Annotated in this window: 48 protein-coding genes and 2 tRNA genes (2 of these 50 only partly in view); 41 read left to right on the forward strand and 9 right to left on the reverse strand. The window is 69.4% G+C overall.

Annotation, left to right across the window (positions count from 1 at the left end; genetic code table 11):
* The 12 genes from ACN6M5_RS17610 to msuE form a co-directional block, all read left to right on the forward strand.
* Positions 1-371, forward strand: partial view of a response regulator transcription factor gene (locus ACN6M5_RS17610; RefSeq protein WP_434951835.1) — the 3' portion only. 304 nt of this gene lie to the left of the window's left edge; only the last 371 of its 675 coding nucleotides appear in the window; its start codon lies off the left edge, out of view; its stop codon occupies positions 369-371.
* A gap of 30 nt (positions 372-401) precedes the next feature.
* On the forward strand, positions 402-1,073 hold the full coding sequence (locus tag ACN6M5_RS17615; protein ID WP_085369245.1) for a thymidine kinase: 672 nt from the start codon (positions 402-404) through the stop codon (positions 1,071-1,073).
* A 39-nt stretch (positions 1,074-1,112) separates the two neighbouring features.
* Complete coding sequence (locus tag ACN6M5_RS17620) at positions 1,113-2,420, forward strand: UDP-glucose dehydrogenase family protein (RefSeq protein ID WP_434951837.1); 1,308 nt, start codon at positions 1,113-1,115, stop codon at positions 2,418-2,420.
* Positions 2,421-2,496: 76 nt separating this feature from the next.
* On the forward strand, positions 2,497-4,353 hold the full coding sequence (locus tag ACN6M5_RS17625; RefSeq protein WP_434951839.1) for a DUF4012 domain-containing protein: 1,857 nt from the start codon (positions 2,497-2,499) through the stop codon (positions 4,351-4,353).
* 58 nt (positions 4,354-4,411) lie between these two features.
* The gene (locus ACN6M5_RS17630; protein WP_434951841.1) at positions 4,412-4,945 is read left to right on the forward strand and encodes a hypothetical protein; all 534 of its coding nucleotides are present in this window, start codon (positions 4,412-4,414) and stop codon (positions 4,943-4,945) included.
* Between the two features lie 110 nt (positions 4,946-5,055).
* Positions 5,056-6,093, forward strand: coding sequence for an LLM class flavin-dependent oxidoreductase (locus tag ACN6M5_RS17635; protein WP_434951843.1), 1,038 nt, complete (start codon positions 5,056-5,058; stop codon positions 6,091-6,093).
* A 143-nt stretch (positions 6,094-6,236) separates the two neighbouring features.
* On the forward strand, positions 6,237-7,874 hold the full coding sequence (locus tag ACN6M5_RS17640) for an ABC transporter substrate-binding protein (RefSeq protein WP_434951845.1): 1,638 nt from the start codon (positions 6,237-6,239) through the stop codon (positions 7,872-7,874).
* Entirely contained in the window at positions 7,852-8,892 is a 1,041-nt protein-coding gene (locus ACN6M5_RS17645; protein WP_434951847.1) for an ABC transporter permease, read from the forward strand. Before ACN6M5_RS17640 ends, ACN6M5_RS17645 begins: the two co-directional genes overlap by 23 nt.
* Positions 8,889-9,770, forward strand: coding sequence for an ABC transporter permease (locus ACN6M5_RS17650; RefSeq protein WP_434951849.1), 882 nt, complete (start codon positions 8,889-8,891; stop codon positions 9,768-9,770). Before ACN6M5_RS17645 ends, ACN6M5_RS17650 begins: the two co-directional genes overlap by 4 nt.
* The gene (locus ACN6M5_RS17655) at positions 9,770-11,530 is read left to right on the forward strand and encodes a dipeptide ABC transporter ATP-binding protein (RefSeq protein ID WP_434951851.1); all 1,761 of its coding nucleotides are present in this window, start codon (positions 9,770-9,772) and stop codon (positions 11,528-11,530) included. The genes ACN6M5_RS17650 and ACN6M5_RS17655 overlap by 1 nt, the downstream gene beginning before the upstream one ends.
* Before the next feature lie 5 nt (positions 11,531-11,535).
* Complete coding sequence (locus tag ACN6M5_RS17660; protein ID WP_434951853.1) at positions 11,536-12,960, forward strand: LLM class flavin-dependent oxidoreductase; 1,425 nt, start codon at positions 11,536-11,538, stop codon at positions 12,958-12,960.
* The gene (gene msuE / locus ACN6M5_RS17665) at positions 12,960-13,559 is read left to right on the forward strand and encodes an FMN reductase (RefSeq protein WP_434951855.1); all 600 of its coding nucleotides are present in this window, start codon (positions 12,960-12,962) and stop codon (positions 13,557-13,559) included. Before ACN6M5_RS17660 ends, msuE begins: the two co-directional genes overlap by 1 nt.
* Positions 13,560-13,637: 78 nt before the next feature.
* Here the strand turns inward: msuE and ACN6M5_RS17670 are convergent, their stop codons facing one another.
* Complete coding sequence (locus ACN6M5_RS17670) at positions 13,638-14,312, reverse strand: helix-turn-helix domain-containing protein (protein WP_085369234.1); 675 nt, start codon at positions 14,310-14,312, stop codon at positions 13,638-13,640.
* A gap of 133 nt (positions 14,313-14,445) precedes the next feature.
* Between ACN6M5_RS17670 and ACN6M5_RS17675 the strand changes: the two genes are divergently transcribed.
* Complete coding sequence (locus tag ACN6M5_RS17675; protein WP_434951857.1) at positions 14,446-16,344, forward strand: FAD-dependent monooxygenase; 1,899 nt, start codon at positions 14,446-14,448, stop codon at positions 16,342-16,344.
* A gap of 19 nt (positions 16,345-16,363) precedes the next feature.
* Here ACN6M5_RS17675 and ACN6M5_RS17680 read toward each other — a convergent pair whose 3' ends face one another.
* The 4 genes from ACN6M5_RS17680 to ACN6M5_RS17695 form a co-directional block, all read right to left on the reverse strand.
* Positions 16,364-17,353: a serine hydrolase domain-containing protein gene (locus tag ACN6M5_RS17680; protein WP_434951859.1), complete on the reverse strand. Its 990-nt coding sequence runs from the start codon at positions 17,351-17,353 to the stop codon at positions 16,364-16,366.
* Between the two features lie 80 nt (positions 17,354-17,433).
* Positions 17,434-17,507 (reverse strand) — tRNA-Pro (locus ACN6M5_RS17685).
* Positions 17,508-17,562: 55 nt separating this feature from the next.
* Complete coding sequence (locus ACN6M5_RS17690) at positions 17,563-18,546, reverse strand: metallophosphoesterase (RefSeq protein ID WP_434951861.1); 984 nt, start codon at positions 18,544-18,546, stop codon at positions 17,563-17,565.
* Positions 18,546-21,092, reverse strand: a complete 2,547-nt coding sequence (locus tag ACN6M5_RS17695) for a transglycosylase domain-containing protein (RefSeq protein WP_434951863.1) — start codon at positions 21,090-21,092, stop codon at positions 18,546-18,548. The genes ACN6M5_RS17690 and ACN6M5_RS17695 overlap by 1 nt, the downstream gene beginning before the upstream one ends.
* Before the next feature lie 52 nt (positions 21,093-21,144).
* Here ACN6M5_RS17695 and sp36 point away from each other — a divergent pair, with 52 nt between their 5' ends.
* On the forward strand, positions 21,145-21,312 hold the full coding sequence (sp36, locus tag ACN6M5_RS17700) for a Sp36 family protein (protein WP_168688806.1): 168 nt from the start codon (positions 21,145-21,147) through the stop codon (positions 21,310-21,312).
* Positions 21,312-21,782 (forward strand): RidA family protein, encoded by a 471-nt coding sequence (locus tag ACN6M5_RS17705; RefSeq protein WP_434951865.1) that lies wholly within the window; start codon positions 21,312-21,314, stop codon positions 21,780-21,782. The genes sp36 and ACN6M5_RS17705 overlap by 1 nt, the downstream gene beginning before the upstream one ends.
* A gap of 72 nt (positions 21,783-21,854) precedes the next feature.
* Here the strand turns inward: ACN6M5_RS17705 and acs are convergent, their stop codons facing one another.
* Positions 21,855-23,804, reverse strand: coding sequence for an acetate--CoA ligase (gene acs / locus ACN6M5_RS17710; RefSeq protein ID WP_085369230.1), 1,950 nt, complete (start codon positions 23,802-23,804; stop codon positions 21,855-21,857).
* 340 nt (positions 23,805-24,144) lie between these two features.
* On the opposite strand from acs, the gene ACN6M5_RS17715 reads away from it, so the two are divergent.
* From ACN6M5_RS17715 to ACN6M5_RS17735, 5 genes are all read left to right on the forward strand, one after another.
* Complete coding sequence (locus ACN6M5_RS17715) at positions 24,145-25,185, forward strand: TadA family conjugal transfer-associated ATPase (protein ID WP_434951867.1); 1,041 nt, start codon at positions 24,145-24,147, stop codon at positions 25,183-25,185.
* Positions 25,186-25,379: 194 nt separating this feature from the next.
* Positions 25,380-26,282, forward strand: coding sequence for a type II secretion system F family protein (locus ACN6M5_RS17720; protein ID WP_434951869.1), 903 nt, complete (start codon positions 25,380-25,382; stop codon positions 26,280-26,282).
* 125 nt (positions 26,283-26,407) lie between these two features.
* A complete protein-coding gene (locus tag ACN6M5_RS17725) occupies positions 26,408-26,587 on the forward strand; it encodes a DUF4244 domain-containing protein (RefSeq protein WP_085369227.1) in 180 nt (59 codons plus the stop codon).
* 16 nt (positions 26,588-26,603) lie between these two features.
* The gene (locus ACN6M5_RS17730; protein WP_434951872.1) at positions 26,604-26,903 is read left to right on the forward strand and encodes a TadE family type IV pilus minor pilin; all 300 of its coding nucleotides are present in this window, start codon (positions 26,604-26,606) and stop codon (positions 26,901-26,903) included.
* A gap of 21 nt (positions 26,904-26,924) precedes the next feature.
* The gene (locus ACN6M5_RS17735) at positions 26,925-27,344 is read left to right on the forward strand and encodes an Rv3654c family TadE-like protein (protein ID WP_434951874.1); all 420 of its coding nucleotides are present in this window, start codon (positions 26,925-26,927) and stop codon (positions 27,342-27,344) included.
* Positions 27,345-27,362: 18 nt separating this feature from the next.
* Here ACN6M5_RS17735 and ACN6M5_RS17740 read toward each other — a convergent pair whose 3' ends face one another.
* Positions 27,363-27,608 (reverse strand): hypothetical protein, encoded by a 246-nt coding sequence (locus tag ACN6M5_RS17740; RefSeq protein ID WP_085369224.1) that lies wholly within the window; start codon positions 27,606-27,608, stop codon positions 27,363-27,365.
* Positions 27,609-27,817: 209 nt separating this feature from the next.
* Between ACN6M5_RS17740 and topA the strand changes: the two genes are divergently transcribed.
* From topA to ACN6M5_RS17835, 19 genes are all read left to right on the forward strand, one after another.
* Complete coding sequence (gene topA / locus ACN6M5_RS17745; RefSeq protein ID WP_434951876.1) at positions 27,818-30,682, forward strand: type I DNA topoisomerase; 2,865 nt, start codon at positions 27,818-27,820, stop codon at positions 30,680-30,682.
* On the forward strand, positions 30,679-31,323 hold the full coding sequence (gene tmk, locus ACN6M5_RS17750; protein WP_085369222.1) for a dTMP kinase: 645 nt from the start codon (positions 30,679-30,681) through the stop codon (positions 31,321-31,323). Before topA ends, tmk begins: the two co-directional genes overlap by 4 nt.
* A gap of 106 nt (positions 31,324-31,429) precedes the next feature.
* Positions 31,430-32,683 (forward strand): DNA polymerase III subunit delta', encoded by a 1,254-nt coding sequence (locus ACN6M5_RS17755; protein WP_434951879.1) that lies wholly within the window; start codon positions 31,430-31,432, stop codon positions 32,681-32,683.
* The gene (locus ACN6M5_RS17760; RefSeq protein WP_434951881.1) at positions 32,680-34,257 is read left to right on the forward strand and encodes an alpha/beta hydrolase; all 1,578 of its coding nucleotides are present in this window, start codon (positions 32,680-32,682) and stop codon (positions 34,255-34,257) included. The genes ACN6M5_RS17755 and ACN6M5_RS17760 overlap by 4 nt, the downstream gene beginning before the upstream one ends.
* Before the next feature lie 52 nt (positions 34,258-34,309).
* Complete coding sequence (locus ACN6M5_RS17765; RefSeq protein ID WP_434951883.1) at positions 34,310-34,996, forward strand: TetR family transcriptional regulator; 687 nt, start codon at positions 34,310-34,312, stop codon at positions 34,994-34,996.
* A gap of 83 nt (positions 34,997-35,079) precedes the next feature.
* Positions 35,080-35,155, forward strand: a tRNA-Thr gene (locus tag ACN6M5_RS17770).
* 285 nt (positions 35,156-35,440) lie between these two features.
* The gene (locus ACN6M5_RS17775; protein ID WP_434951885.1) at positions 35,441-37,996 is read left to right on the forward strand and encodes a PKD domain-containing protein; all 2,556 of its coding nucleotides are present in this window, start codon (positions 35,441-35,443) and stop codon (positions 37,994-37,996) included.
* A complete protein-coding gene (locus tag ACN6M5_RS17780) occupies positions 37,993-39,252 on the forward strand; it encodes an acyltransferase family protein (RefSeq protein WP_434951887.1) in 1,260 nt (419 codons plus the stop codon). The genes ACN6M5_RS17775 and ACN6M5_RS17780 overlap by 4 nt, the downstream gene beginning before the upstream one ends.
* A gap of 19 nt (positions 39,253-39,271) precedes the next feature.
* Positions 39,272-40,897 carry a D-alanyl-D-alanine carboxypeptidase/D-alanyl-D-alanine-endopeptidase gene (locus tag ACN6M5_RS17785; RefSeq protein WP_434951889.1) on the forward strand — a complete coding sequence of 542 codons (1,626 nt, stop codon included), beginning with the start codon at positions 39,272-39,274 and terminating at the stop codon, positions 40,895-40,897.
* A gap of 11 nt (positions 40,898-40,908) precedes the next feature.
* Entirely contained in the window at positions 40,909-41,490 is a 582-nt protein-coding gene (locus tag ACN6M5_RS17790; protein ID WP_434951891.1) for an isochorismatase family protein, read from the forward strand.
* Between the two features lie 82 nt (positions 41,491-41,572).
* Positions 41,573-43,804, forward strand: a complete 2,232-nt coding sequence (locus tag ACN6M5_RS17795; RefSeq protein ID WP_434951893.1) for an MMPL family transporter — start codon at positions 41,573-41,575, stop codon at positions 43,802-43,804.
* Between the two features lie 145 nt (positions 43,805-43,949).
* Positions 43,950-44,981 (forward strand): thiamine pyrophosphate-dependent enzyme, encoded by a 1,032-nt coding sequence (locus ACN6M5_RS17800; protein ID WP_434951895.1) that lies wholly within the window; start codon positions 43,950-43,952, stop codon positions 44,979-44,981.
* A complete protein-coding gene (locus ACN6M5_RS17805; RefSeq protein ID WP_434951897.1) occupies positions 44,974-46,002 on the forward strand; it encodes an alpha-ketoacid dehydrogenase subunit beta in 1,029 nt (342 codons plus the stop codon). Before ACN6M5_RS17800 ends, ACN6M5_RS17805 begins: the two co-directional genes overlap by 8 nt.
* The gene (locus ACN6M5_RS17810) at positions 45,995-46,318 is read left to right on the forward strand and encodes a biotin/lipoyl-containing protein (RefSeq protein ID WP_434951899.1); all 324 of its coding nucleotides are present in this window, start codon (positions 45,995-45,997) and stop codon (positions 46,316-46,318) included. The genes ACN6M5_RS17805 and ACN6M5_RS17810 overlap by 8 nt, the downstream gene beginning before the upstream one ends.
* Position 46,319: 1 nt before the next feature.
* Positions 46,320-47,090, forward strand: coding sequence for an alpha/beta fold hydrolase (locus ACN6M5_RS17815; RefSeq protein ID WP_434951901.1), 771 nt, complete (start codon positions 46,320-46,322; stop codon positions 47,088-47,090).
* A gap of 49 nt (positions 47,091-47,139) precedes the next feature.
* The gene (locus ACN6M5_RS17820; RefSeq protein ID WP_085369209.1) at positions 47,140-47,643 is read left to right on the forward strand and encodes an Lrp/AsnC family transcriptional regulator; all 504 of its coding nucleotides are present in this window, start codon (positions 47,140-47,142) and stop codon (positions 47,641-47,643) included.
* Entirely contained in the window at positions 47,640-49,106 is a 1,467-nt protein-coding gene (locus tag ACN6M5_RS17825) for an NAD-dependent succinate-semialdehyde dehydrogenase (protein WP_434951904.1), read from the forward strand. The genes ACN6M5_RS17820 and ACN6M5_RS17825 overlap by 4 nt, the downstream gene beginning before the upstream one ends.
* A gap of 1 nt (position 49,107) precedes the next feature.
* Positions 49,108-50,295 (forward strand): thiolase family protein, encoded by a 1,188-nt coding sequence (locus tag ACN6M5_RS17830; protein ID WP_434951906.1) that lies wholly within the window; start codon positions 49,108-49,110, stop codon positions 50,293-50,295.
* Between the two features lie 26 nt (positions 50,296-50,321).
* Entirely contained in the window at positions 50,322-51,083 is a 762-nt protein-coding gene (locus ACN6M5_RS17835; protein ID WP_434951908.1) for a 3-hydroxyacyl-CoA dehydrogenase, read from the forward strand.
* 29 nt (positions 51,084-51,112) lie between these two features.
* Here ACN6M5_RS17835 and ACN6M5_RS17840 read toward each other — a convergent pair whose 3' ends face one another.
* Positions 51,113-52,555, reverse strand: a complete 1,443-nt coding sequence (locus ACN6M5_RS17840) for a helix-turn-helix domain-containing protein (protein ID WP_434951910.1) — start codon at positions 52,553-52,555, stop codon at positions 51,113-51,115.
* A gap of 115 nt (positions 52,556-52,670) precedes the next feature.
* Between ACN6M5_RS17840 and ACN6M5_RS17845 the strand changes: the two genes are divergently transcribed.
* A complete protein-coding gene (locus ACN6M5_RS17845; RefSeq protein ID WP_434951912.1) occupies positions 52,671-54,506 on the forward strand; it encodes a phosphoenolpyruvate carboxykinase (GTP) in 1,836 nt (611 codons plus the stop codon).
* A gap of 125 nt (positions 54,507-54,631) precedes the next feature.
* Here ACN6M5_RS17845 and ACN6M5_RS17850 read toward each other — a convergent pair whose 3' ends face one another.
* Positions 54,632-56,629: an ABC transporter ATP-binding protein gene (locus tag ACN6M5_RS17850; RefSeq protein ID WP_434951914.1), complete on the reverse strand. Its 1,998-nt coding sequence runs from the start codon at positions 56,627-56,629 to the stop codon at positions 54,632-54,634.
* Positions 56,630-56,807: 178 nt separating this feature from the next.
* On the opposite strand from ACN6M5_RS17850, the gene ACN6M5_RS17855 reads away from it, so the two are divergent.
* A protein-coding gene (locus ACN6M5_RS17855; RefSeq protein ID WP_434951916.1) for an ABC transporter ATP-binding protein crosses the window boundary here: on the forward strand, positions 56,808-57,671 show its 5' portion. It continues 63 nt past the right edge of the window; only the first 864 of its 927 coding nucleotides appear in the window; the start codon lies at positions 56,808-56,810; its stop codon lies beyond the right edge, outside the window.

A 57,671-nucleotide genomic window follows, 5' to 3' on the forward strand; every position in this document is an offset into this window, starting at 1 on the left:
TCGCCGCCGGCGCCGTCGCATACCTGAGCAAGACCCAGCCGATGTCCGAGGTGCTCGAGGCCGCCCTCAGCGCGATGGGCCGTGGCACGGACGACACGCAGAAGACCGCACAGCAGGAACCGGCGTGGCGACCGAAGCCGAGCATCCCGGAGTCCGCGCGGCCGCGGCTCAGCGACGGAGAGCGGCAGGCGCTCACGCTCTATGCCGACGGCAGGACCACCTCCGAGGTCGCCAAGGCGATGAACGTGCAATACGAGACGGCGAAGACCTACCTGCGCAGGGTGAGAGAGAAGTACGGCAAGGCGGGGAGGCCCACCAGTTCCCGCGCCGATCTGATCCGGCGCGCCGCCGAGGACGGCTACCTGACCTGACGTTCGGGCGGCACCCCCTAGGATCGGTGCGTGGCAAAACTGTATTTCCGCTACGGCGCGATGAACAGCGGTAAGAGCACGGCGATGCTCCAAGCGGCCTACAACTACGAGGAGCGCGGTCATCGCGTGCTGCTCACGAAGCCGTCGATCGACACCAAGGGCGACATGGGCATCCTGTCGCGGCTCGGGGTGACCCGCGACGTCGACTACCTGCTTGCACCGGAGTCCGACGCGTACGGCAAGTTCCAGCAGCACAGGGAGCGCACGATCAAGCGGTTCGACCGCGACGTGAGCGCCCTCCTCGTCGACGAGGCGCAGTTCCTGACGGAGGCGCAGATCGACGACCTGCTCAGGATCGCGCTGCTCGAGAACATCCCGGTGCTCGCGTACGGCATCCGCACCGACTTCCAGACCGTCGCCTTCCCCGGCAGCAGGCGGCTCCTCGAGATCGCGCACACCCTCGAAGAGCTCAAGACGATCTGCCGCTGCGGCAGGAAAGCCATCTTCAACGCGCGCAAGATCGACGGGATCTTCGTCTTCGACGGCGACCAGGTCGCGATCGACGGCGCGTCCGTCAGCTACGAGTCTCTCTGCGGAGCCTGCTACCTGCAGGAGAGCCAGGGCGTGCTCAACAACGGCCGCAGGCACTGGCCTCTCGACGCCGCCGCGTACACTGACGAGCCCGACCCCGACTTCACCTGATCGTCCGAGCACCCGCTCCCCGGAAGAAACGACTTCAGCATGAGAATCTCCGTGATCGGCTGCGGCTATCTCGGTGCGGTGCACGCCGCCTCCATGGCACACCTCGGCCATGAGGTCGTCGGCATCGACGTCGACGAACGCAAGATCGCCCTGCTGTCCTCCGGCCAGGCGCCGTTCTTCGAGCCCGGCCTGCCCGACGTGCTCGCCTCCTCGATCGCATCCGGTCGTCTGCGGTTCACCACCGACTTCGCCGCCGCGGCGGACGCCGACGTGCACTTCGTCGCGGTCGGCACCCCGCAGGTGGCCGACGGAGACGCCGCGGACATGCGCTACGTGGATGCGGCGTTCAGCACCCTGCTGAAGCACGTGAAGGCGGGGGATGTGCTCGTCGGCAAGAGCACCGTGCCCGTCGGGACGGCGGCGAGGCTCGCCGAGCAGGTCGAGTCGACCGTGCCGGGCGCGACGCTCGCGTGGAACCCGGAGTTCCTGCGAGAAGGCTTCGCCGTGAAGGACACGATCGCCCCCGACCGGCTCGTCTACGGCGTCCCGGCCGGCGAGGCGGGGGAGCGCGCAGCGCGCATCCTGGACGAGGTCTACGCGTCTGCTGTCGCCACCGGCACGCCGGTGATCGTCACCGACTACGCCACGGCCGAGCTCGTGAAGGTGTCGGCGAACGCGTTCCTGGCCACCAAGATCAGCTTCATCAACGCGATGGCGGAGATCGCGGAGGCCACAGGAGCGGACGTGACCCAGCTGGCCGACGCGATCGGCCACGACGCGCGGATCGGCCGTCGCTTCCTGAACGCCGGCGTCGGCTTCGGCGGCGGCTGTCTGCCCAAGGACATCCGGGCGTTCAGCGCCCGTGCACGGGAGCTCGGCAAGGGGGAGGCGCTGGCCTTCCTCACCGAGGTGGACAAGATCAACCTCCGACGCCGCGAGCGCGTGGTCGAGCTGGTGCGCGAGGAGGTGGGCGACCTCGCGGGAGCCCGCGTCGCGATGCTCGGGCTCGCCTTCAAGCCGCACTCGGACGACATCCGGGACTCCCCGGCGCTCGACGTGGCGATGCGGCTCGCGGAGGCGGGGGCCGTCGTGACGGCCACCGATCCGGAGGCGCTGGAGAGCGCGGCGGGCAAGGCCCCGCAGCTGACATACGCCGCGTCCGCCGAGGAGGCGGTGCGCGACGCCGACGTGGTGGTGCTGCTCACCGAGTGGCCGCAGTTCACCGGTCTCGACCCCGCTGCGATCGGCGAGCTGGTCGCGCGTCGCAGCATCATCGACGGCAGGAACTGCCTCGATCCCGCCGCCTGGCGGGACGCCGGATGGACGTACCGCGGACTCGGTCGCTGACCGCATCCGGAAATACCCCCGGTTCTGGGTGGGAAGAAACCCTCCGCAAAAAGTGAGGAATTGTTAGATTAGTCGTATGGCGACGTCTGGCAGCACCCCGTACACCCCGGCCGGGGCTCCGCCGCGCCCGCAGAAGAACCCCGCGCGGCGCAGGATGATCCTCTGGATCGTGGCCGCCGTCGTGTTCGTGCTGCTGCTCGTCGGCGCATGGGTGAGCATCCGGGGGCTGCTGGCGAAGAATGAGCTGGAGTCCGCGCTTCCCGCGGCCAAGCAGGTGCAGACCGCTGTGGTCGCCGGCGACATCGCGACGGCCAAGACCGCGGCGAAGACCCTGCGCACCCACGCGGCGGAGGCGGCCTCCCTGACCGGCGACCCCGTCTGGCGCGTCGCGGAGCTGGTGCCGCTGCTCGGCTCGAACCTCACGGCCGTGCGCGTCTCCGCCGCCTCCACCGACCAGCTCGCCTCCGAGGTGGTCGACCCGCTGGTCGGGATCGCGAACCAGGTCGATCCCCGCGCGATCAAACCGGTGGACAAGAAGATCGACCTCGCGCCGATCGCCGCAGCCAGGCCGGTGGTGGTGAAGGCGCAGCTCGCCTTCCACCACGCAAAGACCGAGGTGGACGGCATCGACACCGAGGGGACCATCCCGCAGGTGACCAGCGCGGTCGACCGGCTGCGCACCCAGCTCGGCAAGGCGGCGACCGTCGTGGATGCGGTGGGCAACAGCGCTCGCCTGCTGCCCCCGATGCTCGGCGCGGACGGACCGCGCACCTATCTCGTGCTCGTGCAGAACCCGGCTGAGTTGCGCGCGACCGGCGGTCTCGTCGGCGCACTCGCCCTCATCAAGGCCGATAACGGCGCCATCTCGCTCGAAGCGCAGTCCTCCGGCACGAGCATCGGCCCGTGGCCCGCTCCGGTGTCCGCGATCCCGGCGTCCACGCAGGGGCTATACGGCCCGCTGCTCGCCCGGTTCATCCAGGATGTGAACCTCACCCCGCACTTCCCGCTCGCGGCCACCACGGCGGCCACGATGTGGAAGGAGACCCACGGAGGGGCGGTGGACGGCGTTCTCACGATCGACCCCGTCGTGCTCACCGGGCTGCTCAAGGCGACGGGACCGGTCGCGCTGCCGACGGGCGACATGCTCACCGCGGCGGACGCCATCCCGCTGCTGCTGAGCGAGAGCTACAAGAAGTTCGCGCTGCCCGAGCAGCAGGATGCGTACTTCGCCTCGGCCGCGACCGCCGTCTTCGACAGCGTCGCCTCCGGCAAGGCGGACGGCGGTGAGCTGGTGAAGGCGCTCGCGAACGCCGGAGCGCAGCGGCGTCTGCTGGTGTGGAGCGCGCATCCGGAGGAGCAGAAGGTGCTGGCGCCGACGACGCTGTCCGGCGCGCTTCCCGCATCCAGTGCATCGACGGCGGGGCTCGGTGTGTATTTCAACGACGCCACCGGCGCCAAGATGGACTACTACCTCACCGCCAAGGTGGAGGCCGGCACGGCGATCTGCCGGGTGGACGGCAAGCCGACGAGCAGGGTCACCGTCACGCTCACCAACAAGGCCCCGGCAGACGCAGGCACGACGCTGCCCGACTACGTCACGGGCGCAGGGACGTACGGGGTGCCGCCAGGCAACATCCGCACGCGCGTCGCCGTGTACGGAGCGACGGACGGCCTGCTCGTCTCGACCACCAGCGACGGGGCTCCGTACGCCACCATCTCCGGCACGGACGAGAAGCGGCCGGTGAGCGTCTTCACCGTCGAGCTGGCTCCCGGGGAGTCGAAGACGGTCAGTGTCGACCTGCTGAATGTGAAGCAGACGGAGCCCGGAATGGATGTGGAAGTCACACCGACGCTGCCGCGGACGTCCCCCGATGTGGGGGCATCCGGAAAGGTCTCGGTCGTTGCCCTGGACTGCGGCACGACGGTAAAGTGAGGAAACGTCAAGTTTGACGTACCCGTGCACTGATAGGCCTCCCCGAAAGGCTCCCCGAATGTCCAAGAAAGTTCTGGCAGCGCTGATCATCGGCGCTGCGATCGCCCTCGCGGCACCAGCCGCCGCCAACGCCGTCCCGTACACCCACGGCGGCGACTGCAGCATCAGCCCCACCACCGTCGCAGCCGGTGGCACGAGCACGATGACCTGCGCGCCCGGCACGTTCAAGCCGTCCGAGGGCGTCCAGTACGTCGTCTCCGGCAAGGACGCGTCCCAGGCCACCCTCAGCTCGGACCCGACGGCCTCCCCCCAGGGCGGCTCGCAGGTCGAGGTCACCGTCCCGCAGGATGCGAGTGGCGCGTACACCGTCACGGCGACCGGCGCAACGAGCCAGGCCGCCTCCGCGGTGACCGTCACGGTGCTCCCCGCCGACGCTCCTGCATCCACCACGAGCTCCAGCTCGACCGGTCTCGCCTCCACGGGCTCGACCATCGGCTGGTACTTCGCCTGGATCGGCGGAGCACTGGTGGTCGTCGGCCTGATCGTGCTCTCGCTCATCGCGGCGGCACGCCGCAGGGCGAGCCAGTCCTGATCGCAGCTGAGCGGGTGCGGCTCACAACGAGGTGAGCCGCACCCCTTCTCTCGAACGGGAAACTTCCCGTCAGGGGGAATCGCAGCACGGCGGCGGCGGTTGACCTCCACGTGACCACGCCAAGCCCTGCACCAGCACCCGTCCCGCTCAACGTCCTCGACCTGGCCAACCGGCCGTACGGGGGAACGAACGCGGACGCCGTGGCGGGCAGTGTCCGGCTCGCGCAGGCCGCCGAGGAGCTGGGCTACCAGCGCTTCTGGGTCGCCGAGCACCACGGGATGCCGGCCATCGCCTCCAGCGCGCCGGCCGTGCTCATCGCGGGGATCGCGGCCGCGACCTCGCGCATCCGGGTCGGCAGCGGCGGCGTGATGCTGCCGAACCACGCGCCGCTCGTCGTCGCCGAGCAGTTCGGGACGCTCCGCGCGCTCTACGGCGACAGGATCGACCTCGGCATCGGACGCGCGCCGGGAACGGACGGGGCGACGGCGATGGCCCTCCGCCGCAGCACAGAAGGGCTCGGCGTCGACGACTTCCCGCAGCAGCTGCTCGACCTGATCGGCTTCTTCACCGGCGGCATGAGCGACGCGAACCCGCTGCACAGCATCATCGCCGTGCCCGGCCTCGGCGACGCCCCGCAGATCTGGCTGCTCGGATCGAGCGGGTTCAGCGCGCAGGTCGCCGCCGCCCTCGGGCTGCCGTTCGCGTTCGCGCACCACTTCGCCGGCGACCACACCGAGGAGGCGCTCGACCTCTACCGCTCGCGGTTCGAGCCGAGCGAATCGCTGCGGGAGCCGCACACGATGATCGCCGTCAACGTGGTCTCCGACGACGACCCGGAGGTGGTGCGCGCCCTGTCGCTCCCCGGCCAGCTGTCGTTCCTCCGGATGCGCATGGGAGCCAAGCCGCAGCCGGTCAGCATCGAGGAGGCGCTGGCCTACGAGTTCAGCCCGCTCGAAGAGGAGTTCATCGCCGCCAGGAACGCCAGGCAGGCGGTCGGCACCCCGCAGGAGGTCAAGGCGCGGCTCGAAGCGCTGCTCGCCTCCACCGGGGCCGACGAGCTCACGATCGCGTCCGGCGCTGCGACCGTGGACGGGCGCATCCGGTCCCTGGAGATCGTGCGGGACGTGCTCGGAGCCTCGGCAGGGTAGCGCTCCTCGGCGGCGCTGCGCCAGCACATGTCGACGAATGACACAGTGTTGCGCTATCCGTCGCACCGGTTGCTGCGCATCCTGAACGGCTTCTCTAGCGTGGTCGGACATCACCCGTCCGTGCACCCCCGAGGAGTCTCCCCATGCGTTCGCGCACCCTCCGCACCGCCATCGCAGCCACCGCTCTCGCGCTCTCCAGCGCCCTGGCGCTGACCGCGTGCGCCGGTTCGTCCACAGCCTCCACCGGCGAGAAGGTCACCGGCGGCACCATCGTCTACGCCCACCAGCAGGAGCCGGCGTGCGTGTTCGGCGGCTGGATCGAGCAGGCATACCTCTCGTACCAGGTGCTCGACAACCTCACCTCGCTGGATGCGGACCACAAGGTCGTCCCCTGGCTCGCCACCGCCTGGAAGCAGTCGGACGACGGCCTCACCTGGACGTTCACGCTCAAGAAGGGCGTGACGTTCACCGACGGCACCCCGGTGACGGCCGGCGCCGTCGCGTACAACTTCGACTACTGGGTCAAGGGCGGCAACAGCACGGCCAAGGTCTGGCTGAACGGCTACTACTCGTCCGCGAAGGCGGTCGACGACCAGACCCTGCAGGTGAACCTGTCGAAGCCGTACCCGCGGCTGGCGGACAACCTCAGCCAGGGCTACTTCGGCATCCAGTCGCAGCACGCGCTGGAGACCCGTACCAAGGAGCAGAACTGCGAGGCGCCGATCGGTTCCGGCGCGTTCGTGGTGAAGAAGTGGAACCGCGGGCAGGACATCGTCCTCACCCGCAACGCGAACTACACGTCCTGGCCGGCCAACGCGAAGCACACGGGCCCGGCATACGTCGACGAGGTCGACTGGAAGTTCGTGGCAGACCCGACGACGCGCGTCGCCGCTCTGCAGAGCGGGCAGGTCGACGCGATCTACGACGTGCCGGCCATCCAGTGGAAGACGCTGAAGGAGGGCGGATACCAGCTGGAGAAGTACGTCACCCCCGGCCGCCCGCAGCAGATCTCGTTCAACACCCAGAAGGGCCCGTTCACCGACGAGAAGGTGCGCCAGGCGTTCGCGTACAGCCTCGACCGCAAGCAGATCGTCGACACCATCGGCCAGGGCGTCATCCCGGTCGAGGGCAACGGCGGCGTGAGCCAGGCGACCCCCGGATACAGCGAGAAAGCCGCGGACTGGTACCACCAGGACACCGCGAAGGCGAACGCGCTGCTGGATGCGGCCGGCTGGTCGCAGAAGAACAGCAAGGGCGTCCGCGTCAAGGACGGCAAAGCGCTCAGCGTCATCCTGCCGTACGGCGCAGGCTCGATCATCAACTCCGACGGCGCTGCCATCCTGCAGGGCGTGAAGGAGCAGGCGTCGAAGGTCGGCTTCGACGTGCAGCTCATCCCCGTGCCGCAGAGCGAGTTCTTCGCCGGGAAGTACTCGACGCCGGACGACCACGACCTGAGCGTCGGCTACTGGACCGCCGTGACCGCGGGCATCCTCTACATCAACTGGCGTCCGTCCACCGCCGACGACCCCAACTACGCCAACTCCGCCTTCTACAACGACCAGACGCTCGCGCAGTACATCCTCGACGGCAACTCCGCAGCGACCGTGGATGCGCAGAACGCGTCGTACGAGAAGGCGCAGGACTACATCGCAGAGCACGCTCTCTCCATCGGCGTCTACGACAGGCTCAGCACCCTCGCCGTCTCCACGAAGCTCAAGGGCGTCTGGCAGGAGCACGCACAGGGAGGACCGACGTTCTATGACGCATACCTCACCAAGTAGCGAGACCGCCCAGGTCTCCCCGGCCGTCGCGGCCTCCTCCCCGATCGGGGAGGAGCCGCGGCGACCGCGCCGCACCAGGCGCGTGCTGTTCACGGTCGGGCGCAAGGTCGTGTCCGCCGTGGTGGTGCTCTGGGGCGCGGCCACCGTCGCGTTCTTCGCCCAGCTCGCCCTCCCCGGCGACAGGGCCACGGCCATCCTGAACATCCGGGCCGGTCAGGCGCAGCAGCGCACCCCGGCGGAGCTGGCGCAGATCAACGAGCAGTACGGCCTGCACCGCCCGGTGATCGTGCAGTACCTCGACTACCTGCGCGGCCTGCTGGCGGGTGACTTCGGCTCGTCGTACCAGCAGTACCGCCCCGTCACCGCGATCATCGGCGAACAGCTGGGCGCCACCGTGACCCTGTCGCTGACCGCGATCGTCTTCGCCTGGGTGCTGATGATCGTGTGGGTGACCGTCACCGCCGGTCGCGGCCCGCGCGTCGGTGCGCTCGGCGCCACCGTCGACGTGGTCGCGGCCGGGCTCCCCGCATACTGGCTCGGCATCATCCTGCTGCTGGTGTTCGGTCTCGGCCTGCGCTGGTTCCCGATCATCGGGGGCACCGGCGTGAACGGGCTGATCCTGCCCGCGCTGACGCTCGCCATCCCGCTCGCCGGGTTCATGGCGCAGAGCACGAGGGCCGAGTTCGAACGGGCGCTCGAACAGCCGTTCGTGCTGTCGGCCAGGATGCGCGGGATGGGCGAGTGGGGCATCCGGTTGCGGCACGTTCTGCGGCACGCGGTCATCCCCGCGATCACACTCTCCGGCTGGGCGCTCGGTGCGACGCTGTCCGGCGCCGTCATCGTCGAGTCGATCTTCTCCCGGCCGGGCATCGGCTCGGTGCTGGTCGGGGCCGTGAACAACCAGGACCTGCCCGTCGTGGTCGGTATCGTCACGCTCGTTGCGGTCGTCTACGTCGTGGCGAACCTGCTCGTGGACATCGTCTACACCATCATCGATCCCCGGATGGACTTGTCATGACAGCACTCGGCACACCTTCCGTCGGCAGCGGAGACCGCGCATCCCGTGTCGGAGCGGCGGCCTCGGCCATCGCACGACGCCCGTGGGGGCTCTACGTCGCGGTCGCCTTCGCGCTGCTCCTCGCCGTCGCCGCCTTCGCCCCGCAAGCGCTCACGGTGCACGCGCCGACCGCCATCGACTACGCATCAGCTCTCAAGCCGCCGTCGTTCGCGCACTGGTTCGGCACGGACGAGTCCGGCCGCGACCTCTACACGCGCGTGGTCTGGGGCGCCAGGGAGTCGCTGCTGATCGGCCTCGGCGCCGCGGCGGTCGGCGTCGTCACCGCACTGATCCTCGGCTCGATCGCCGCGCTCGGCCCGAAGCCGGCCGCGGTCGTGGTCGATCGGTTCGTGGAGGTCATGTTCGCCTTCCCCGCCCTGCTCCTCGCGCTCCTGCTCATCGCCATCGCCGGGCCGTCGGCCGCCACCGAGATCTTCGCGGTCGGCCTCGGCACGGCGCCGGGATACGCGCGGATGATCCGCGGGCAGATCCTCGGCGCCAGGAACTCCGGCTACGTCGAGGCGGCGACCGCCCTCGGGCACTCGCGCTGGCGGATCATCCGCGCGCACATCCTGCCGAACGCGCTGCGCCCGCTGGTCGCGGTGTTCGCTCTCTCCGTCGGCCAGTCGATCGTCTGGGCGTCCAGTCTGTCGTTCCTCGGCCTCGGCGTCGCCCCTCCGTCGTCGGAGTGGGGCGCCCTGCTCGACGCCGGCCGCGCGTACATCACCCAGGCCTGGTGGCTCGTGGTGGTCCCCGGACTGGTCATCGTCGCCGTGGCGCTCGCCGCGACCACGATCGGCCGCCACCTGCAACTCCGTCTCGAGAAGGGAGAGCGCTGATGAGCGTCACCCAGGAGAGCCCAGCGACCGCGGACAGCGTGGTCGACGAACTGGACTGGCCGGCCACCCGGCTCCGCGTCCAGAACCTCAGCACCGCGTTCCGCATCGACGGCGCCGTGCGCCAAGTGGTGTCCGGCGTCTCGTTCGACCTGCTGCCCGGCCAGTGCGTCGCGATCGTCGGCGAGTCCGGCTCCGGAAAGAGCGTCACCGCGCGGTCGATCGTCGGTCTCGCCGGCCGCAACGCGATCGTCGACGCCGACGTGCTCGAGATCCACCACGAGGACGTGCAGTCGTTCACCCCGCGCCAGTGGAGGCGCATCCGGGGCAGGGACATCGGCTTCGTGCTGCAGGATGCGCTGGTCTCGCTCGACCCGCTGCGCCCGGTCGGCCAGGAGATCGCGGAGGCGCTGCGGCTGCACGGCTGGGACGACAGGGCGGCGAGGAAGCAGCGTGTGCTCGACCTGCTCGAACGGGTCGGTGTGCCGTTCCCCGCCGTGCGGGCGCGTCAGCGGCCGGACCAGCTCTCCGGCGGGCTGCGACAGCGCGCGCTGATCGCCTCCGCCATCGCCCTCGACCCCGACATCGTGATCGCGGACGAACCGACGACGGCGCTCGACGTCACGGTGCAGTCGCAGGTGCTCGCCCAGCTCGAACGGATGAAGGCGCGCGGCGCATCGGTCATCCTGATCAGCCACGACCTGTCCGTCGTCGCCCGCCTGGCCGACCACATCCTGGTGATGCGCGGGGGAGAAGTGCTCGAGCAGGGGAGCATCGCGTCCGTGCTCGGCTCGCCGCAGCACGAGTACACCAGGGCGCTGATCGCCGCCGTTCCGAGCGAGGCGACCAGGGGCACACCGCTGAGCCCGGCGTCTCCGCCGTTCCGCGAGGTGCGGGATGCGGTCGCCGGCGCGGCTCAGGACGCTCCCGTCCCCGAGGCGCCCGTGCTCCAGGCCACCGATCTGGTCAAGCGGTTCCACACGGCGGACGGCACGGTCACCCGCGCCGTCGACGGCGTCTCGTTAGCGCTCGCGGCGGGGGAGACCCTCGGCATCGTCGGGGAGTCCGGCTCCGGCAAGAGCACGACGGCCAGGCTCGCACTCGGGCTCGAAAGCCTCGACGGGGGAGACGTGCGCCTGCTCGGTCAGGCGTGGTCGAGCCTGAGCGAGCGCAAGCGCCGTACGCTCCGGCGTCGCATCTCCGTGGTCTACCAGGACCCGCTGAGCTCGTTCGATCCGCGCTGGAACGTCGAGCGCATCCTGCTGGACGCCCTCCGCGGCGAGCGGTTCGCCGATGCCGCGGCGAGGAAGGCGCGCGTGGTCGAACTGCTGCGGCAGGTCGGGCTCACCGCCGACGTGCTCGGCCGGTTCCCCCTGCGCCTCTCCGGCGGCCAGCGGCAGAGGGTCGCCATCGCCCGCGCGCTCGCGCCCCGCCCGGCCGTGATCGTGCTCGACGAGGCCGTCTCCGCACTGGATGTGACCATCCAGGCCCAGATCCTCGACCTGCTGGTCGCCCTGCAGCGCGAGTCCGGCGTCGCATACCTGTTCATCTCGCACGACCTTGGGGTGATCAGCCACCTGAGCGACCGCGTGCTGGTGATGAAGGACGGCGTGGTGGTCGAGCAGGGGAAACCTGACGACATATTCCTGCGCCCCCAGCACCCGTACACGCGAGACTTGATCGCAGCGATCCCCGAATTCGACCCGGCATCGTTCGCCGGGCGGCAGAACGACAGCGCGCGCGTCGCGCAGGAAGGCGCCTGAGACCCATGCCAGAGCGCAAACAGCTGTTCCTCAACCTGTTCGAGATGGCCTGCGTGAGCCACATCACCCACGGGCTCTGGCCGTTGCCCGGCAACAACAGGGAACGCTTCGCCGACCTCGACTACTGGACGGAGCTCGCCCAGATCCTGGAGCACGGCGGCTTCGACGGCGTCTTCCTCGCCGACGTGATCGGCGCGTACGACGTGTTCCGCGGCGGCCCGGAGACGGCGCTGCGCGAGGGCCTGCAGAGCCCCAACATCGACCCGCTGCTCGTGATCCCCGCGATGGCCGCCGTCACCAAGCGCCTCGGCTTCGGGGTGACCTTCTCGACCACCTACGAGCCGCCGTTCGCGTTCGCCAGGCGCATGTCCACCCTCGACCACCTCACCAAGGGGCGGGTCGGCTGGAACGTCGTCACCTCCTACCTGCCCAACGCCGCCCACAACTTCGGGCTCGACGGCGAGGTGCCGCACGACCTGCGCTACCAGTACGCCGACGAATACGTGGATGTGCTCTACAAGCTGTGGGAGGGATCGTGGGACGACGACGCCGTGGTCGCCGACCGCGAGCGCCGCATCTTCACCGACCCGTCGAAGGTGCGCTACATCGACCACGTCGGAGACCGGTTCACGGTCGCTGGGCCGCACATCGTGCATCCCTCTCCCCAGCGGACGCCCGTGATGTTCCAGGCGACCGGGTCGCCGGCCGGCATCGAGTTCGCCGGCCGCCACGCGGAGGTCGTCTTCACCGGCGGCCGCACCAGTGAGGAGTTCCGCCGCAACGCCGACGGGATGCGCGACGCGGCGGAGCGCCACGGCCGGGGCAGGGACGCGGTCAAGTTCATCGCGATGGCCGGGGTGATCGTCGGGCGCACGGAGGAGGAGGCCGCGGACAAGTGGAGGCTCTACCAGCAGCACTCGAGCCTCGACGGCATCCTCGCCCACAGCAGCCTGCCCGTCGACCTCACCGCGTTCCCGCGCGACATCACCGTGCGCGAGGCGCTGCTGCGGGCCGAGTTCCCGGCAGAGCGTGTTCCGTTCCTCCCGCTGGACAAGACGGTCGGCCAGGCGCTCGACTTCATCGGAGGCAACCGCGACGACCGCTTCCTGGTGGTCGGCACCGCCACGACGGTGGCGGACGAGATCGAGCGCTGGCTCGACGAGGACGGCCTCGACGGCATCAACCTCCGCCAGTACCACTCGTTCGACACCGCCCGCGACTTCGCCGAACTGGTCGTGCCGGAGCTGCGCAAGCGCGGCCGTCTGCCCGAGGAGGGGTCGCATCCCGGGACGCTGCGCGAGCGGCTGTTCGGCGCGGGGAACAGCCGCCTGCCGGACGACCACATCGGAGCCCGCTACCGCGGGGGAGCGAACCTGGACAACCCGGTCGCGCCGCTGCAGCTCGGCACAGCGAACGTCGGGTCGTTCTGATGGCGGACGAGCGCAGGATCTCGGTGGTCGGCGTCAGCGGCAGCCCGACGCATCCCTCGCGCACGACGGTGCTCGTGCGGGAGGTGACGGAGGCGTTCGCCGCCGCGGTGGGCGGCACGGCCACCACGGTCGAGCTGGCCCCGCTGCTCGGCCAGCTGAGCCTCGGCCCGTTCCGCAACAGCCTCGGCCCCGACGCGATCGCAGCGCTCGAAGCGGTCGAGGCGGCCGACATCGTGGTCGTCGGCTCCCCGGCGTACCGGGCGACGTACACCGGCCTGTTCAAACTGTTCTTCGACCACGTCGGGCAGTATGCGCTGGTCGACAAGCCGATCGTGCTCACCGCCACCGGCGGCAGTGAACGTCACGCCCTCCTGGTGGAGCACCAGATGCGGCCGTTGTTCGGCTTCTTCCAGTCGCTCACCCTGCCGCTCGGCATCTACGCGAGCGAGCGCGACTTCACCGACTACGCCGTCTCGTCCGACGACCTGCGCGCCCGGATAGACACCTCCATCGCCAGGACGCTGCCGTACATCCGCACCCACATCGACCCGCACGCGCACGAACTGACGGTCGACTTCGCCCGCCCCGACGCCTTCTAGGCGCGCCCCGCGCCGGCGAAATACCAGTAACTGCGCCCGAATGCGCCGAATCCGGCGCAGTTACTGGCATCTCGTCATCTACCGGAACGCCGCCGCGATGCGTCCTGCCGCGGCGACGAGCACGTCGGCCACGTGCTCCTCGTCCAGTGGATGCGGCAGGTACAGCACCGCGATCGCGGCCGACCTGCCATGCGGGAGGGCGAGTGGGACCGCGATCGAGTACAGCCCGGGCAGCACCTCGTCGTGGCTGCGTTCGAAGCGCTGAGGAGGGAACTCGTCCGGGTGCAGCAGCGAGCGGATGACGCGCCCCGGCGCTCCCTGCCCGATGGCGTGACGGCTGCCCGGCCGCTGCGCCACCGTGGTCTCCGCGTGCCGCGGCTCCGCGCTGGTCAGTGTGACGGCGACCTCTCCGTCGAAGCTGACCAGGAACGCGGTCATCCCGAGCTCGTCCGCCACAGCGGCCAGCTCGGGGGCGGCCGCCGTCTGCAGGCTCCTGGCGGCACCGCGCGCGAGGGACGCCAGCCGCGCGCCGAGTTCGAGCTCGCCGGACGGCGACCGCTCGACGAAGCCGTGCTGCTCGAGCGTCTTCACGAGTCGGTACGCCATCGAGCGATGGATGCCCAGGCGGTTCGCGAGCTCCGGCACGCTCAGCGATGCTCCGTCCTCACCGATCATGGCGAGGGCGCTGAGGCCGCGGGCCAGGGTCTGCGAGCCGCCCTCGGCCTGCGCCTGCGCGCCTGCGGTGTTCGACATCCGGATCCCTTCGTTGCCCGTTTTCCCGCGCGCGTCTTGCGACGCCCCGCGACGACAATTAGCATCGTATCGATAGTTGCAACAATGTCGCAAATATAGATACAGCAAGTTTTGTTCAATGAGGAGCACCGAGATGCAGATCCACCACCGCGGTTACGTCGACCACGACCCCCGCATCAAACCGGCGGAGGGGCACGGGATCGACCGGCCGACGGAGATCCCCGACCGGATGGATGTGCTCATCGTCGGGACGGGCCCCGCCGCCGTCGCCGTCACCGCACAGCTCTCCCGCTTCCCGTCCATCGACGCACGCGCCATCGAGCAGCGCCCCGGCCGCCTGGCCGTCGGGCAGGCCGACGGCATCCAGGCGCGCTCCGTCGAGACCTTCCAGGCGTTCGGGTTCGCGAACGAGGTGGTCGACGAGGCGTACCGCAACGTCGAGATGTGCTTCTGGAAGCCGGACGCCGCCGACCCGTCCCGCATCGTCCGGGTCTCCCGCGCAGCGGACGACGCGACGGGGATCAGCGAGTTCCCGCACATCTACGTGAACCAGGCCCGCATCCTCGACTACTTCCTGCGCGACGCGGAGCGCGCCCCCGGCCGCATCGTGCCCGACTACGGCGTGGAGTTCGTCGACCTGACCATCCACCAGGACGCGGAGTATCCCGTCGAGGCGCGCATCCGGTACGTGGCGGGGGAGCGTGCAGGCGAGGAGCGCACGGTGCGTGCAAAGTACCTGGTCGGCGGCGACGGGGCGAGGAGCAGAGTACGCGCCTCCCTCGGCCACCACCTGCACGGCGAGGCGGCGATGCATGCCTGGGGTGTGCTCGACGTGCTCGCGAACACCGACTTCCCCGACATCCAGGTGAAGTGCTCGATCCAGTCGCACGGGGCGGGCAGCATCCTGCTCATCCCGCGCGAGGGCGGCTACCTCGTGCGCATGTACGTCGATCTGGGCGAGGTCGACGGGACGGACGCCGGCGCCATCCGGTCCACCCCGGTGGATGCGATGATCGCCAGGATCAACACGATCATCGCCCCGTATTCGCTCGACGTGCGCGAGGTCGCCTGGTCGTCGGTGTACGAGGTCGCCCACCGGATCACGGACGGCTTCGACGACGTGCCCGCCGAGCTGCGCGGCGACCGGACGCCGCACGCGTTCATCATGGGCGACGCCTGCCACACCCACTCGGCGAAGGCCGGGCAGGGCATGAACGTGTCCATCCAGGACGGCTTCAACCTCGGCTGGAAGCTCGCAGCGGTGCTCGAAGGGCGCGCGCCGGAGTCGCTGCTGTCGACCTACGAGGACGAGCGCAAGGTCGTCGCCCAGAACCTCATCGACTTCGACAAGGAGTGGTCGGACATGCTGGCGCGCCCCGCTGACTCGTGGGACGACCCCGGCGAGCTGGAGCGCTACTACGTCTCCACGTTCGAGTTCCCCGCCGGCTTCATGACGCAGTACGCCCCGTCGATGATCACCACCGGCGACGAGCACCAGGCGCTCGCTCCCGGTTTCCCGCTCGGCAAGCGCTTCAAGTCGGCCGAGGTGATCCGTCGCGCGGACAACCGCTGGCGCCACCTCGGGCACCTGCACGAGGCGGACGGCCGCTGGCGCGTCTACGTCTTCGCCGACGCCGCAGCGCCCGCGCTCACCGGCACGCCCACCGCCGACTTCGCCGAGTGGTGGCGCACCGATCCGGCCTCCCCGTGGATGCGCTTCACGCCGTCCGGAGGCGACGACGACGCCACCTTCGACACGAAGGTCATCTACCAGCAGGACTACACGCTGGTCGAGCCGGGCGACGTGCCGGCCGTCTTCAAGCCGGTGAAGGTGCCGTACGGTCTGATCGACCTCAACCAGGTCTTCGCCGCCGGCCACGGCCGCGACATCTTCCGCGACCGCGAGCTCAGCAGGGACGGCGTGATCGTCGTGGTGCGTCCCGACCAGTACGTGGCCGGGATCTTCCCCCTGGATGCGCGGGAGGAGCTGGCGGCGTTCTTCGACGGCAACATGCTGCCGGTGCGGCGGTAGCGGTTCGGCTTTTGGCGCGTCAGCTGCTCAGGAGTGCGCGGGCGACCGGCCAGGCGCCGTCCGACCAGTTGGAGAGCACGCTGACGGTGCGCCCGGTCGCCGGGTCGTGGCTTCCGTAGTACGAGACTCCGGCGTCGTAGCCTTCGAGCGCGACCCGGCCGCCGTCGTCCAGCCAGAACCCGGTGCCGTACGCGCGGCTGCCCTCGACGCCCGTGCTGGTCGGCGTGCTGAGCAGCGCGACGGTCTCCTTCGACACGATCGCCCCCGCGAACAGCGCACGCCAGAACCTGCTCAGGTCGGCCGCCGTCGCGTACCCGCCGCCGTCGCCGGCGCCCCGCACCGGGAGGTGCAGCATGTTCGTGCGGTCGCCATCGCCCGGCGCGAACAGGTAGCCGACGGCCGCGCCGCTCGGCAACGCATCGGACCGGAAGTAGCCGCTGTTCCGCATCCCGGCCGGCTCGAACACCCGCTGGGCGACGAGGTCGGCGAACGGGATGCCGCTCACCCGTTCCGCGATGATGGACAGCACCACGAACCCGCCGTTGCAGTACGCGAACCGCTCGCCGGGCGGGAACACCTGCGGGAAGCCATCCACGACGGCGAGGAAGTCCGCCGCGTTCACCAGAGTGTGCACCGGCACGGTCATCACGTAGTCGGTGATCGCGCCGTCGTCGCCCTCGTCGAGGTAGTCTCCGATGCCGGAGCGATGCGTCAGCAGGTGCCGCACGGTGACCAACGGGTCGATGAGCGGCAGATCGTCGCCCAGCAGCTCCCTCACCGGGGTGTCGAGCGCGAACACGCCGTCCTCCACCAGCGACAGCACCGCGAGAGCCGTGAACCCCTTGCTCCCGCTCGCGAGCGCGAACGCCGTCTCCACCGTGTTCGGGATGCCCCACCGTCGGTCGGCGAGGCCACGCATCACCCGCAGCTCCTCCACGCCGTCGACGTCGACCGTGACCACCCCGCTGAAACCTTCGGAATCGGCCACGGCATCCACGTCGTCGAACATGTCCCCAGGCTATCGGCACGACCTGCCGAGACGCCGGAAACAGAAATGCCGGAGCATTGACATGCTCCGGCATTTTTCTGTCGGGGTGACAGGATTTGAACCTGCGACCTCTTCGTCCCGAACGAAGCGCGCTACCAAGCTGCGCCACACCCCGATTGGCCCGTAGGCCTCAATAAGAATACACGAGCTTGGGGGGTGCTCGTGACCACTCAGGCCGATGCGGTGAGCGTCACGAGCGTCGCCTCCGGGCGGCACGCGAAGCGCACTGGCGCGTAGATCGACGTTCCGAGGCCGGCAGACACGTTGAGGAACGCCGAGCGGAACGCGTGACGCCAGATGCTCAGGCCCTTGACCTGGCTGCGCGGGATGTCGCAGTTGGTGACCAGCGCACCGAACCCGGGGACGCAGACCTGGCCGCCGTGGGTGTGCCCGGCGAAGATCATCGAGGCGCCGTATGTGACGAACGCGTCGAGGACGCGGCGGTACGGGGAGTGGGTGACGCCCAGCGTGACCGTGGGGCGGGCGGGACGCGGCGCATCCTGCGGCCACAGCGCGTCTTCGCCGTACGGGTCGTTCTCGCGCAGCTCGTCCAGCGCGCCAGGGATGGCTTCCACCCTGTCGAAGTGGATGTGCGGGTCGTTGACTCCGAAGAACTCCAGGTGGGTGCCGCGGACATCCACTGCTCCGGCCGCGTTGTTGAGGTCGAGCCAGCTGAGGCTGCGGAAGTAGGACGTGAGGGCCGCGTTGTCGAGCCGGGGAGCGGTCGACGCTTTCTTCGTGGACGGTGCGACGAAGTACTTGAGCGGGTTCTTGCGCTGCGGTCCGAAGTAGTCGTTGGAACCGTGCGCGAAGACGCCCGGGATGCCCTGGAAGCGCTCGAAGGCGCGCTCGATGCCGGTAAGCCCGTCGGCGTGGCCGAGGTTGTCCCCGGTGTCGACGATCAGGTCGGGCTTGAGGTCGGCGAGCGACCGCACCCACTCCTGCTTGTCGTGCTGCCACGGCGCCATGTGCAGGTCGGAGAGGTGCAGCACCCTGATCGACTCGGCCCCGGCGGGCAGCACGGGGACCGTGACGCGCCGGAGGGTGAACAGGCGGCGCTCGACCAGCGAGCCCCACGCGAACGCGGCCGCACCGGCCGCGGCGAGCACACCGAGTGCTGTGCCCGCCGCGTGCAGGCCGGAACGGCCCGCCACTACTTTCCTACCCCGGGCGACGGCTCGGCGGCTGCGACCTTGAGGGTCACCGCTGATCCCGGTTTCACAGGCGTGCCGGCACCGGGATCCATCGCCTCGACGATCCCGTCCTTGTTGTTCCCGCCTGTGACCTTCACGCTGAACTGGCTGAGCGCCTTCTGCGCGTCGGACAGCTTCTGCCCGACCACGTTCGGCAGCGGCACGAGGGACCCGTTGCTGGTGTAGACCGTCACGCCGTTGCCCTTGGTGACCGAGGTGCCGGCGGCCGGGTCCGTCCCTGCGACGGTGCCGGCGGGAGCAGCGGAGTCGACAGCGGTGCCGTCGATGCCCTCAAGGCCGAGGCCGTTCAGGATCGACTTGGCATCGGCGGGCGACTTGCCGGTGAGGTCGGGGATGGTGACCTGGATGCCCTGCAACAGCTTGCTGTTGGGCTGCGCGAAATCGTCTCCGCCGTACTTGTTGACAGCTGTCGTCATCACCGCGTTCATCACGCGGGTTCGTGCGCTGGCGGGCGAGATGCCGTGCGTTGGATAGATCTTGCGCATGTCGGTGCTGCCCACGATGTTTCCGACCCAGTACGCGCCTGCGACCTTGGTGGTTGCGGCAACGAGCCAGAGCTGCTTGTTGTCGTCCGTCGTACCGGTCTTGCCGAGCATGTCGACGCCGGTGGTGTTCGTGCCCTGAGCGGTTCCGCTCTGGATCGGGCCCTTGAGTGCGTATGCCATCGCATTGGCCACGGCAGGGTCGACCGACTGCGTGCACTTCGTTGCCGGGGGAGCGATCTCTTTGCCATCTGCGCGGACGATCTTGTCGATCGCGACCGGGGTGCAGGTCAGGCCGTTGTTCGCGATCCCCGCGAAGGCGGTCGCCATCGTGAGCGGCGCGATGTTGTTGGTTCCGAGCACAGATGCCGGGTTGCTCTTGAGGGGCACCCCGGCGGCATCGTGGACTCCGAACGCCTCGGCATCCTTCTTGATCTCGCACAGGTCGAGCTGGGAAGCCATTGCCACGAACGCCGTGTTGATCGAGAGCGTCGTAGCGTTCTGCGCCGTGCGGTAACCCTCTTCGCCGTACGAGTCGTTGGTCGGACGCCACGTTCCGCCACCGACATCGGCGCAGGAGTTCTTGAACTGCGAGAGGTTGTACGTGCGCACGTTCGCGTTCACCGATTCATAGAGCGAGTGCCCCTCTTTCAGCCACTCCGCCAGCGTGAACACCTTGTAGGTGGACCCCACCTGGAAGCCGTTGGATCCGCCGTAGTCGAGGTCGGTGCTGTAGTTGACCGAGGTGTACTCGTTGCTCGAGTTGAGCACATCCGGGTCTTGGCTGTAGAGCTTGTTCTGTGCCATGTAGAGCACACGTCCCGTGCCAGGCTGAACGCCGACGAGCGACCCGCCGAGCTGCACGTCTCCGTACGACCGCGGCACATAGCTCGCCATCGTCTCTTCGGCCGACTGCTGCAGCGTGAGGTCGAGCGTGGTGTAGATCTTGTATCCGCCGCGGTTGAAGTTCGCCACGCGCGTGTCCTGATCGGGTCCGAACGACGGGTCGTTCTGGACGATGAGCTGCACGTAGTCGCAGAAGTACGCGGATCCGCCTGCCGTCTGGCAGCCGCGGACCGACGGAGTGATCACCGGCGTGACCGGCGTCTTCACCGCCTCGTCGTACTGCGACTTGGTCAGCTTCTTGTACTGGTACATCTTGTTCAGGATGTAGTCGCGGCGCTCTTTGTTCTTCGCGTACCCGTTCGCAGCGCCGTTGCTCTTGCTGTCCGGGCTGTCGATCTTGAGCGTGGTCGGCTCGTTCACGATCGCGATCAGGCTCGCGGCCTGCGCGGGCGTGAGCGCGGCGGCCGAGGTGTTGAAGTAGTACTTCGCAGCGGCCTCGATGCCATACACCGAGCCACCGAATCCGGCGATGTTGAGGTAGCCGGCGAGGATGTCGTCCTTCGAGTACTTCTTTTCGACGCCGATCGCGTACTTCATCTCCTTGACCTTGCGGTCGGGCGAGACGCCCGTGGAGTCGACGACGCAGGTCTGGTACTTGGCCTTCTGCTCCTTGGTCTTGACCGGCATGGCCTCGCACTTCTGCAGGAGCACGTTCTTCACGTACTGCTGCGTGATCGAGGATCCACCCTGCACGTCGTGGCCGACGACGGTCGACAGCACACCGCGCATGGTGCCCTGGATGTCGACGCCGCCGTGGGAGTAGAAGCGCGGGTCCTCACCGGCGATGGCTGCGTCTTTCGCGGCCTGCGAGATCTGGCTGAAGGTGACGGGCAGACGGTTCTGTGAGTAGAACGTCGCGAGCTGGACGTCCTGGTCGCCGTTCTTGGCGTAGATGGTGGTCGGCTGGGCGAGCTGGCCGATCTCGAGGTACTCGGGAAGGCCTTCGAAGACGCCGATGCTGTCGTTGGCGGCCATCCCCGTGACCGCGATCGCGGGGGTCACGGCGGCCGTGACAAGGAGGCCTGCGACGGCACTCATGCCGACGAACGCGCCGACGGCGCCGAGCACACCTCTAGCCCGTGGTTTTTTGGCAGACATAGGATCAGGGTAGGTGATAAACCTGATAAACCCCCCGAACGCAAGGAGCACAATGCCGCGCTGGGAATACCTCACGACGCCTCTGATCGTCCACAACACCGCTGCGATCCTCAACAACTGGGGCTCGGAAGGCTGGGAGCTGGTGCAGGTCGTCACCGGTCCGGAGGGCGGCCTCGTCGCCTACCTGAAGCGTCCGATCATCGATGGGGACGACGCCTGATGGCCGCCATCGAAGCCCGGCTGGCCGAGCTCGGCATCCAGCTCCCGGATGTGGTGCCGCCTGTCGCCGCCTACACCCCGGCCGTCATCGACGGCAACCACGTCTACACTTCCGGCCAGCTCCCGATGGTGTCCGGCGCCCTCCCCGCCACCGGCAAGGTCGGCGACGGCCACGGTCTCGTCCCCGCCGACGACGCCAAGGAGTACGCTCGCACCTGCGCGCTCAACGCCCTGGCCGCCGCGAAGAGCGTCATCGGCTCGCTCGACCGCGTGACCAGGATCGTGAAGGTCGTCGGCTTCGTCGCCTCCGACCCCTCGTTCACCGGCCAGCCGGGGGTCATCAACGGAGCGTCTGAGTTGCTCGGCGAGATCTTCGGCGACGCAGGCGTCCACGCCCGCTCGGCCGTCGGCGTCTCCGTCCTCCCGCTGGACTCGCCGGTCGAGGTCGAACTGATCCTGTCGTTCGAGTAGAGGACGCATCCCGTACGACGGAGGGGCCCGCATCCGGTGTGGATGCGGGCCCCTCTGCGTGAACGGGCCGCGCTAGGACAGCTTGCTCTGGATCGAGCTCATCACGGCGGTGTCGGCGAGCGTCGTGGTGTCTCCGACCTCGCGGCCCTCCGCGACATCGCGCAGCAGGCGTCGCATGATCTTGCCCGAACGCGTCTTCGGCAGCTCGGTGACGATGAAGATCTCCCTGGGGCGGGCGATCGCGCCGATCTGCTCGGTGACGTGTTTGCGCAGCTCGGCGGCCACATCCATCGCCTCGGCCTGCTCCAGCTGGTTCTGCTTGATGATGACGAACGCGACGACGGCCTGGCCGGTGGTCTCGTCCGCTGCTCCCACCACGGCAGCCTCGGCGGTGAGTGGATGCGCGACCAGCGCAGACTCGATCTCCGCCGTCGAGAGGCGGTGGCCGGAGACGTTCATGACGTCGTCGACACGGCCCATCAGCCAGATCTCGCCGTCCATGTCGTAGCGGGCGCCGTCGCCGGCGAAGTACTTGTCGCCGAACTTCTCCCAGTACGTCTCCTTGAACCGCTCGGGGTCGCCCCAGATGCCGCGCAGCATGCTCGGCCACGGTTCGGTGACGACGAGCAGGCCGCCCTGGTCCTTGCCGACGGGGACGCCGGCCTCGTCGAGGATGTCGATCGAGATGCCGGGGAGCGGCACCTGTGCAGAGCCCGGCTTCAGCGTCGTGACGCCCGGAAGCGCGGACACCATGATCGCGCCGGTCTCCGTCTGCCACCAGGTGTCGACGACCGGGGTGGTGTTCCCGCCGATGACGTCGCGATACCACATCCAGGCTTCCGGGTTGATGGGCTCACCGACCGACCCGAGCACGCGCAGACTCGACAGGTCGAACTTCTGCGGGTGCTGGCGGCCGATCTTCATGAACGAGCGGATCGCGGTCGGCGCCGTGTAGAAGATGGAGACCTTGTACTTCTCGATGATCTCCCACCAGCGGCCGGGATGCGGCGTCTCCGGGGTGCCCTCGTAGAGCACCTGGGTCGCGCCGTTGGCCAGGGGGCCGTAGACGACGTAGCTGTGGCCGGTGATCCATCCGATGTCGGCCGTGCACCAGTAGACGTCGGACTCGGGGTGCAGGTCGAACACGTTCTTGTGCGTGAAAGCGGCCTGGGTGAGGTAGCCGCCCGAGGTGTGCAGGATGCCCTTCGGCTTGCCGGTGGTGCCCGAGGTGTAGAGGATGAACAGCGGCTGCTCCGCCTCGAACGATTTGGCGACGTGGTCGGCGTCGACCTGGGCGATCTCGTCGTGCCACCACAGGTCGCGGCCGTCCGTCCACTCCACGTCGTTCTCGCCGCGCTTGACGACGAGCACGTGCTCGACGGTGGTGTCGCCGGACGCGAGGGCCGCATCCACGGCGTTCTTGAGCGGGAAGACCTTGCCCTTGCGCCATCCGCCGTCCGCCGTGATGACGAGCTTCGCCGACGCGTCGTCGATGCGCGACCGCAGGCTCTCCGCGCTGAACCCGCCGAAGACGACGGAGTGCACGGCGCCGATGCGGGCGACGGCCAGCATGGCGATGACCGCCTCCGGGATCATCGGAAGGTAGATCGCGACCCTGTCGCCGGCGGTGATGCCGAGGCTGGTCAGCAGGTTGGCGGCCTTCTTGACCTCCGCGGTCAGTTCCGCGTAGGTGATCGAACGGCTGTCGCCCGGTTCGCCCTCCCAGTGGATGGCGATGCGGTCGCCGTTGCCGGCGAGGACGTGCCTGTCGAGGCAGTTGTACGCCACGTTGAGCTCGCCGTCGTCGAACCATTTCGCGAACGGCGGGTTGGTCCAGTCGAGGGTGCGCGTGAACGGCTTGTGCCAGTGGAGGAGTTCCCGGGACTGGTCGGCCCAGAATCCGAGGCGGTCGGCGGCGGCACGCTCGTAGAGCTCGGCTGTCGCGACCGCGTTCGCCGCGAACTCTTCGCTGGGTGCGAATCGGCGTGCTTCGTGCAGCAGATTGTCGATTGTGTTGCTCATGGGGAGTCTGTTCGCTCCTTTGCGATGCTGAATGGTCAAGTCGTGGCGCGACAATCCACGACTCTACAACCTGGCGGTGACCACCTCGACGAAGACTTGCGTTTGCATTGATTGTGCGTAAACTGTTTCTCGGCCGAATATTAATTCTGGCGTGCGGCGCAAACGATTCCCCCCAATCATGCGCCGCAGTGGCCGCACCTGTTCCCCCCAATAGGTGCGGCCCCCCTCTTTTTAACCGGCCTTTCCGGTTGCAGCTCTCCACAGGTCGCGCGGTGGCGGGGTTCTCCACGGGTTTCGTGGGGTCCTTCGGCGGGTGGCGGGCGATACGTAGCGTCGGGGTATGAAGACGAGACGAAGAGAGAATGTGGCCGGCCGGGATGCGGTTGGTGCGGTGGATCCCATCGAGACGGTGGACGCTGTGGAGCGATCACGCCCGCCGAATGGGGACCGCGGCCTCTGGCGCACCTTCGGCCCGCTGGCTCCCTATCTGCTGCGCGACGACATCACCGACCTCTTCATCACGGCCGGTGGCGCGCTCTGGGCGGACGGCGGACCGCGAGGGCTCCGGCGCATCGACGGCTGGACCTCCGACAAACGCACCACCAGAGACCTCGCCGTGCGCCTCATCGCGAGCGGCGGCAGGCACATCGACGAGGCGACGCCGTTCGTCGACGTCCGCCTCCTCGACGGCATCCGCGTGCACGCCGTCCTCCCACCCGTCTCGACCGGCGGCACCCAGCTGTCCGTGCGCATCCCGCACCACCGCGTGCTGCGGTTGCCCGATCTGCTCGCCGGCCACACGATCACCCAGGCACAGGCGGAGACACTCCTGCACGCGATCACGGCCCGCACCAACCTGCTCGTCACCGGAGCGGGCGGCGCAGGCAAGACGACCTTGCTCGGCGCCCTCCTCTCCCACGCGCCCCCGAACGAGCGGATCGTCACCATCGAGGACGTCGCCGAACTCCGCATCGCACACCCGCATGTGGTCGGCCTGCAGACCAGGCAGCCCAACCTGGAGGGAGCGGGCGGCGTCGACCTCCGCCGCCTGGTCAGAGAGGCGCTCAGGATGCGTCCAGACCGTCTCGTCCTCGGCGAGTGCCGCGGCGAGGAGGTGGTCGACCTTCTCGCCGCCCTGAACACCGGCCACGACGGAGGAGCAGGAACCCTCCACGCCAACGCCCTCGCCGATGTCCCCGCCCGCCTTGAGGCACTCGGCGCCCTGGCAGGACTCGGCGAACGTGCCCTCGCACGCCAGGCGGTCAGCGGGATCGGGATGCTCGTCCACGTCGAGCGTGTGGATGGCGTGCGGCGCGTGGCCGGCTTCGGGCGCCTGACCGTGGCGGCCGACGGGCGTCTCGCCGTGATTGAGGGGGAGTGATGCGGCCCGTGGATCGGACGGTGCGTGGTCGGGCAGGAGTGATGCGTCCCGCGCGGCCGCCGCGGGCGCGCGGTCGGGAGAGCCGTACTGGTGGGAATGGCGGTGGTGGTGGTCGTAGTGCGGTCGGCCCAGGCGATGCTCCCGAGCAACTGGCAGAGCTGGTAGAGGAACTCGTCGCACTGCTGGAAGCCGGCGTGGCACCGGCGGCGGCTTGGGGGTACCTGCGGGAGTTCTCCGCGCATCCACTCGTCGTGCGGGCGGTCGTGCGAATCGAAGCGGGCGAGCGCGTCGCCGACGCACTTGTGGCTGCATCGGCAGCCTCCGTCGACTCCACCTCCGCCGTCAGAGCCGGGACGCTCGCTCCTCCCCGTCGCGCCCGCTCACGGTCGCCCGACGACGCATCCGGACGGGTGCCCGCCGCCGCGTGGCAGGTCGCCGACACCGCCGGTGCACCGCTGGCACCCACGCTCCGCACCATCGCCGACGCCTTACGGGATCGCGCGGAGACGGAGCGGGACATCGCCATCGCCCTCGCCGGACCGCGTGCGACCGCCCGGCTCGTCTCCTGGCTGCCGTTGGTGGGAATGGCGCTCGCCGTCGCGATGGGGGTCGACCTGCTCGGAACGCTCACCGGCTCGGTGATCGGCTGGGCATTCCTCGGCTCCGGCACCCTTCTCCTCCTGCTCGGCCGACGATGGATGCGCGCCCTGCTGCACCGCGCCAGCCCAGGATCCGACCTCCCCGGCCTGAGACACGACCTGCTCGCCGTCGCGCTGAGCGGAGGGCTCGGGGTGCCCAGCGCTCTGGCCCTGTGCGACGAGGTGTGCGCGACGCATCCGATGCTCGACGACGACCGGGCGTCCATCGCGCGCATCCTGAGCCTGGCGCAACGGGCGGGAGCGCCGGCGGTGGACCTTCTCAGGAGCGCGGCCGGTCAGGCGCGGAGACGACGGAGGATGCAGGGGAGGAGCGACGCGGCGGCGCTGGCCGTGCGGTCGATGGTTCCGCTCGGCGTGTGCGTGCTGCCGAGTTTCATGCTCCTCGGCGTCGCTCCCGTGGTGCTGTCGATCGTCTCCTCCACAGTCTCCGCATTCTGACCGTTCTCCACCGATCCCGGATGCATGGGGCAACCACTCGTCCCACCCCCGAGGCTGGAAGTGCGCTCGCAGCCGCGACCGCACAAACACACGAACGACCGACACAGACGAAAGGAACGAGCACCATGACGGGATTCATCTCACGGGTCATCCGGGAGGAACGAGGGTCGGCGACGGCCGAATACGCGGTGGCGACGATGGGGGCGGTCGGCTTCGCCGGGCTGCTGGTGGTGTTGCTGCGCGGCGACGAGGTCAAGGCCATCCTCACCGACCTGGTGACGCGTGCACTCACCACCGGGGTCTGACGGCGAGCGGGGAAGCGTGACCGCCGAGTTCGCGGTGGCGCTCCCCGCCGTGCTGGCCTGCCTCGCTCTGTGCCTCGGTGCCGTGCAGGCGGTGACCCAGCAGTCGCGACTGGTGGATGCGGCCGCCCAGTCCGCCCGGATGCTCGCCCGGGGCGACGACCCCGCAGACACCGCGCGCCGGATGGCCGACGCGGAACTGATCGTCGAGCGCGAGGGCGGAATGGTCTGCGCGCGAGCGACCAGCGCGAGCGCAGTCACCGGCCTCGGAGCGCTCGGGCTGGCCGTCTCGGCGAGGGCGTGCGCGCTCGATGACTAGGCGCAGAGGAAGGAGGAGGAGATGGGTGAGCTAGAGCGCCGAGACACCACTCGCCGCTCGGGCGCCGAGGCGCGGTCACGCAGACGCCGGCTGAGTGCACGTATCCGGAGCGACCGCGGAGCGGCCAGTGTGCTCGCCGTCGCGGTGATCGGGGTGGTCATCTGCTCCGGCACCGTGGCCGTCGCGCTCGGCGGGGCGTTCGCAGCGCGGCGCGTGGCGGCGGCAGCGGCGGATGCTGCGGCGCTCGCCGCGGCGGATGTGGCATCCGGGCTCAAGCCGGGCAGTCCCTGTCAGGCGGCGGAGAGCGTCGCGGCGGCCAACGCCGCGCAGCTGCTGTCGTGCGAGCTGGAGGGTGTCGTCGCCATCGTCGAGACCTCCGTCTCCTATCTCGGTTTGCCCGCGCGCGCTTCGGCCCGCGCGGGTCCGCCGGGGACACCGTGACGACGGGGCGCGGGATCGTCAGTCGAAGATGGCCTCCAGATACCGGTACTCCACGGCGCTCGGGCGGCGGTCGAGGGCGTCGTCGGAGGCGAACTCGATCGCGGAGGAGCGGATATAGAGGTAGCGCTTGCCCGCGGTCGGGGACGGGATCTCGAGTCGCGGGCGGGGCTGGCCGCTGTCCAGGTATTCGGTCGCGATGGTCTTGCCCTCGAGGGGGCCGTCGGTCAGTTTGGCGGTATACGTCGTCGTTGAAGTGGTAGCCATGACCTCATTTTCCTCCCGCCTCCCGCAACCACAAGGGCTGCGCCCTCGGCGAACGCAGAACAGCGGATTAGGCAGACAAGCGGCTCGGGTGTGTATGGTTTGCCTGTCGGGCCGTGTGGCCCACGCTCGCCGCAGGGGTGCGGCGCCGGGGGAGCGCGCTACGAACGTCTAACTGTTGCAACACAGTGCGTACATATAAGAGGAGTCAGGTGTCTGACACGAAGAAACTCGTCATCGTCGAGTCACCGAACAAGGTGAAGTCGATCGCTCAGTATCTGGGTGACGGCTACGAGGTGATGGCATCCGTCGGACACATCCGCGACCTCATCGAGCCCAAGAACCTTCCGCCCGAGCTCAAGAAGGGCTCGCTCGGCAAGTTCTCCGTCGACGTCGAGAAGGGCTTCGAGCCCTACTACGTGGTCTCCGACCAGAAGAAGAAGACGGTCGCCGACCTCAAGCGGGCACTCAAGAACGCCGACGAACTCCTCCTCGCAACGGATGAGGACCGCGAAGGAGAGGCCATCGCGTGGCACCTCATCGAGGTGCTGCAGCCGAAGGTCCCCGTGAAGCGGATGGTGTTCCACGAGATCACCAAAGAAGCCATCGAGAAGGCCAGGGACAACACCAGAGAGATCGACACCGCGCTGGTCGACGCCCAAGAGACCAGGCGCATCCTGGACCGGCTGTACGGGTACGAGGTCTCGCCCGTGCTGTGGCGCAAGGTCGGCCCTGGGCTGTCCGCCGGGCGCGTGCAGTCCGCCGCGACCAGGCTCGTCGTCGACAGGGAGCGTGAGCGTCTCGCGTTCGTTCCTGCGTCCTACTGGGGCCTGACGGCGCACTTCACGCCGGAAGAGGCGAACGGTTTCGAGGCGAGGCTCGCCCGGTTGTCCGGAGAGCGCGTCGCCACAGGGCGCGACTTCGACGACCACGGAAAGCTCACGTCCAACGCGCGCACCCTGGACGAGGAAACCGCAACCAGCCTCGCCGCCGCCATCTCGCAGCCGAGCACCGTCGTCACGGTCGGCAAGGTCGACTCCAAGCCGTACTCCCGCCGCCCGGCTGCGCCGTTCACCACGTCGACCATGCAGCAGGAGGCTGCGCGCAAGCTGCGCTTCTCCGCGAAGCAGACGATGAGCGTCGCACAGTCGCTGTACGAGAGCGGCTACATCACCTATATGCGAACCGACTCCGCTTCGCTCTCCCAGCAGGCCACCAACGCGGCCCGCACCCAGGCCGCCAAGCTCTACGGACCGGAGACGGTTCCTGACAAGCCGCGTACCTACGCCTCGAAGAGCAAGAACGCCCAGGAGGCGCACGAGGCGATCCGCCCGTCCGGTGAGGTCTTCCGCACACCCGCCGAGCTCGAGAAGGTGCTCCGCGGCAACGAGTTCCGCCTGTACGACCTGATCTGGAAGCGCACCGTCGCCTCGCAGATGGCCGACGCCAAGGGACAGACCGCATCCGTCACCGTCGAGACGAAGATCACCGAGGGCGTCCACGACGGCACGGTCGGCGAGTTCACCGCGAGCGGCACCGTCATCACATTCCGTGGATTCCTCAACGCATACGAGGAGAGCAAGGACGAAGAGCGCAACTCGTCCGACTCCGCAGACGCCAAGCTGCCGCCGCTGCAGGTCGGCCAGGAGCTGCACGTCCAGGATGTGGAGGCCGACGGCCACGAGACCACCCCGCCGCCGCGCTACACGGAGGCCAGCCTCGTCAAGGCGCTCGAAGAGCTGGGCATCGGCCGGCCGTCGACGTTCGCCAGCATCATCTCGACGATCGTCGACCGCGGGTATGTCACGCCGCGCGGGCAGGCGCTCGTCCCGAGCTGGGTGGCGTTCTCCGTCGTCCGGCTGCTGGAGGACTACTTCGGCGACCTCGTGCAGTACGACTTCACCGCCGAGATGGAAGACGACCTCGACCGCATCGCCGACGGCGAGGCCGAGCGCGTCGACTGGCTGAACAGCTTCTACTTCGGCAGCGACAAGCACACCGGCCTTCGCCGGGTCATCGACAACATGGGAGAGATCGACGCGCGCAGCATCAACTCGATCGCCATCGACGACGACGTGACGCTGCGGATCGGCAAGTACGGCCCATACCTCGAAGTCGCCGAAGAAGGCGCGGCGGAAGGGGCAACGCCCCGCCGGGTGAACATCCCGCCGGAGCTCGCGCCCGACGAGCTGACGCCCGCCAAGGCGCACGAGCTCATCGAAGCACCCGTCCTCACCGACCGGGTCCTCGGCGTGAACCCCGAGAACGGCAAGAACATCGTCGCGAAGGACGGCCGGTTCGGGCCGTACGTGACCGAGATCGATCCGGAGGAGGCCGCGGCGGAGACCGTCGACCAGGCCACGGGAGAAGTCGTCGCCGCTCCGGCCAAGAAGCCGGTGAAGAAGGCCGCGGCCGCGAAGCCGCGCACGGCGTCCCTGTTCAAGTCGATGGACCTCGCGACCCTCGACCTCGACACCGCTCTGCAGCTGCTCGACCTGCCGCGCACGGTCGGGATCGACCCGGAGAGCGGGGAAGAGATCCAGGCCCAGAACGGACGATACGGCGCATACCTCAAGAAGGGCACGGACACCCGTTCGCTGACCAGCGAGGACGACATCTTCGGCATCGACCTGGCGGGGGCGCTCGAACTGTTCGCGCAGCCCAAGTACGGCAACCGGCGGGCGTCGAGCGCGCTCAAGGAGTTCGACGCCGACCCTGTCAGCGGCAAGGCGATCAAGGTCAAGGACGGCCGGTTCGGCCCGTACGTGACCGACGGCGAGACGAACGCGACCATCCCGCGCGGCGAGACGGTCGACGAGGTCGACTTCGAGCGGGCAGTGCAGCTGCTCGCTGACAAGCGCGCCAAGGGTCCGGCGAAGAAGGCACCCGCCAAGAAGGCTCCGGCCAAGAAGGCGCCCGCGAAGAAGCCTGCGGCGAAGTCCACGGCGGCGAAGACCACGGCGGCCAAGACGACGGCGGCGAAGACGACTACAGCCAAGACCACCGCGGCGAAGACGACCGCGGCCAAGACCACCACCACACGCAAGGCGGCGGCCACGAAACCGGCAGCGGAGTGAGCACGGTCGACACGCATCCGGAACGCCGCGGGCTCTTCATCACCATCGAGGGCGGCGACGGAACGGGCAAGTCAACGCAGGCGAAGCTGATCGAGGAGTGGCTGGCCGCGCGCGGTCGCACCGTCGTGCGCACCCGCGAGCCGGGTGGCACGGAGGTCGGCGTCGAGATCCGCGAGATCGTGCTGCACCATCGCGGCGACATCGCCGCTCGTGCGGAAGCCCTCCTCTACGCCGCCGACCGGGCGCACCACATCGAGACCTTCGTGCGGCCGGCGCTCGCGCGCGGGGAGGTGGTCCTGCAGGACCGCTACCTCGACTCCTCCGTCGCGTACCAGGGCGCAGGGCGGGTGCTCGACCCGAAGGAGATCCGCGACCTGTCGCTGTGGGCGGCGCAAGGGCTCCTGCCCGACCTGACGATTCTCCTCGACCTCGACGAGGCCACCGCCAGGCAGCGGCTCGACTCCTCGCGCACCCGCTATGACAGGCTCGAGGCAGAGAAGTCCGACTTCCACGCCCGCGTGCGCGCCGCATACCTCGGTCTGGCCGAGGCGGAGCCCGAGCGGTTCCTGGTGGTGGATGCGTCGCGTCCCGTCGACGAGATCGCCGCGGACATCCGCGCCAGGCTCGAACCGTATGTGTGACCCGGCGTATGAGTGACCAGGCATATGTCTGACTGCGGCCGCGAGCCGCGCATCCGGAGACGTCGTGGGTTCGGCGGTGTCGGTGGCGACCGCTAGCCTGGGAGGCATGGCAGTGTGGGATGACCTGACGGGTCAGGACGACGCCATCGCCATCTTCAAAGCCGCAGCGGCGGGAGGGTCTGCGCCCAGCGCATCCACTGTCGCCGTCGCTGAAGGAGGCGCCGCAGGGTCCGCGACGGCTGCAGGCTCCACGTCCGGCTCGCCGACCGGACGGAGCATGACGCACTCCTGGCTGATCACCGGGCCGCCCGGCTCCGGCAGGTCCAACCTCGCGTTCGCCTTCGCGACCGCGCTGCTCAGCCCCGGCACCCCGGAGGGCGACCTCGCGACGCAACGCCAGGTGGAGGCGCGCACGCACCCCGACCTCGCCGTGCTCAGCACCGAGCGCGTCATCATCTCCATCGAGGAGGTGCGCACGCTGGTCGCCAGCTCGCAGTTCTCCCCGTCGGTCGGCCGGTACCGCGTGATGATCATCGAAGACGCCGACCGGATGAGCGAGCGCACGTCGAACGTGCTCCTCAAGGCTCTGGAGGAGCCGCCGGAGCGCACCGTCTGGATCCTCTGCGCGCCCAGCGACGCCGACCTGATCCCGACCATCCGGTCGCGGGTCCGCACCGTGCGGCTGCGCGTTCCGAGCGTGTCCGATGTCGCGTCCCTCATCGAGCGCCGTGACGGCGTCGACTCCGTGACGGCCGAACGGGCGGCCCGGCACGCGCAGAGCCACATCGGCATGGCGCACCGGCTCGCGACCAACGACGAGGCCCGACGCAGGCGCGAGGAGACCCTGGAGCGCGTGCTGCGCATCCGGTCGGTCTCCGACGCCGTGATCACGGCGGCGAGCCTGCTCGAGATCGCCGGGGCAGACGCGAAGGCGATCACGGAGGAACGGGATGCGGAGGAGCGCGAGCACGCGCTGCGCTCGCTCGGCATCGAACCGGGTGGCACCATCCCTCCCGCGCTGCGCTCGCAGCTCCGGCAGCTCGAGGAGGACCAGAAGCGGCGGGCGACGCGCAGCCTCCGCGACGGGATCGACCGCATCCTGGTCGACCTGCTCTCGCTGTATCGGGACGTGATGATGCTGCAGCTCGGCAGCGGGAGCGAGCTCGTGAACCTCGAGCTGCGCGACCGGCTGGATGCTCTCAGCACTCACACGAGTCCCGCAGCTACGCTCGCCGCGATGGATGCGATCGCCACCGCCCGGCAGAGGATCGACGGGAACGTCGCGCCGGCGCTGGCGATCGAGGCCATGCTCACCACCATCCTGCGCGGCGGTGCCGCTCGAAAGGGGAACGACCAGTGACCACCCGCCAGGGCCGCCCAGCCGCTCGCCCCGCCCGGAGCGGAGCACGCCGCAGCACCCGCACCGTGCTCGTCGCGATCGCCGCCGTCGTCGCCCTGACCCTCACCGGATGCGTCACCTGGTTCATCCCCGCCAAGACCACGCAGACCTCCACCCCCGTCGCCGAGCAGGTCGCCGCCGACCTGCAGCCGTTCTACAGCCAGGTGCTGAAGTGGCAGAGCTGCGCCTCCGGCAAGCAGTGCGCGACGGCCAAAGCGCCCCTGGACTGGAAGAAGCCGTCGGCGGGAGAGATCGAGCTGGCGCTCATCCGGCAGACCGCCAAGGGCACGAAGCAGGGATCGCTGCTGGTGAACCCCGGCGGTCCTGGTGGTTCCGGCTACGACTTCGTGAGGGACTCCGTCGACTACGCGACGGACAGCACGCTGCAGCAGCACTTCGACGTGGTCGGCTTCGATCCGCGGGGTGTCGGGCACTCGACAGCCGTGAAGTGCTACGACGCCAAGCAGATGGACGAATACCTGTACGGCATCACGCCGGGCACGCGCGGGTCGGACGAGTGGATCGCGGAGAACACGACGGTGTCGAAAGACTTCGGCTCCGCCTGCTCGACCAACACCGGGTCGCTGCTGGAGCACGTCGACACCGTCAGCGCCGCGCGCGACCTCGACCTGCTGCGCGCCGTGCTGGGCGACAAGAAGCTCAACTACCTCGGATACTCGTACGGCACATACCTCGGCGCGGTCTACGCCGACCTCTACCCCGGCAAGACCGGCCGCCTCGTCCTCGACGGAGCGCTCGACCCCGCCGCGAGCAACTTCGACGTGACCAAGGTGCAGGCCGAAGGCTTCGAGAGCGCGCTGCGCGCATACCTCAAAGACTGTCTCGCGCAGAAGGACTGCCCGTTCAGCGGCTCGGTCGACGACTCGATGAAGACCATCAGCGACCTGCTCTCCTCGGTCGAGCGCAGTCCCATCCGCAACTCGGACGGGCGGGAACTCGGCGCGAACACGCTCGTCACCGCGATCATCTACCCGCTCTACGACGCGACGGCGTGGTCGTACCTGAGCGACATGTTCACCTCGGTGATGAAGGGGAGCGCATCCACCGCCTTCTCGCTGGCGGACGCATACAACAACAGGCAGAGCGACGGGACGTACGGGGACAACTCCACCGAGGCGTTCATGGCGATCAACTGCCTCGACTACACCTACGACGCCGATCCGGCGACGATGCGCTCGCAGGCCGCCCAGCTCGCGAAGGACGCGCCGGTGATCGGCCCGTACATGTCCTACGGCGACATCGGATGCGCGAACTGGCCGTACACCTCGACCGTCGAGCGCGGTCCGATCGCCGCGAAAGGCTCCGCGCCCATCCTGGTCGTCGGCACCACGAACGACCCGGCGACCCCGTACGTGTGGGCGAAGAACCTCGCGGGCGAGCTCGAGAACGGGCACCTGCTCACCTACAAGGGCGAGGGCCACACGGCGTACAACAAGTCCAACTCGTGCGTGAACGGCGCCGTCGATGAATTCCTCGTCAAGGGCACCATCCCGGAGGACGGGAAGACCTGCTGATCCGATCCTCCGCGGAGTGGTGCAAATTTGCAGAGAATGAAATAATCGTCCCATGAGCATGGTGCAGGAGGAACTCGGACTCCGCGAGCGGAAGCGCCTGGCGACCAGGCGCGCGATCCAGCTGGCCGCCCTCGAACTCGCCAGCGAGCGCGGCTTCGACCGGGTGACCATCGACGAGATCAGCCACGCGGCCAACGTGTCGCCCCGGACGTTCTTCAACTACTTCCCGTCGAAAGAGTCCGCCATCATCGGCGAGCTTCCCGAGCTGCCGGACGAGGAGCGCATCGAACGCTTCATCGACGCCGGGCCGGACGAGCCCATCCTCGACGGCATCAGCGAACTCCTGATCGCGGCGATCGACACGATCGAACTCACCGACGGCGATCCAGGAGGAGCGGAGGCGGCGGACGCGACCAGAAGCGTCCACGAACTCCACGCGCTCCGCAGGGCCCTCCTCAAAGACAACCCGGAACTCTTCGCCCAGCGCATGGCGAGCATGCACCAGTTCGAGGACGCCCTCAGCGCCATCGTGCAGCGCCGCCTCGCCCACGACGATCCCGAGCTCGCTGACGAGCACGAAGCGCTGCACCAGCGCGCCAGGCTCGTCACATACGTCTCCTTCGCCGGGATGCGCCACGCCTGGTCGTGCTGGGCGGACCACGGAGGCGTCGAGCCGCTGGCCGACCGCCTCCGCAGTTCGTTCGCACAGCTGCAGGCGCTCGGCACCCAGGTGCGCTGAGCCGCAATCTCAGATGGTCAGTGGCACCCTCCAACATCGGGTAAGCTATCTGACTGTGCGTTACGCCCCCGGGCGAGACCCACGCCGCCCTAGCTCAGTCGGCAGAGCATCTCACTCGTAATGAGAAGGTCAAGGGTTCGATTCCCTTGGGCGGCTCCACCAGCCCCGTCCCGCAGGACGGGGCTGCTTCTTTTGCCTCGCACCAGAAATCCGTGCCAGCACGGGGTCAACCGGGCTGTCTGAGGCGTACTCTGGTCGGAAGTTGAGAAACATTCAGGTTTGGCCGGGCCGAGAGCCCGCCGAACTCGTGGCCGGGGCAGCGCTCGACGAGAGCGGCGCCGAAGCGCGAACCCGAAACTTCACATCCGCCCGCCGCTTCGCCGAGCCGCCGGGCGCATCCCGCACTGTCCGCAGCGCGAGACGACAAGCCTGCCCGAGGTTGTCATGAGCATTTTCCGCACGTCCAGGTCCCGAGGTCTCGGAATCGCCGCGTCCGTCGTCACGGCGATCGGTCTCGTCTTCGGAGGGCTGGCGATCGCCGGCCCGGCCAGCGCAGACACCATGCCTCCCGACCCGACCAATCCGGCCACGCCGCCGACCGTCGGGGCGGATGCGCTGCCGACCACGCAGATCGACGGCGTCGCCTGGGCACAGACCGTCGTCGGGAACACCGTCTACGTCGCGGGCAAGTTCACCACCGCGCGCCCCGCAGGGTCGCCGGCCGGGTCGAACACGACCCCGCGCAGCAACCTGCTCGCGTACGACATCACCACGGGTGCGCTCATCTCCTCCTTCAACGTGCCGTTGAACGCGCAGGCGCTGGCCGTCGCGGCGACGCCGGACGGGAGCCGCGTGTACGTCGGTGGCGACTTCACCACCGCCGGCGGGGGCAACTACTACCGGATCGTGGCGATCAGCACGGCGACCGGGCAGATCGTCAGCTCGTTCCGGCCGATCATGGAGAGCGAGGTGAGGGCGCTCGCTGCGACCAACACGGCGGTCTACGCCGGAGGCACGTTCTCGAGCGTGAACGGCACGAGCCGGGGATACATCGCCAAGATCGACGCATCCAACGGCTCGTTGATGACCGGCTGGACGGCCAGCGCCGACTACGTCGTGGATGCGCTGGCCGTGAGCCCGGACGGCAGCAAAGTGTATGCGGGCGGCCGCTTCAAGAACATGAACGGCAGCGCACACTACGGCCTGGCCATGCTGACGGGGACGACGGGCGCCAACCTGCCGTTCCCCGCCAACAGCGTGGTCAGGGATGCGGGAACCCAGGCCGGGATCACCACCCTGGTCGCGACAGCCGACCGCATCTACGGCGCCGGGTACGTGTTCGGTTCCGGCGGCAATCTGGAGGGCAGTTTCGCGGCCGACGCGAACTCGGGAGCCCTCATCTGGCTGGAGGATTGCCACGGCGACACGTACTCGGTCTACCCGCTCGGCGACGCGCTCTACGCCGTCGGTCACCCGCACGACTGCCGGAACGTTGGCGGATATCCGGAGACCAACCCGCGCACCTTCCACCACTCCATCGCGTTCTCGAAGGCGAGGACGGGGACGCTCACGAACGACGGCAACCGCAGCTACTTCAACTTCAGCGGCCAGCCGTCGCCGACGCTGCTGAACTGGTTCCCCGACTACGTGACCGGTTCGTACACCGGCCAGGGGCAGGCCGCGTGGAGCCTTGCGGGCAACAGCCAGTACCTCGCGGTCGGTGGTGAGTTCCCATTCGTCAACGGCGTTGCCCAGTACGGCCTCACCCGGTATGCGTTCGACAGCGTCGTACGCAGCAAGGTCGGACCGAACAACAACACCGCCGCCACACCGAACGCCACCTCGCCCGCCGCAGGGCAGGCCAGGATCACCTGGACATCGACATACGACCAGGACAACACCAACCTGAACTACAAACTCGTCCGCGACGGCAACACCGCCAGCCCGGTCTACCAGACCAACCAGCTGTCGACGTTCTGGAACCGTCCGGCGATGGGCTTCACCGACAGCGGGCTCGCCGGGGGCAGCCAGCACACCTATCGCCTCTACGTCACGGATCCGGACGGCAACCAGATCAACCGCACGGGCAACACGGTGACCATCGCGGGCGGAGGAGCGAACCAGAACCCGGTCGCGTCGTTCGTGGCGACGCCGAACGGGCTGTCCGTGTCCGTCGACGGCAGCGCATCCAGTGATCCGGACGGGTCCATCGCCTCGTACGCGTGGACGTTCGGCGACGGAGGCACGGCGACGGGCGCCACGGCAGGCCACACCTACGCGGCGGCCGGCACATACACTGTCGCGCTCACGGTGACGGACAACAGGGGCGGCCAGGCCAGCACCTCCAAACCGGTGACGGTCACGGCGGCAACCGGCAACACGGTGGCACGGGATGCGTTCGAACGGTCGGTCGCGAGCGGCTGGGGCACCGCGGACGTCGGCGGCGCCTGGACGGGCGCGGGGGTCGCCTCCGCGTACGCCGTCGCCTCCGGGACCGGGCAGATGATCGTGCCGGCCGGGAACACCAAGACGGAGACGCTGAACGCGGTGTCGTCGAACAGGACGGACACGACGGTGACCTTCACCACCGATGTCGCGTCGTCGGGTGGCGGGATCTTCGTCTCCGCCATCGGACGCCAGGTCGGTTCCGTCGGCTACGAGGGCCGCGCCTGGATCAGCTCGAGCGGGGCCGTGCAGGTGCAGCTGCTGCAGAGCGGCAACACCTTGCAGGCCGTGCCGGTCTCCGGGCTGACATACGCGGCGGGCCAACAGCTCTCGCTGCGCGTCCAGGTGTTCGGCACGTCGCCGACCACCGTGCGTGCGAAGCTCTGGCCCGCCATCCAGGCCGAGCCCACCGCCTGGCAGGCGAGCGTGACAGACGCGACCGCCGCCCTGCAGGCGAACGGCGCGGTCGGCCTGCGCGTGTACGTGTCGGCGGCGGCGACGCTCACCCCGGTGACCACCCGGTTCGACAACTACGCCGTGGCGGTCGTTCCGTGACGTCGGCTCCGGGTGAGGGGGCGCCCGAAGCCGCGCACGGAGCGGCACCGGCGGCGACGGGTCATCGGTACCGCTCCCTCGATGGCCTCCGCGGGGTCGCCGCCCTGTCTGTGGTGATCTATCACGCACTGCTCGTGGTGCCCGCGGTCTCCGTGCTCTACATCGAGAAGGCGGACGCGACGCCGCTGACTCCGGAATGGTGGCTGTTCCGCACACCGTTGCGACTGGTCATGCCCGGGCACGAGGCCGTGCTGATCTTCTTCGTGCTCTCCGGTTTCGTGCTCACCCTTCCGCTGCTGACGCACCGGCAGAGTCCGAGGAGCATCCTGGCGTACTACGGCAGGCGCATCCTGAGGCTGTACGTCCCGGTGTGGGGTGCCGTGGCGTTCGCGCTGCTGTTGGCCGTGGCCGTGCCGCGCGACCCATCGGTGGGGAGCAGCTGGCTGGCCACCCACCTCCCTCCGACCTTCTCGGCGGTGTGGCACGACCTGGTGCTGGTGCTCGGCACCTCCAACCTCGACAGCCCGCTGTGGTCGCTGACCTGGGAAGTGTGGTTCTCGCTGCTGCTCCCCGTGATGTTCGTGCTGCTGAAGGTCGCGCGCGTGCACGACTGGTGGCTGGGCGGTATCGCGTTGCTCATCGCCCTGTCCGCCGTCTCGCGCTTCCCGGCCGTGCTCGACGCGCTCCCGCTGTCGTGGCTGACCGGAGGGATCCTGCAGTATCTGCCGGTGTTCGGGATCGGGATGATCGTCGCCTCGCGGCGGGAGACGATCGCGCGGCTGGCCACGCGCATCCGGAGCTGGTGGCCGGTGATCGCGGGAGCGCTGCTGCTGATGATCTCGCCGAGCCTCGTGCCGACGGGCGCGGTGTATACGCCGGTGTCCGCGGCGCTCGCCGCTGTGAGCCTGATCGGTGTGGCCGGAGTGGTCTTCATCGCGCTCGAAGCCCCGGCAAGGCGGGTGCTGGAGACCCGGCCGGTGCAGTGGGCGGGCACGCGCTCGTTCAGCGTGTACCTCATCCACGAGCCGATCCTGGTGGCTGCCGCGCTGGTCACCGGGGCGGACGCGTGGCTGCCGTGGCTGTTCGTCGCGCTGGCGCTGCTGCCGGTGGTCCTACTGGCGGCAGAGGGGTTCTACCGGGTGATCGAGCGGCCGTCGATGCTGCTGTCGCAGCGGGTCGGGCGGGCGATCCTGGCGCCGCCGGCCGCGAGACGGCGCGTGCTCGCACCGGCGCATCCGGATTCGCTCTCCCAGTAAACGCAGGTAATATACCCGGATGCGCGAATCGGACCAGCCCGATATTGGCATGCCGGACGGCTCTGAACCGGAATCGGCCGACACCCCCGCCACCATCGTCCCTCCAGCGGACTCGGCATCGCCGAGCGATCCCGCCACCGCGTCGACCCGTGCGGCCAGGCGCTCGGAGGAGCGCGCCGGGTCGGGCGCAGGCGTCGGCGCCGGTGCGGCCGCGGCCTTCGGAGGCGTGCTCGCCGCGATCAGGAACCACCCGAAGGCGTGGATCATCGCCGGGGCATCCGCTGCGTTCGTCATCCTCGGCGCAGGGTCGGTGGCCCTCGGGGCTACCGTCGGCTCGCCCGCCGAGGCGGCCGCCGTGCCGACCCACAGCGCGACCCCGACTCCCACGCCCACCCCGACCAAGACCGCCGACCCTGTGCGTCCCGTCCCCGCCAACCAGCCGGCGGCAAGCCGTGTGCGCACCTGCTCCGTTGCCGGGCTGTCGCAGGACGGCAGGCTCGGCAACCTCGAAGCCCAGGTGGTGGATGCGCGCACCGGCGAGGTCGTCTTCGACAGGAACGGCGGAAAGCCGGGACCCACCGCGAGCGTGCTGAAGACCCTCACCTCCGCTGCCGCTCTGCAGGTGCTCGGCCCCGACTACCGGGTGGCGACCACGGTGGTCAAGGGCAGCGTGCCCGGCCAGATCGTCATCGTCGGCGGGGGAGACGTCACGCTCTCCCGGCTGCCGGACGGACAGGCGTCGTTCTACACCGGCGCCCCGAAGATCCAGGATCTCGCCAATCAGGTCAACCAGGCGATGGGCGGCCAGCCCGTCACCTCGATCGTCACGGACACGTCGCTGTTCGGCGGCCCGGTGTGGCAGCCGAGCTGGGACGAGCGCGAGGAGCGCGTCGTCGAAGGCTCGACCTCGTACATCACAGCGCTGCAGGTGGACGGCGATAGGGACGACCCCACCGCCGTCGAGTCCCCGCGCAGCACCGACCCCGTCGCCCGTGCCGTGCAGTACTTCCAGCAGTACCTCGGCACGAACGTCCCGGTCAGCGCAGGCACGGCCCCGGCGGGAGCTCCGCAGCTCGCGGCCGTGCAGTCGCAGCCGGTGACCACGCTGATCGACCAGGCGATGCGCGTCTCCGACAACACGATCATGGAGGAGCTGGCCAGGCTCGTCGCGATCAAGACGGGCGCAGGCAACACGTTCGACGCCGAGAACGCCGGGGTGCTCGCCGCGCTGAAGCCGTACGGCATCGACACCACGGGCATCCACATTGCCGACGGGTCGGGGCTCAGCGCGGACAACGCCGTGCCGCCGTCGTACCTGACGCAGCTGTTCATCAAGGTGCTCAACAAGCAGAACGGGCTCGGCGTCGTCTACGACGGCCTGCCGGTCGCCGGGCAGTCCGGCACGCTCGGGCCGGGATACAGCAGGTTCACCGGAGCGAACTCGGTCGCCAGGGGAGCCGTGCTCGCGAAGACCGGGTGGATCGACAACGGGTACACGCTGTCCGGGATCATCAACGCGGCGGACGGCACCCCGCTGACGTTCGCGGTGTTCGCGCTCGGCAATGTGGGAGACAATGCCAAGCAGGCGATCGACACGCTCGTCACCGGCTTCTACAAGTGCGGCGGCAACCTCTCCAACCAGTGACGGAGGCCATCATGGGCAAGGCTCTGTTCATCATCGACGTGCAGAACGACTTCACGGAGGGCGGCGCCCTGGGCGTCGACGGCGGCGCTGCGGTGGCCGCGGGGATCACCCGCTACCTCGCCGAGCATGCCTCCGAGTATGCGGAGATCTTCGCCAGCCGCGATTGGCACGACGCCGACAACGACAACGGCGGGCACTTCGCGACGGATGCGTCCCCGGACTTCGTCGTCACCTGGCCGCAGCACTGCGTGGCGGGCACGACGGGCGCCGAATACCACCCGGCGCTCGACACCTCTGCGGTGACGTTCCACATCCGGAAGGGCCAGGGCGTCCCGGCGTACTCGATCTTCGAGGGTCACACCGAGGCGGGGTCGAGCGTGCACAACCTGCTCGACGAGCACGGCATCGACCAGATCGACGTCGTCGGCATCGCGACGGACTACTGCGTGCGGGCGTCCGCCCTGGATGCGCTGAGCCAGGGTCAGCGGGTCCGCGTGCTGACCGACCTGGTGGCGGGGGTCGCGCCCGCGTCGTCGGAGGCGGCGCTGGCGGAGCTGGCGCACGCGGGAGCGGAGCTCGTCACGGCGGGGTGATAGGCGGGACGCGGGGTAGCACCCTCACATTATGCGCGCTAAGCTGATTACTAACTTGGCTAGCTAATCCGGAGGCGCACTGATGAAGACCCGATCCGACTGGACTCCGGCACGCTGGCTGCGCATCGTGCTGCCCGCCGTCGTCATCGTCATCTGGTTCATCGCCGCCGGCGTCGGCGGTCCTACCTTCGGCAAGCTCTCCTCCGTCTCCGAGAACGGCCAGGCCGCCTTCCTCCCTGCCAGTGCGGAGTCGACGGAAGTGCAGGAGTGGCAGAAGAAGTTCACGGACTCGAATGCGATCCCGGCGATCGTGGTGGTGCAGTCGGACGCGAGCATCCCGAAGTCGGACCTGGCGGAGTACGCGAGTCTCGGCGTGAAACTCGGTCAGGTCGACGGCGTGCAGAAGCCGGAAGGCGATGCCGAGACCAGCGTCGCGGGGCCGATCCCGTCCGAGGACGGCAAAGCGGTCGAGTTCATCGTTCCGATCGCGGACTCCGACCACGTGAAGACCGTGGTCGCCGACCTGCGCACCGTGGTCGCCGACAACCTGCCGGACGGAACCCAGGGCTGGGTGACCGGACCCGCCGGGCTCACCGCCGACCTGGTCAACGCATTCGGCGGCATCGACGGCATCCTGCTGCTGGTGGCCGTCGGCGCCGTGTTCCTCATCCTGCTGCTGGTCTACCGATCGCTCGTGCTGCCGTTCCTCGTGCTGTTCACGTCGATCTTCGCCCTGTGCGCCGCGATCCTGGTGGTCTACCTGTTCGCGCTGTGGGGCTGGATCAAGCTCAGCGGGCAGAGCCAGGGCATCCTGTCGATCCTGGTGATCGGCGCCGCCACGGACTATTCGCTGCTGCTGGTCGCCCGCTACCGGGAGTCCCTGGAGCACGTCGAGTCGCGCTGGGCGGCCATCGGGCGGGCCTGGCGTGCGGCGTGGGAGCCGATCGCCGCCTCCGGTGCGACGGTGATCCTGGCCTTGCTGTGCCTGCTCTTCTCCGACCTCAACTCCAACAAGAGCCTCGGGCCGATCGCCGCCATCGGCATCGTGTTCTCGCTGCTGTCCGCCCTCACCCTGCTCCCGATGCTGCTCGTCGTGTTCGGCCGCGTCTCGTTCTGGCCGTTCCGCCCGAAGTTCGTTGGCGAGCATCCGGCGGAGCACAAGCACGCCGACGGCCGGCGCATCGCGGGGCTCGAAGGCATCACGGGACTCTGGCGCAGGGTCGGGACCCTCATCGCCCGCCGCCCCAGGGTGACCTGGGTCGTCGCCCTCGTGCTGCTCGCGGCGTGCGCCGCCGGCGTCACCCAGCTGAAGGCGAACGGGGTGCAGCAGACCGACCTCGTGCTCACCCAGTCGGACGCCGCCGACGGGCAGAAGATCCTCGCGAAGCACTTCGACGCCGGCTCGGGCAGCCCCGTGCTCATCGTCGCGAAGGAAGGCGACGCGGATGCTGTCCTCTCCGCCGTCGAGAACACGGATGGCATCGCGACGGCCACGCTCTACACCGGCAACGCCCGGCCCGCCTCGGCCGGCGGCGCATCCGGTCCGGCCGGCCCGGCGCCGGAACCGATCGTGAAGGACGGCCGCGTGCTCATCAACGCGACCCTCTCGTCGGAGGCGGACTCCGCCGCGGCGGAGCAGACGGTCCGCGATCTGAGGGAGACCCTGCCGAAGACGGACCCGACGGTGCTCGTCGGCGGCGTCACCGCCATCGCGCTCGACACCAACGACACTGCGCAGAGCGACCTGATCAAGATCATCCCGATCGTGCTCGCGGTCATCCTGGTGATCCTGATGCTGCTGCTCCGCTCGATCCTCGCCCCCGTGCTCCTCATCGCGAGCGTCGTGCTCTCGTACGCGGCAGCGCTCGGTGTCTCGGCCCTGGTGTTCAACCACCTGTTCCACTTCCCCGGAGCGGACGCCGCGGTGCCGCTGTTCGGCTTCGTGTTCCTGGTGGCGCTCGGCGTGGACTACAACATCTTCCTGATGACGCGGGTGAGGGAGGAGTCCCTGCGCATCGGGACGCGCCCCGGCATCCTGCGCGGCCTCGGCGTGACGGGCAGCGTCATCACGTCGGCCGGCGTCGTCCTGGCGGCGACGTTCGCGGCCCTCGGCGTCATCCCGATCCTGTTCCTGGCGCAGATCGCCTTCATCGTCGCCTTCGGCGTCCTGCTCGACACGGTCATCGTGCGCTCGCTGCTGGTGCCCGCCGTCTCCTACGACATCGGTCGCGCGATCTGGTGGCCGTCGAAGCTGTGGAAGGACGCGACGCACGAGGAGCGGCGTGGGGCGGAAGCGGTGACGACCGCCGAGTAGGCGGTAGCGCAATCCGCCTGCCGTGCCCGAAGCCGACTGTGCACATTGTGCAGTGTCCGCGACGCATCCATATCCGGAATAGACAGGATGAGCAGCGCACGCTGAGCGTGTTGCCCACCGCATCCGGCCCTGCGAGCATGGCGGCATGACCCTGACCACTCCCGAGAGCGCCGTCGGCGAGCGCGGCGACGATGCTGCGCTCCTCCGGCGGCTGTATCGCACGATGGTGACCGTGCGGCGGCTCGACCTCGATGGTGTCGCCATGCAGCGGCAGGGCATCGTGCCCGGCTATGCGCCGATGCGCGGGCAGGAGGCCGCCCAGGTGGGCAGCGCCGCCGCCCTCGATCTGGCGCGCGACTTCGCCTTCCCGACCTATCGGGAGCTGGGCGTCGCCGTGGCGATGGGGGTCGACCCGGTCGCCTATCTCGCCTCGCACCAGGGTGCGTGGCACGGCGGGTTGTGGGATGCGGCCGCCGCCAGGCTCGCCCCGATCAACGCCGTCGTCGGCGGAGCCGTCACGCACGCCGTCGGGTGGGCGCTCGGCGCCAAGCTGGACCGCAGCGGGGGATGCGCGATCGCGTACTTCGGCGACGGCGCCAGCTCGCAGGGCGACATCCACGAGGCCATGAACACGGCAGGCGTCTCGCAGTTGCCCGTCGTGTTCTTCTGCCAGAACAACGGCTGGGCCATCTCGGTCCCCACCAGCAGGCAGGTCGCGGGCGGCTCGGTCGCCGCGCGCGCCGCCGGGTACGGGATGCCCGGGGTGCGGATCGACGGGAACGACGTCGTCGCCGTGTACGAAGCGACCCGCGAGGCCCTCGACCGCGCCCGCGACGGGGGTGGCCCGACCGTGATCGAGGCGATGACCTACCGTCTCGGCCCGCACTCGACCTCCGACGACCCCGGGCGCTACCGCAGCCTGGACGAGGAGCAGAGCTGGCTCGCGCGCGACCCGCTGTCGCTGTGCGAGGAGCGGCTGCGGGCCACAGGCACCGTCGGCGACGACTTCTTCGCCGAGGTGTCCGACACCGCGAACGCTCTCACCGAGCGGGTGCGCGCCGACGTCGCCGCACTCGGCGGACGGCCGGGCGAGGAGATGTTCGATTTCGTGTTCGCCGACGCGCCTGCTGCGCTGCTCGGGCAGAAGCGCGCGTGGGAGGAGTCACGACATGGCTGAGATCACCAGGGAGCGTGAGCGACCCGCTGCGGCCGAGGTCACCACGATGCAGCGCGCGCTGAACCGCGCGCTCGACGACGCCCTCGCCGCCGACGACCGCATCCTCGTGTTCGGGGAGGACGTCGGCACGCTCGGCGGAGTGTTCCGCGTCACGGACGGGCTGAACGCCAAGTACGGCGACGACCGCGTGTTCGACACCACGCTCGCCGAGTCGGGGATCATGGGCATGGCGGTCGGCCTCGCGATGGCCGGATGGCGTCCGGTGCCGGAGATCCAGTTCGACGGGTTCTCCTATCCGGCCATCGACCAGATCGTGAACCAGGTCGCCAGGATGCACTACCGAAGCCGTGGGGCGTTCACCATGCCGATCACGCTGCGGCTGCCCAGCTTCGGCGGTATCCGAGCGCCCGAGCACCACGGAGAGAGCCTGGAGGCGCTGTTCGCGCACGTCCCAGGGCTCAAGGTGGTCTCGCCGTCGACCCCGGCGGAGGCGTACACGCTGCTCCGGCAGGCGATCGACGACCCGGACCCGGTGATCTTCCTCGAACCCAAGTCGCGGTACTGGCACAAGGCCGCCGTGGACGAGGCCGAGCTGTCCGAGCGGCTGCCGGTGGGCGCATCCCGGGTCGTCAGACAGGGCAAGCACGTCACGCTGGTCGCCTGGGGCGCGATGGTCGCCCGCTGCCTGCAGGCCGCCGAGCTCGGCGCGGAGGACGGCGTGGAGATCGAGGTGGTCGACCTGCGCTGGCTGAAGCCGATCGACGCCGACGGGCTCGCCGCGTCCGTCGCGAAGACCAAGCGCGCCGTCGTCGTGCACGAGGCGCCGCTCACCGCCGGACTCGGCGCCGAGGTGAGCACGCTCATCACCGAGCGCTGCTTCGGCGACCTGCGCGCACCCGTGCAGCGCGTGACAGGGTGGGATGTGCCGTACCCGTCCCCGGTGCTCGAAGACGAGTACCTGCCGAGCATCGACCGCATCCTGGAAGCCGTACAGAAGACGTTGGAGTATCGCCGTGGCTGAGATCACGTTCGCCCTGCCAGACCTCGGCGAGGGCCTGCAGGAGGCGACCGTGCTGGAATGGCTGGTCGCCGAGGGGGAGTTCGTCGAGCGGAACGCGCCGCTGGTCGAGGTGGAGACGACGAAGTCGGCCGTCGAGCTGCCGTCGCCGCAGTCCGGGACCGTCGCGCGGTTCCACGCGGAGGAGGGGCAGACGCTCGAGGTCGGGGCGTCGCTGATCACCTTCACCGTCGACGACGACACCGCAGGCATCGTCGGCACCGTGCCCGTCGACGAGGCACCAGCACGTCGCGTGCGCCTGCAGCTGCCGGAGGACTGACATGACCGACTCCGGACACGAGGGCGTCGCGACCACCGGCGACGGGATGCGCATCGCATACGTCCGTCACCCGGGCGACGACCCCGTGCTCCTCGTGCACGGCTTCGCCACCACCGGAGCGCTTACCTGGGAAGCGACCGGCTGGGTCCGCGCGCTCGCCGAGGCCGGCCGCGGCGCCATCGTGCCCGACCTGCGCGGCCACGGCGCCAGCTCGGCGCCGCACGACCCTGCCGCGTACTCCCCGGAGCTTCTCGCCGGCGACCTCGTCGCCGTGCTGGATGCGGAGGGTCTCGACCGCGTGGACGTCGTCGGGTACTCGATGGGGTCGTGGGTGACGCTGGCGCTTGTCGGGCTCGCGCCCGATCGCATCCACCGGGTGGTCGTCGGCGGCATCGGAACGGTCGAGCAGTTCGCCCACTGGGGGGTGGATGCTGTGCGCTCCGCCCTGCTCGACGGCACGGACACCGTTCCTCCGGAGTCTCCGCTCGCCCCGCTGCTGTCGTCGCTGCGGCAGGCGCCGGGCGTCGACACGGCGGCGCTCGCCGCGTGCGTGTCCGGGATGGCCGCGCATCCATTGCCGCTGCGGTCCAGCGCGCCGACGATGCTCGTGGTCGGCGAGGTGGATCCGGTGACCGACGGGCGGGAGGAAGCGGCAGCCGCGCTCGGCGCCGAACTGGTCGTACTGCCCCGTCGCAACCACGTCACATCGCTGAGCGCGCGAGCGTTCAAGCAGGCTGCTCTGCCGTTCCTGGGAGCCGTCGTCAGCGTGTAGGCGTTCGCACTTTCGAGTCGTACGATGTGCGAGGACCGAAGGAGGCCGCATGCCGATCGACAAGCTGGACGCCGAGCTGATCGCGCTGCTCACCGCTGAGCCGAGGCTCGGCGTGTTCGAGGCATCCCGCAGGCTCGGCGTCGCGCGGGGCACTGTTCAGGCGAGACTCGACCGCTTGCAGCGCTCCGGGATCGTCAAGGATTTCGCGCCGACGATCGACAGCGAACGGCTCGGCTACCCGGTGACGGCGTTCGTGACGGCGGAGATCGCGCAGGGCGACAGGGACGTGACAGTCGTCTCGCACCTGAGCGAGATCCCCGAGGTGCTCGAGGTGCACACGATCACCGGCGCCGGCGATCTGATGATCCGCGCGGTCGCGCGCTCGAACGCCGACCTGCAGCGGGTGATCGACCGTATCGTCAGCGACCCGGGCATCACCCGCACCTCGACGGTGATCGCGCTGGCGACGAAGATCGACCACCGCGCCGTGCCGTTGGTGGCCGCTGCAGTGGAGGAGCGCGCAGGCGCAGAAGACATGGGAGAAGAGAGATGAACGAGCAGGAACTGCTGGCGAAGGTCCCCGACCGGCTGTACATCGGCGGCGCGTGGGTCGACGGCACGTCGGGCCGCAGCATCGACGTCTTCGACCCGGCGACGGGGGAGTCCATCAAGACCATCGCTGACGCGTCGGAGGCGGATGGTGCTGCCGCTCTGGATGCTGCCGTCGCCGCTGCCGACGACTGGGCGGCCACGGCGCCGCGCGTGCGCGGGGAGATCCTGCGCAGGGCGTTCGACCTGCTGCAGGAGCGCCGCGACGAGTTCGCCCTGCTGATGACGCTCGAGATGGGCAAGCCCCTCGCCGAAGCCAACGGCGAGGTCACGTACGGCGGCGAGTTCCTGCGCTGGTTCGGCGAGGAGGCCGTGCGCATCGCCGGACGCTACGCCACCAGCCCGGAGGGGACGGGGCGGATGATCGTCTCGCAGCATCCCGTCGGCCCGTGCTTCCTCATCACGCCGTGGAACTTCCCGCTCGCGATGGCCACCCGCAAGATCGCGCCAGCACTGGCAGCCGGATGCACGGTGGTCGTCAAACCCGCCGCCCTCACCCCGCTCACCACCCTCTACTTCGCGAAGCTGCTGGAGGACGCCGGGCTGCCGCCCGGCGTGGTGAACGTGATCACCACCTCCACGTCCGGCAAGGTGTCCGGACCAATCATCGCCGACCCGCGCCTCCGGAAGCTGTCGTTCACCGGCTCGACGGAGGTGGGGCGCTCGCTGCTGAAGCAGTCCGCGCAGAACGTGCTGCGCACCTCGATGGAGCTCGGCGGCAACGCGCCGTTCGTCGTGTTCGAGGACGCGGACCTCGACAAGGCGGTGGAGGGTGCGATGCTCGCCAAGTTCCGCAACATCGGGGAGGCGTGCACCGCGGCCAACCGGTTCATCGTGCACGAGTCGGTCGCCGACGAGTTCGCAGCACGCGTCGCCGAACGGGTGCGCGGGATGCGCGTCGGCCGCGGCACGGAGGAGGGCGTCACCATCGGCCCCCTGATCGACCAGGATGCGGTCGACAAGGCGGCGACGCTCCTCCAGGATGCCGTCTCCCGCGGCGCGACCGTGCTGGCGGGCGGGTCGCGCATCCCGGGCACCGGCACGTTCTTCGAGCCGACCGTCGTCACCGACGTTGCGGCGGGGAGCGACATCCTCCGCGAGGAGATCTTCGGGCCTGTGCTCTCGATCGTGCGTTTCGCCGACGAGGACGAGGCCGTGCGGATCGCCAACGACACCGAGTTCGGGCTGGTCTCCTACGTGTTCACGAAAGACCTGGCGCGCGGCCAGCGGATGATCGAGCGGCTGCAGACCGGGATGATGGGCCTCAACGTCGGCGTCGTCTCCAACGCCGCTGCACCGTTCGGCGGCGTGAAGCAGTCCGGGCTGGGCCGCGAGGGCGGCCTGGAAGGCATCCACGAATACCTGTCCACGAAGTACACGCTCACCCCCGACCCGTTCGGAGCCTGAGATGGCAGCCGAAGCGGTCATCGTCGACGTGATCCGCACCCCCTCCGGGCGCGGCAAGCCGGGAGGGGCGCTCTCGGACATCCACCCGGCCGACCTGCTCGCCGGGGTGCTGGTCGAACTGCTGCACCGCAACGGGCTCGACCCTACGCTCGTCGACGACGTGATCGGCGGATGCGTCACCCAGGCGGGCGAGCAGGCCGGCAACATCACCAGGACGGCCGTGCTCAGCGCGGGCTTCCCGGAGAGCGTCCCCGCCGTGACCATCGACCGGCAGTGCGGGTCGAGCCAGCAGGCGGCGGCGTTCGCGGCGCAGGGCGTCATCGCGGGCGCGTACGACATCGTGATCGCGTGCGGGGTGGAGTCGATGAGCCGCGCGCCGATGGGATCGAACGTGGGCGGCGCATCCATCGGAGGGGCGCTACTGAAGCACCGCTACCCGGACGGGCTGGTCAACCAGGGCGTCTCCGCCGAGCTGATCGCCGAGCAGTGGGGGTTCGCCCGCACCGAGCTCGACGACTTCGCCGCCCGCTCGCACGCGCTGGCCGCGGAGGCCGCCTCGTCGGGAGCGTTCGACGGCGAGCTGGTGCCCGTGCCGACACCGGACAGCGGAAGCGTCACGGCCGACGAGACCATCCGGCCCGGCACGACACCGGATGCGCTGGCCGCGCTGAAGCCGTCGTTCCGCACCGAGGCGCTCGCCGAACGCTTCCCGCAGCTGGACTGGCGGATCACGCCGGGCAACTCCTCCCCGCTCACCGACGGGGCATCTGTGGCGCTCATCATGAGCGCTGAGGCCGCCGAGCGGCTCGGGCTGCGACCGCGGGCGCGCTTCCACAGCTTCGCGGTGGCCGGGAGCGACCCGCTGCTGATGCTCACCGGCGTGCTCCCTGCGACGCGGAAGGTGCTCGACCGCAGCGGCCTGCGGCTGGACGAGATCGACGCGTACGAGGTGAACGAGGCGTTCGCGCCCATCCCGTTGCTGTGGCAGCGCGAGTTCGACACCGATCCGGCCAAGCTGAACCCGCACGGTGGCGCCATCGCGCTCGGGCACGCGCTCGGCTCGTCCGGCACACGGCTGCTGGCCACCCTGCTGAGCGAACTCGAAGCATCCGGTGGCCGCTACGGCCTGCAGACCATGTGCGAAGGCGGGGGCACCGCCAACGCCACCATCATCGAAGTCCTCCGCTGAACGCGGCACACGCGAAAGGGAAAACCATGCAGATCGACGGATGCTCGGCCATCGTCACCGGAGGCGCCAGCGGGCTCGGCAACGCCACGGCCCGTGCCCTCACCGAGGCCGGCGCGCACGTGGTCGTGCTCGACCTGCCCGGCTCGGAAGGCGAGAAGGCGGCGACGGCCCTCGGCCCGACCGCGCGTTTCGTGGCCGCCGACGTGGCCAACGAGGATCAGGTGCGGGCGGCGGTGGAGGTCGCGTCGACGCTCGGCCCGCTGCGGGTGGTGGTCAACTGCGCGGGGATCGCGACGGCGGCGAAGGTGCTCGGCAGGGACGGCGTCCTCCCCCTCGAACAGTTCGAGAGGGTGATCAGGGTGAACCTCATCGGGACGTTCAACGTCGTGCGGCTGGCCGGGGCCGCGATGGTGCAGACCGAGGCGCTGGGGGAGGAGCGCGGCGTGATCGTGAACACCGCATCCGTCGCCGCGTTCGACGGCCAGATCGGGCAGTCGGCGTACTCGGCGTCGAAGGGCGGGGTGGCGGCCATGACGCTGCCGCTGGCCCGCGAGTTCGCCAGGGACCTCATCCGGGTGGTCACCATCGCGCCCGGCATCTTCGAGACGCCCATGATGGCCGGCCTCCCGCAGCCTGCGCAGGACTCGCTCGCGGCTCAGGTCCCGCACCCCTCCCGCCTCGGCAAGCCGACCGAATACGCCGCCCTGGCCCTCCACATCGTCCAGAACCCCATGCTCAACGGCGAGACCATCCGCCTCGACGGAGCCATCCGCATGCAGCCCCGCTGACCGGCCGCCCCCATTGCTTGGGGAAGCGGTCAGGAGGCGGAGTGGGCCTCGAGGAAGGTGTAGACGTCGGAGTCGTCGACGCCGGGGAACGAGCCGGAGGGCAACGGAGAGAGGATGTGCGCGTGGAGGCGCGCGCTCGGCCACGCGTGGCCGGCCCAGCGGCTCGCGAGCCCGGCGGGCGGCCGCTTGCAGCACGACTCGTCCGGGCAGTGCGACTCGGCCCGCGCCGTCGTCTCCCTCCCGCGGAACCACTTGGCCTGGTCGAACGGCACGCCGACGCTGATCGAGAACCCGCCGGCCGAGGTCGTGCCGGTCTGGGTGGCGCACCAGTACGTGCCGGCCGGAGTGTCGGTGTACTGGTACATCTCCGTGGTGCGGTTGGTGTGCGTGAACGCCGACCGCGCTCCCCACTTGCGGCAGACGATCTGGCCCTCGATGGATCCGGTCACATCGGTCGGCAGCGGAAGGCCGTCGTTCTCGTAGCCCTTGTAGAGCGCCCCGTCGTCGCCCACGCGCAGGAAGTGCAGCGTCATGTCTAGGTGCGTGGTCGCCAGGTTGGTGAGCCGGAGCGCGGCGGCTTCGTGGGTGACGCCGAACGCATCCCGGAAGTCCTCGACCGCGATGTCCTTGTCGTCCTTGGCCTGCTTCAGGAAGCCGACGGCCGCCTCCCTGGGCATCAGGCACGACGCCGCGAAGTAGTTGATCTCGAGCCGCTGCCGCAGGAAGTCCGCGTAGCTCTGCGGGCGTTCGTGGCCGAGCAGCCGGTGCGCCATCGCCTGCAGCGCCATCGACCGCAGGCCGTGACCGCCCGGGATGCTCGCGGGCGGCAGGTAGATGCGCCCGTTGGCGAGGTCGGTGATCGAGCGGGCGGAGTGCGGCAGGTCGTTGACGTAGATCAGGTCGAAGCCGAGCTGCTCGGCCATGATGCTGACCTCGCGGTGGGTGAGCGCGCCGTGGGTGTGCCCGGAGGCACGCACGCGCTCCTCGGCCAGCTCTTCGATCTCCGCGATGTAGTTGTTCTGCGCCCGCATCCGCTCGCGCAGCTCGGTGTTAGCCCTGCGGGCCTCCTCCGGGGTGGCGATGGCCTCCGATGCGCGCCTGCTGAGCTCCCTGTGCATCCCGACGAGCGCTTCCAGCGTCTCCGTCGGCGTTCCCTTGGTCGGCTTGACGGACGGGAGCCCGAGTGAGTTGTAGAGCGGGCCGCGCTGCGCCCTGGCGAGCTCGATCTCGAGGGCGGCCCGCGCATCCGGTGGCTCGGCGGACAGCAGATCGGCGAGCTGGACCCCGAGCGCCGTCGCCAGGGTGGCGAGCAGCGTGACGCGCGGCTCGCGCTTGCCGTTCTCGATGAGCGACAGCTGGCTCGCCGCGACCCCGGTGGCGGCGCTCAGCTCGTCGAGGGTGAGGCCGCGCTGGGTGCGGAAGTGCCTGATGCGGTGGCCGAGCGTCGCAACGTCGGCGGTGGACTGCTCCATGCCTTCACGATAGCGAAAGAATCGCGATTCTTTCCAGGCTTTCGATGCAGATTAAGCCGGAAAACTCACGGATGCTTGGTTCACAGCCAAACTTTCAACCCGAGAGGACTCCGGAATGACACTCGCCGAGCTCCCGCTCTCCGACCTCGATGACCAGCCGGACGGCCTGGACGCCCTGCGCGCCTGGGTCGCCGGGATCGCCGCCATCACGCAGCCGGACGATGTCGTCTGGTGCGACGGATCGCTCGCCGAAGCAGACAGGCTCACCAAGCAGCTCGTCGCGGAAGGCAAGCTCATCCGCCTGAACCCGGAGTGGCGGCCGAACAGCTTCCTCGCCCGCACGGACCCCGGCGACGTGGCCAGGGTCGAGGACCGCACCTTCATCTGCTCCGTCGACGAGTCGGACGCGGGCCCCACGAACAACTGGCGCGAACCGGAGGGGATGCGCGCAGAGCTGCGCGAGGTCTTCACCGGCAGCATGCGCGGTCGCACCATGTACGTCGTCCCGTTCTCGATGGGCCCGGTCGGCGGCCCGATCTCGCAGGTCGGCGTGCAGCTCACCGACTCCGCGTACGTCGCCGTCAGCCTCGGGATGATGACCCGCGTCACCGCGACGGTCCTCACCCTCATCGAGGCAGGGCAGCCGTGGGTCGCGACCGTGCACAGCGTCGGAGCGCCCCTGGTGGATGCGGACGGCACGCGCCACGACGACGTCGCCTGGCCGTGCGACGAGACCAAGTACATCGTGCAGTTCCCCGAGACCAGGGAGATCTGGTCGTACGGCTCCGGCTACGGCGGGAATGCGATCCTGGCCAAGAAGTGCTTCGCGCTGCGCATCGCCTCGGTGATGGCGCGGGACGAGGGCTGGCTGGCCGAGCACATGCTGATCGTCAAGGTGACGTCGCCGGAGGGGCGCGCGTTCCACATCGCCGCGGCGTTCCCGTCCGCGTGCGGCAAGACGAACCTCGCGATGCTCCGCCCGAGCATCCCGGGCTGGACGGTGGAGACGGTCGGAGACGACATCGCTTGGCTGCGTCAGGGGCCGGACGGCCGCCTGCGCGCGATCAACCCGGAGGCGGGCTTCTTCGGCGTCGCTCCCGGCACGGGGCCGGCCACCAACGCCACGGCGGTCGACACGCTGTGGGGCAACACGATCTTCACGAACGTCGCCCTGCGCGACGACGGCGACGTGTGGTGGGAGGGCCTCACCGAGGAGCCGCCCGCGCACCTCATCGACTGGCGCGGGGAGGACTGGACGCCGGCGAGCGGCCGTCCCGCCGCGCATCCCAACTCCCGGTTCACGGTGTCGGCCGCACAGTGCCCGGCGATCTCCGACGACTGGGACGCGTTCGACGGGGTGCCGATCGACGCGATCCTGTTCGGAGGGCGCCGGGCCACCAACGTGCCCCTCGTCGCCCAGTCCCGCGACTGGAACCACGGCGTCTTCCTCGGTGCGACCATCTCGTCCGAGCAGACGGCCGCCGCGGAGGGCACCGTCGGCGAGCTGCGCCGCGACCCGTTCGCGATGCTGCCGTTCTGCGGATACAACATGGCCGACTACTGGGGCCACTGGCTCCGAATGGGGGAGAAGCTCGGCTCGAACGCCCCGGCGATCTTCCAGGTCAACTGGTTCCGCAAGGGAGAGGGCGGCCGGTTCCTCTGGCCGGGATTCAGCGAGAACGCCCGCGTGATCGAGTGGATCGTGCGTCGCGTCGAGGGCAGCGCTGGGGCAGTGGATGCTCCGATCGGCCGTCTGCCGATCCCCGCCGAACTCGACCTCGACGGGCTCGACCTGCCGGACGCCGACGTGGATGCGCTGTTCGACGTGGACAGGGACTCCTGGCTGGCCGAGTGCGACCTCACGGAGGAGTTCTTCTCCCGGTTCGGCGACCGGGTCCCCGCCGCGCTGCGCGCCGAGCTCGCGTCGCTGCGCTACCACCTGCGCGCCTAGCCGCAGCCGCGCCGCGTCCGCGCCGCCCCGACCCCCGCGCCTGACCGCGGGTACACAATCGAGTCCGAACTTGTTCACCCCGCTCCCCGGCGTGTCGCGTGAACAAGTTCGGACTCGATCCTTTGCTAGACGAGCAGCTGGTGCTTGGCGAGGTCGCGGTAGAGGGGGGTGGAGGCGACGAGCTCAGAGTGCGTTCCGGTGTTGAGCACGCGGCCGTGGTCGAGCACGACGATCTGGTCGGAGTCGACGACCGTCGAGAGCCTGTGCGCGATGACGATGAGGGTCCGGTCCTCGGCCACGGCGTCGATCGCCTCGCGCATCAGCTGCTCGTTGCGTCCGTCGAGGCTCGACGTCGACTCGTCGAGCAGCAGCACGGGAGGGGCGGCGAGCAGCGCGCGGCCGATGGCGAGACGCTGGCGCTCGCCTCCGGACAGCATGATGCCGTCTTCGCCGACCGGAGCATCCAGGCCCTTGTCGTCGCGTTCGAGCACCTCGGTGAGGTTGACGGCGTGCAGCACCTGGATGCACTCCTCGTCCGTCGCATCCGGAGCCGCGAGCTTGAGGTTGTCGCGCAGCGAGCCGGCCAGCACGGGGGCGTCCTGCTCGACGTAGCCGATCTGGCCGCGCAGTGCTGCGCGGTCGAGGGTGCGCACGTCGAGGCCGCCGAAGCGCACCTCGCCGGCTGTCGGGTCGTAGAAGCGCTCGATCAGCGCCAGGATGGTCGACTTGCCTGCACCGGACGGCCCGACGAGCGCGGTGCGCTTGCCGCGCGGGGCGGAGAAGCTCACGCCGTGCAGCACACCGGACAGCCGGTGCTTTCCTGCCCCGTCCGTTTCGCCGTCTCCTCGCCCGGCGGCGACCTCGGCCTCGGCGACGATATCCGTGCCGCCCATCGCCTCGAACGCGAGCCGCTCCATGCTGGCGGCGCCGTCGGCCGCGGTTGCTTCCTGCGCCGTTCCGGCCGGCGTCGGCTCCGCCTTCACCGAGGAGTCCGGGTAGGAGAAGTGCACGTCCGCGAACTCGATCGCCGGCGCATCCGGTGCGAGCCCTTCGTTGGCGGCGCCGATGCTGAGGGCGAGCGGGGCGATGTCCCTGTCGTGCTGGTCCTCGGCAGGCAGGTCGATGATCTCCTGGATGCGCCCGAGCGCACCGAGCGCGGAGTTCACGGCCGTGACGGCCCCGAACGCCTGACCGAGCGGCAGGATCATCATGAACAGGAACAGGATGAACGCCACCAGGTTCGCCACCGTGATGGCGCCGCTCGCCACGCGGAAACCGCCGACGCCGAGCACGACCAGGAACGACACCTGCATCGCGATGCCGGCCACAGGGACGACGAGCGCCGAGATCTTCGCGACCTGGATGCCCATCTTCCATGCGCCGGTCGCGTCTGCGTCGATCGCCGCGATCTCGCGGTCCGTCGCGTTGGCGGCGCGGATGGTGCGCACAGAGCTGATCGCCCGCTCGACGGAGGCGGCGAGGTCACCGACCTTCGCCTGCGCCCGCTGGCTGGCCACCCGGATGCGCCCGGAGAGCAGCGTGACGACCACGATCGACACCGCGATGACGAGCACGGTCAGCCCGAGCAGCACCGGGTCGATGATGAGCATCGCGATCAGAGCGCCGATGAAGGTGAGGGCGCCGCCGATCGCCTCCACCAGCCCCTGGGTGAGCACGGCGCGTAGCAGCGTGGTGTCCGAGCCGACCCGCGACACCAGATCGCCCGTGCGGCGGGTGTCGAACTCGCTGATCGGGAGGTTGAGCATTCGGGCCACCAGCCTGCGGCGGGAGGAGAGCACGACACCCTCACCCGTGCGCTGCAGCAGGTAGTGCTGATAGCCGGAGATCAGGGCGGAGACCACCACGAGGATCACCAGCAGCCAGACCAGGCCACCGAGCGGCTGCTGCTTGCCGACGATGTCGATCACCTGGCTGACCAGCAGCGGCTGGGCGAGGCTTGCCGCAGCGCCGAGCACGCTGAGCACGATGACGACGCTCAGCACGGCCTTGTGCTCGAACAGGTATGGAAGGAGCTGGCTGAACTTCGCGCGGGGGCCTTCGTCGTCGCCCTTGCCTGGTCGGCCGAGGCGTCGCCGCGGTTGGCTGGTCTGTTCGGTGGTCATGACTGTCTCGTTCGTCTTTTCGGGATTCGTGGGGAGGTTCGCAGCGTCGTGGGGGCGCCCGGGAAGCGCTCAGCGCGGAACGCTACTTCGACCGTACTTCCTGCGAACTGCTTGTTTGCCCAGATAGCCGGATTCGGGCCGCTCGCGATGTCGGCCGATCGGGCTATCGTGATGAACTATGCCAACGCCTGTCATCACCGCGAACAACCTCGTCAAGAAGTACAAGGAGTTCGCCGCCGTCAACGGCATCAGCTTCGAGGTCGCGCCCGGGGAGTCGTTCGGGCTGCTCGGCCCGAACGGCGCGGGCAAGTCGACCACGATGCGGATGGTCGGGGCGGTCTCAACGCGCACGGGCGGTGAGCTGAGCATCCTGGGCCTCGACCCGAACAGCCACGGGCCGGAGATCCGGTCGCAGCTGGGGGTCGTCCCGCAGGCGGACAACCTCGACACCGAGCTCCGGGTGCGCGACAACCTCATCGTCTACGGCCGGTACTTCGGCCTTCCGGGCGCCCGCGTGCGCAAGCGGGCAGACGAACTGCTGGCGTTCGCGCAGCTGGAGGACAAGGCGAAGTCCAAGGTCGACGACCTCTCCGGCGGCATGAAGCGGCGCCTCACCATCGCACGCGCGCTCATCAACGACCCGCGCATCCTGTTGCTGGACGAGCCGACCACCGGCCTCGACCCGCAGGCGCGACACATCCTCTGGGACCGCCTGTTCCGGCTCAAGGAGCAGGGAACGACGCTCGTGCTCACCACGCACTACATGGATGAGGCCGAGCAGCTCTGCGACCGGCTGGTGGTCGTGGACAAGGGCAGCATCATGGCGGAGGGCTCTCCGGCGTCGCTCATCCGCGAGTACTCCTCGCGCGAGGTGCTGGAGGTGCGGTTCGGGTCCGACCGCAACAGCGAGGTGGCCGAGCGGCTCGACGGCATCGGGGAGCGCATCGAGGTGCTGCCCGACCGCATCCTGGTCTACAGCGACGACGGCGAGGCGGAGCTGGTGCGCATCACCGAGCGCGGCCTGCACCCGATCACCAGCCTG

Source organism: Leifsonia araucanica, assembly GCF_051161895.1.
GTDB lineage: Bacteria > Actinomycetota > Actinomycetes > Actinomycetales > Microbacteriaceae > Leifsonia.

Coding starts and splice junctions, on each gene's coding strand:
- ACN6M5_RS17660 (WP_434951853.1), top strand. CDS start 11,536: ATGCCAGAGCGCAAACAGCTGTTCCTCAACCTGTTCGAGATGGCCTGC.
- ACN6M5_RS17785 (WP_434951889.1), top strand. CDS start 39,272: ATGCGCGAATCGGACCAGCCCGATATTGGCATGCCGGACGGCTCTGAA.
- ACN6M5_RS17640 (WP_434951845.1), top strand. CDS start 6,237: ATGCGTTCGCGCACCCTCCGCACCGCCATCGCAGCCACCGCTCTCGCG.
- ACN6M5_RS17680 (WP_434951859.1), bottom strand. CDS start 17,353: ATGTTCGACGACGTGGATGCCGTGGCCGATTCCGAAGGTTTCAGCGGG.
- ACN6M5_RS17795 (WP_434951893.1), top strand. CDS start 41,573: ATGAAGACCCGATCCGACTGGACTCCGGCACGCTGGCTGCGCATCGTG.
- ACN6M5_RS17625 (WP_434951839.1), top strand. CDS start 2,497: ATGGCGACGTCTGGCAGCACCCCGTACACCCCGGCCGGGGCTCCGCCG.
- msuE (WP_434951855.1), top strand. CDS start 12,960: ATGGCGGACGAGCGCAGGATCTCGGTGGTCGGCGTCAGCGGCAGCCCG.
- ACN6M5_RS17705 (WP_434951865.1), top strand. CDS start 21,312: ATGGCCGCCATCGAAGCCCGGCTGGCCGAGCTCGGCATCCAGCTCCCG.
- ACN6M5_RS17735 (WP_434951874.1), top strand. CDS start 26,925: ATGGGTGAGCTAGAGCGCCGAGACACCACTCGCCGCTCGGGCGCCGAG.
- ACN6M5_RS17790 (WP_434951891.1), top strand. CDS start 40,909: ATGGGCAAGGCTCTGTTCATCATCGACGTGCAGAACGACTTCACGGAG.
- ACN6M5_RS17850 (WP_434951914.1), bottom strand. CDS start 56,629: ATGACCACCGAACAGACCAGCCAACCGCGGCGACGCCTCGGCCGACCA.
- ACN6M5_RS17840 (WP_434951910.1), bottom strand. CDS start 52,555: ATGGAGCAGTCCACCGCCGACGTTGCGACGCTCGGCCACCGCATCAGG.
- ACN6M5_RS17650 (WP_434951849.1), top strand. CDS start 8,889: ATGACAGCACTCGGCACACCTTCCGTCGGCAGCGGAGACCGCGCATCC.
- ACN6M5_RS17655 (WP_434951851.1), top strand. CDS start 9,770: ATGAGCGTCACCCAGGAGAGCCCAGCGACCGCGGACAGCGTGGTCGAC.
- ACN6M5_RS17630 (WP_434951841.1), top strand. CDS start 4,412: ATGTCCAAGAAAGTTCTGGCAGCGCTGATCATCGGCGCTGCGATCGCC.
- ACN6M5_RS17775 (WP_434951885.1), top strand. CDS start 35,441: ATGAGCATTTTCCGCACGTCCAGGTCCCGAGGTCTCGGAATCGCCGCG.
- acs (WP_085369230.1), bottom strand. CDS start 23,804: ATGAGCAACACAATCGACAATCTGCTGCACGAAGCACGCCGATTCGCA.
- ACN6M5_RS17755 (WP_434951879.1), top strand. CDS start 31,430: ATGGCAGTGTGGGATGACCTGACGGGTCAGGACGACGCCATCGCCATC.
- ACN6M5_RS17805 (WP_434951897.1), top strand. CDS start 44,974: ATGGCTGAGATCACCAGGGAGCGTGAGCGACCCGCTGCGGCCGAGGTC.
- ACN6M5_RS17695 (WP_434951863.1), bottom strand. CDS start 21,092: ATGTCTGCCAAAAAACCACGGGCTAGAGGTGTGCTCGGCGCCGTCGGC.
- sp36 (WP_168688806.1), top strand. CDS start 21,145: ATGCCGCGCTGGGAATACCTCACGACGCCTCTGATCGTCCACAACACC.
- ACN6M5_RS17815 (WP_434951901.1), top strand. CDS start 46,320: ATGACCGACTCCGGACACGAGGGCGTCGCGACCACCGGCGACGGGATG.
- ACN6M5_RS17845 (WP_434951912.1), top strand. CDS start 52,671: ATGACACTCGCCGAGCTCCCGCTCTCCGACCTCGATGACCAGCCGGAC.
- ACN6M5_RS17715 (WP_434951867.1), top strand. CDS start 24,145: ATGAAGACGAGACGAAGAGAGAATGTGGCCGGCCGGGATGCGGTTGGT.
- ACN6M5_RS17765 (WP_434951883.1), top strand. CDS start 34,310: ATGAGCATGGTGCAGGAGGAACTCGGACTCCGCGAGCGGAAGCGCCTG.
- ACN6M5_RS17825 (WP_434951904.1), top strand. CDS start 47,640: ATGAACGAGCAGGAACTGCTGGCGAAGGTCCCCGACCGGCTGTACATC.
- ACN6M5_RS17820 (WP_085369209.1), top strand. CDS start 47,140: ATGCCGATCGACAAGCTGGACGCCGAGCTGATCGCGCTGCTCACCGCT.
- ACN6M5_RS17740 (WP_085369224.1), bottom strand. CDS start 27,608: ATGGCTACCACTTCAACGACGACGTATACCGCCAAACTGACCGACGGC.
- ACN6M5_RS17800 (WP_434951895.1), top strand. CDS start 43,950: ATGACCCTGACCACTCCCGAGAGCGCCGTCGGCGAGCGCGGCGACGAT.
- ACN6M5_RS17725 (WP_085369227.1), top strand. CDS start 26,408: ATGACGGGATTCATCTCACGGGTCATCCGGGAGGAACGAGGGTCGGCG.
- ACN6M5_RS17675 (WP_434951857.1), top strand. CDS start 14,446: ATGCAGATCCACCACCGCGGTTACGTCGACCACGACCCCCGCATCAAA.
- ACN6M5_RS17670 (WP_085369234.1), bottom strand. CDS start 14,312: ATGTCGAACACCGCAGGCGCGCAGGCGCAGGCCGAGGGCGGCTCGCAG.
- ACN6M5_RS17620 (WP_434951837.1), top strand. CDS start 1,113: ATGAGAATCTCCGTGATCGGCTGCGGCTATCTCGGTGCGGTGCACGCC.
- ACN6M5_RS17645 (WP_434951847.1), top strand. CDS start 7,852: ATGACGCATACCTCACCAAGTAGCGAGACCGCCCAGGTCTCCCCGGCC.
- ACN6M5_RS17835 (WP_434951908.1), top strand. CDS start 50,322: ATGCAGATCGACGGATGCTCGGCCATCGTCACCGGAGGCGCCAGCGGG.
- ACN6M5_RS17830 (WP_434951906.1), top strand. CDS start 49,108: ATGGCAGCCGAAGCGGTCATCGTCGACGTGATCCGCACCCCCTCCGGG.